This window comes from Niastella populi (assembly GCF_002078015.1).
GTDB lineage: Bacteria > Bacteroidota > Bacteroidia > Chitinophagales > Chitinophagaceae > Niastella > Niastella populi.
Window position 1 is genome coordinate 1 of record NZ_LWBP01000232.1, and the last position, 52295, is coordinate 52295.

Consider the following 52295-nt stretch of genomic DNA (forward strand, 5'->3'; position numbering starts at 1 on the left):
CCCGGCTTCACATTTATTGCCGATACTACGGGTAACGATACCTTGTTTGTAAATGCACGTACCATCACCGCAGCCGGAACTACACGCACCTCTTTTGTACTGTATCCCAACCCCGCATCGAAGTATGTGATCTGGCAGCAGCCTGTTACCACGCACAGAACTCGTTTGCAGTTGGTTGATATGACAGGCCGGGTATTGAAACAAATTGTTGTGGGACGCAATACGCCACAAACAACCATTTCCCTGAATGGATTGCAGGCTGGTGTTTATAAATTAATGTGGACAGACGGACAAAACAAATTAAGTCGTACGTTATTGATCAAATAACTGTACATCCATAAAAAATAAGGGGTGGCCACGGAAAAACCGTGTCACCCCTTTTTCTTTAGCCATGAAAAACTATTTATTGCTCATGATCGGTAGAGGTAGCCAGCGCTCTTACCGATTCCATGTCCTGTTGCACTGCTTTTATTTTGAGCTCAGCCATCTGATATGAATCCTTACCAAGGAATACATGTAATGGCGGATTTTGTTGCTCGGCAATTTCGATCATTACAGCGGCTGCTTTAACCGGGTCACCTGTCTGTTTGTTATTGATCTGGTTCTGGTGAGCATTTTGAGACTCGCGAACGTTTTTATAATCGGCGATCTCATTTTTAGGAACTCCCAGCGATGCATCGAGAAATTCGGTCCTGAAATAACCGGGCGAAACTATCGATACGGTTATACCAAAAGGTTTAACTTCAGTTGCCAGTGATTCTGAAAAGCCATGCATTGCAAATTTGGTAGCGACATAACTGCCAAAGCCGGGGAACGTACCGGTAAAACCACCGATAGAGGCAATGTTATAGATGTGTCCTGAATGTTGTTTGCGCATGTATGGCAATGCTTTCCTGATCACATTCAGCACGCCAAATACATTCACATCGAAATTCTGCCGTACTTCTTCATCTGTTAATTCTTCCAGGCTGCCAAATAAGCCATAGCCTGCATTGTTAACCACAACATCGATGCTGCCAAAATGTGAAACGGTTTCTCTAATGGCGTTTTCAACGCTGTTCTCATTAGTAAGATCAACCGATAAAGGCAGAAATACTTCTCGGCCGGCATTCACTGCACGTTGCAGATCGGTTACATTACGGGAGGTGGCGGCTACGCGATAGCCTGATGACAATAATTTTTTGACAAGGGCGAGTCCCAATCCTTTTGACGCGCCGGTTACAAACCATATTTTATTTTTCATAAAAAATATTTTATTTGATTGTTATAAGTTTTGCTTCGTTCATGAACTTGATAACACAAAGATATATTGGCTTTTTACCTGCATTATTATCGCTTTCAAACAGATAATTGTATAATTCAAACATGTGTGGGTGGCGGTCAGATTGTTTGAAGTTTGTAAGGGTAGTTGATACAGTTGATAAAGATGATGGCGTTGAAGGAGGGAAAACGGAACCAGGAATTAGGGATTAGGAATTGGAGATTAGTATGAGAGGTTAATAAATTTTTAGGGGCAAAAAAAATGACAAGCTGAAAAGGAGTTGTATTCCTTTCAACTTGTCAACTATATCAACTTTTCGACTTAATGCCAACTTATAATCCACTACTTCATGCGTAGCACATTATATCACTTTCAACAAACCTAATTCCTGTACGCCGACGGTGTCATATTGGTCTGCTTCTTGAAGAAATGATTGAAATGCGCCGGCTCTTCAAAACCCAAAGAATAACCGATTTCGGAAATATTCCAATTGGTATGCTTCAGTAATGTTTTGGCCTCACTGGCAAGCCGTTCAAAGATATGTTCGGTGGTGGTTTTGCCGGTAGTCAATCTTATTGCACGATTTAAATGATTTACATGTACTGCCAGGTGCGACGCAAAATCCCGCGCCGAACGTAATGTGAAACGCTGGTTAGGCGATTCGATGGGGAACTGCCTTTCAAGTAGTTCAGTGAATACCGCGGTTATCCGCGCATTGGCATCCGTATGCTGGTATAAGGTTTCGGTGGGTTGCATTTTTAACGCATAATGGATCATTTCCATAATATAATTACGGATAAGATCGTATTTGAAAGCATAATCGGATTTTATTTCATCGATCATTTTTTCAAATATCTGCTGCACAAATTTATCCTGCGTTTTGTTCAAACCATAACTGGGTTTGTTGCCCGCAATGAACATGGGCAGGTCTTTGATGCCACCGCGAATGCGTTCTGTAAAAAACGCTTCCTTGAAAATGCAGAAAAATCCTTTCGGATCTTCGGTCAACGGTTCAAAAGTGTAAGGCACATTCGGGTTGAAGAATATAAGTGTTGAACCGGTTACCTCTATACTTTTATCGGCATAATGATATATATACGGTCCCTGCATGAGGGAGATCTTATAATAATCGCGGCGGGTGTAAGCCACAGGGGTTTTACCCTGCCCTACGCAATCCTCTACCCTAAATACATTAAAATGCCCGATATCCTGTTTCAGGTTATCGGGTAACCAGTTCATTTTTTGCCGGTAAAAATCTTCCAGTGTCTCTGTTCTGGCCATATACTAAATTTAAGCAAAATGTATGTAACTCTTATTTCACTGTTTCCGCTTCACCTTATAAAATTACAACAATCACCAGGCCAGCACTTTATACGATTCAAACAAAAACTTGTAAAATTCAAACAAATACTGGTGCTTAATCCAGCATATCGCAATAATAGGCGTGGGTACTGTCCTTTGAAAAATAGAGAGAATACGCATGATTTGGATCGGGCGAATAATAAAGCGCAATTGCGCCGGCGCCCAGTTTTTGCGGTGTAAACCATGCCGGTGCAGAGCCATAGGAGGGTAGTCCCATGCTATCGCGCCGGTACGGTTGTTTGGCAATAATACGCTTAAGTTCTGTTGGGCAAACTGTGAATTCAAGCCAGATACAGCAATCGAGCTTCGGTACGTACTGGTCTTTGCTATTGGTTACTGTTACACAATTGGTTTCCGGTTTGCCCATCAAAGCGGTATATATTTCCATCCCGCTTCGTTGCAGGGGATTTTCTGCGGTTCTTACAACATGGTACGCTTTACGGGCAAATAAATAACCGGTATAGATGCCTGTACAAAGGGCGAAAAGAAAAAAGAGCAGGGAAAAGTAAACGGCCTTGCGGCTTTTTTTAACAATACCGAGTAACAACAGAACGCCAAAGATGATGATAAAACCAACGGTTATAAGAATAAAGGTTAGCATGTTATTTTATTAGTAGGTACAGGATTGCAGCCCGTTGCCGGGGTTAATTTTTTATTGCCTGTATCACTTCCCGAAGATATTTATTTTCATCAATGGTTAAAACGCCCAGCCGTACAACTATCAGTTTTTTGGAGGGAATGATAAAAATATTCTGACCGCCAAAACCGTCAGCAAAGTACATATCCGCCGGTGCATCGGGGTACCAGCGTTTCGAAGGGTCGGTTTCGCCGGCGCCATTTAACCAGAACTGGTACCCGTAGCGTTTTTGTTTATTGGCGGAAGCAGGTTGAATAGTTTGCTGAACCCAATTGTCTGGTAACAACTGTTCACCCTTCCACATGCCATTATTATAATACAGTAGGCCAAAGCGGGCAAAATCGCGGGCCGAAGCATAACTATATGATGAACCGATGTAGGTGCCTGAGGCGTCGGGTTCAAGCACCAGTGAATGCATGTTTATTTTATAGAATAATGACTCATAAGGAAATGCCGGGTAAATGGAATCACCCACTGTGTGGCGAATGATGCGGCTTAAAATATTGGCATTGCCGCTTGAATAATTGAAGATGGTGCCCGGTTGAAATTTTAAAGGCAGGGCGGCGGTAAAAGCGCCCATATCGCCACGTTTGAATAACATATTCGTTGCTTCGCTGGGCGAACCGTAATCTTCCGTGAAATCGAGCCCGCTTGTTTGCTGCAGCAATTCTTTCAGCGTGATCTTTTCCTTGTCGGTGTTTTTCCATTCAGGTACCGGCGCCGGCGCATCGGGATGTAGTTTTCCCGCCTTTACCAGTACGCCTATAACGGCGGCGGTCAGGCTTTTACTCATCGACCAGCCGATCATTGGCGAGTTCTTATCAAAACCGGGTGCATAGCGTTCACCGACTATTTTTCCATCATACACCACCAGGAAGGCGCGGGTATAAGCCGGTTTCCCTTTTTTACTGAGCGCCTGCATGGCATTGTCGATCGCTTTTTGTAATTGAACGGTATCGACACTGGCCGGAACCGGTTCGGCTACCTTATCGCCATATGGCCAGGCAATGGTATCCCTGTTTTCTGGTGACGGCACAGGGATGTTAAAACGCTGTTGCCTTATCTCTGCTTCGGGAAAATCATTCACCAGCGTACAACCGATGCGGTGGCGGTAAATAGCTTTGATCTTTGCCAGTCCGAAAACGGAGGCGGTAACCGAACTGTCTTTTGTATCGATATCGTATGATGCCAGTGAAACCGGGAAGAATGATAGCTCCTGTTTTATTACGCTATCGGCATTTCGATGTTGCAGGTAAATACCGGAAGCCAGGTTCTTGGCGCCGTAACCGCTGATAATGGGGAATGCCCGCCAGCAATACCAAATTCCGTAACCCAGGGCCACTGCCAGCAGCAACAGAACAACACGAAGGATCTTTTTATATAACCGCATTCAGATAAGAATTTAAGAGTTAATAAAATTCGCACTTTACAGGTTATAATTTGTAATAAATTGGAGTTATGTTTATGAAAATGTATTTATGCCATGCCCAAAAGAGAAAAAGATATTTTTTCATTGTATGACCCGTTTATTGAATGTGGCGAAAGTTTGCATGTTAATATTAATAAAAGACGTTCGTATGGCTTTTATATAGGTGCTTTAGTCTTCTTTCTGGTACTAACGGCAAGCTCGATCTATGAAGGTCATTTAAAAGCTATAATTTTTGCTTCCCTTTCAATACTTTGTATAGCAATAATATGTGTAGTCATTTATTTGAGAAAAAACCCTGTTATAGTAATAGATGAAAAAGGAATTATTAAAAAAGAGAAATTCTATAGCTGGGAGAAGATCGGGTCAATTAAGTTTGAGTCAGCTTCAGATCTCGAAGGTAGTGATAATATTAAATTAAATTTAAAAGAGGGAAAACCAGGTCGTCTGAACCTTGAACCTCTTTTATTTTTGGATCAAAAACCAAAGGTTATAGCAGCCTATATAATAAAGTATTTTAAAGTTGATTAAGCGCTTTTCTGCCAAACTTGTTATTTTTATCGCCAAATGTACTGCTGCTAATGAAAAAAATATGCCTGTTAATAACCGTATTCCTCTGCGGGCTATTTGTGTGCGCTCAAAATACCATCGGTATTCCCAATATTACCAATTACTATAAACAGGAGTATAATGCCGGCCGGCAGAACTGGGGCATTGCGCAGGACCGCCACGGTATCATGTACTTTGCCAATAACAATGGCCTGCTAAGTTTCGACGGCACCTTCTGGCGTACCTATCCCATTCCCAATGCAACCATCGTTCGCTCCCTGGCCATCGATAAGAACGACAGAATTTATGTTGGCGGCCAGCAGGAGTTTGGTTATTTCTCCCCCAATCAATATGGTGAACTGGAATATACTTCCCTGCGTAAAGATTTACCAACAGCAGAGAACGATTTTGCCGATGTATGGGCCATTCAGATAGTTAACGATCGCATCTTTTTTCATTCTAACAAAAGAATATTCGAATATGCGAATGCCGTTTTAAGATCGTATTCCAGTGTTTACTGGGGCTTCCTTGGTTATGCAAATAACCAGTTGCTGGCATTTGAATACCAGAAAGGTTTGTTGTATTATAATAATGGCAACTGGCTTCCGCGTATAAAAACGGGTTCATTACCCAAAGGCATACAAATAAAAGCCGTTACCCATCTTGGTAACGACAGCCTGTTGCTGACTTCCATTGCCCATGGCTTGTTTATCTTAAAAGGCGAAACAGTTATACCTTTCGAAACGCCCGACATAAATGATATTGCCGCCGAAAATATTTTCGGCGCCTGCTTGCTGTCGCCCGGTAAAATTGCATTGAACACCAACCTTGGCGGGTGTATAGTAATTGATAAGAAAGGGAATTTTATTCAACGCCTTACAAAAAGCGAAGGCATCCAGAACAACAACGTGCTAAGCATGTTTGTCGACAAAGACCGTAACCTCTGGCTGGGCCTCGATAATGGCATCGACCTTGTTTCGTACAACAACGCTATCAAAAATATCTTTCCCGAGCCCATTGACCGCAATACCGGTTATACCTCTATTGTTCATAAGAACCGGCTGTACCTGGGTGTGGCCACCGGTTTGTACAAAGCCGATCTTACCGGCAGCGGTGAAGATATCAGTTATATCAAAAGTTCATTTTCGCTGGTTGAAAATTCAAAAGGACAGGTATGGAATGTTTCGGAAGTGAACGGCCAGCTGTTGATGGGCCACAGCCAGTCGGGGTTCATAGTAAATGATAATAAAGCCACCCTACTCGATAAAAGAACCGGCTTCTGGATCTTTGTTCCCTTATACGACAGTGTTCCTTCTTCTGTGATCGTTGCCGGAACATATAACGGGATCAATTTCTACAATTATAATAATGGCCGCATCACCATTTCAAACGACCAGGTAACTTTTGAGTCGGCCCGCTATGTGGTAAAGAATAAGAACATCATTTGGGCAATACATCCTTATAAAGGACTGTACATGGTTTCTTTCAATGAAAACAAACAACCGGTAGTTACAAACTATGCCGATAAGAAAAAGATCCTCTCGCAGAATCATAATCACCTCTATCGTATTGCCGGCCGAATGGTATTGACCACCGATAATGGCATTTTTGAATTCGATAATGCTCTCGATGATTTTGTTCCTTCCACTTTTTTCAAAAAGCTTTTTGGCGATACGCCAATCGATTATCTAAAAGACGACAAAAACGGCAACATCTGGTTCTGCAGCCGCAAGAGAGTAGGAGTGGCGGAATATGACAACGGCAAATACCGGCTGGTGTACCTGCCCGAACTCGACGACCGCATCATGAGCAACGGGTTCGAAAACATCAATATCATCGACAGCAACAATGTGTTGATTGCAGCTGAAAAAGGGTTCTTCCATGTAAATTATGCGCGGTATAAAAAAAGCAGGTTGCCGCTCAGCACGCTCATCAGAAAGGTACAGGTTGATTCAAAAAAGGAAGCGCTTATTTATGGCGGCTACGGCCAGGCGCTAACAACCGTTAATCCTGATATTGCTTACGCTTCCAACTCATTGTATTTTGAATGCAGCGCCATAACATATGCACAACAACAAACCACTTCGTATAGCTACTTTTTAAAAGGGTTCGACAAAGAATGGAGCGCATGGAGCCGGAAAACTGAGAAAGATTATACCAACCTGCCGCCGGGGAACTATGTTTTCCAGGTAAAAAGCAGGAACAACGTCGATAATGAGTCGCCGGTTACCAGCTATTCCTTCACCATTTTGCCACCCTGGTACCGCACCTGGTGGGCATATATATTATATGGTGTACTGTTGTTCGCCATTTTGTATTGGTTCTATAAAAATCAACAATTCAAATACCGCAAACGGGAAGCGCAAAAATTACTGCAGCAGCAACTGCGGTACGCCGAAGAACAGAAACAACTGCAGATCCTTCATGAACTGCAAATGGGTAAACGGGAAAAAGAGATCATTCAGTTAAAAAATGAAAAGCTGCAAACCGATATCGAGCACAAGAACTCGCAGCTTGCTTCCACTGCCATGAACCTGGTGCGGAAAATGGAACTTTTTTCAAAGATCAAGGACGACCTCAACGCTTTCAAAAACAATGAAGAAACCAGGGCCGCCTCAAAAGAGTTCCAAAAGATCATCCGCATGATCGACAGCGAGCTCGATGTTACCCGGGAATGGGAGCAGTTTACCGAGCACTTCGACCAGGTACATTCCAATTTTTTGAAAAAGCTGAAAGAGCAATGGCCCGATCTTACCCCCACCGAGCTAAAAATGGCCGCTTACCTGCGGTTGAATTTAACCAGTAAGGAGATCGCCCACCTTATGAACATCTCCATCAGGGGCGTGGAAACCGGCAGGTACCGCCTCCGCAAAAAGCTGGGATTAACCAGCAATGATACCAGTTTGTACGATTTTCTGATGTCAATGTGAACGATGAACGGCAACGCAGAACGCAGAAAGCAGAATGCTGAACGCGCAACGCAATACGCAGAACGCAAAACGAGCAACGCTGAGCACAACGCTGAATGTTGAAGGCCCAACGCTGAACGACTGCCTCCGCAATTTGATCCTCCCGAATAGTCCCTCTCAGTCTGAAAAAGAAAGACGTTGCAGTCCGCGGTATGCGTTGGCTTTTTTACGTCTTTTCGTATCGCTTTTAGGCCTTTGCGTACCGAAATAAGGTTGCTGTAGCTTCATCTGATTGATTATCAATAATTAAGTTTTAGACTGACGAGGTTTTGACGTAGCCCAAAATTGACGTTTAGTGCTGTTTATTCGTTTTTTTACAATTCGAAAAACCAAACAGCTGCCATCTATGCGTCAAAAACGATTGTCTTTGGTTATCCTGTCTAGCCTGATTTTATCCCCCTTTGTAAAAGCCCAAACAGACAGCACACCACAACCTGTTACCATTGTACCCGGGAGCAATAATTATAATTTGTTGTACCAGGTACAACCCAAAAAAAATAGTACATCGGCCGTTTCGGAAGTGTTCACACCCGACCTCATTAAAACCAACACCCCCACTTTTGGCGGCTGGCTGGCAGGTCGTGTAGCCGGCTTACATGCTTTTCAAACATCCGGTGAACCGGGTAACGATGATTATTCATTCCTGCTCCGCGGTCAGGCCCCTATGGTGCTGATCGATGGAACGCCGCAAAGTTTTCCATCCATCAACCCCGAACAGATCGAATCGATCACCATTCTGAAAGATGCGGTGGCCACCGCCATGCTCGGTATGCGTGGCGGAAATGGCGCCATCCTCATTACCACCAAAAAAGGCTCGCGCAACGGACAGCATATTGAAGCAAGCGTGCAACATGGTGTTCAAATGCCCACGCAGTTGCCAAAGTTTGTAAATGCATATAAATATGCAACCCTGTACAATGAAGCCCTGGCCAATGATGGACTGGCGCCCCTGTACTCGCAAAGCGACCTGGCCGCCTATCAAAATGGCTCCGATCCCAAAGAACATCCTGATGTAAACTGGCAGAAGCAGGTGCTGAAGAACACCGCGCCGTTCAGCCGTTACGATGTTTCTATTTCGGGCGGTAACCTGAACACCCGTTATTTTGTGAACCTCGATTACCTGCACCAGGGTGGATTATTCAAAAAAGAAGGATTCAATACTTATAATACCAATGCCGATTACAAGCGGTATATTTTAAGATCGAACGTTCAGGTAAACCTGAATAAATTCATCAGCTCATCGCTGAACCTGTTTGGCAGAATTCAGAACACCAACCAGCCGGGCGCCAACACGGCGTCTATTTTCACCAACTTTTTCAACACACCCAATAATGCGTACCCTGTTTTAAATTCCGATGGCTCACTGGGCGGCAATGCCGATTACCTGACGAACATTTACGCACAATCAGTGCTTACGGGTTACCGGCCATCGTATGAGCGCGATTTCAAAGTTGATCTTAATGTGAGGGGCAACCTCGATGTAATTGCAAAGGGGTTGTGGGTAAAAGTGCTCGGTGCGGTAAATGCTTATCAGCGCGAATCGACAAACCGCAGCAAAACATTTGCCGTGTTTAAAGAAACTACCGACAATGCCGGTCACCCCATGTATACAAAATACGGCATTGCCGGCGACATGGTAAATACAATTACCATCAATAGCCAGAACCGGTTGTTCTATACCGAATTCTCGATGGGGTATAGTAAAGAATTCAATGGCGCCAGTCATTTGGATGCCATTGTTGTGGCCAGCAATGACAACCGCATGGTGAATAGTGAACTGCCCTTTAATTACAGCGGAATAAGCGCCAAAGTTTCATACAGCCATAATGATAAATACCTGTTTGAAGCAACGGCAGGGTATAACGGCACCGAACGTTTTCCCAAAAGCAAACGGTATGGTTTATTTCCCGCGGTTGGACTGGGCTGGAATATCGCCAGGGAAAATTTCGTAAAAAACAATGTGGAATGGCTGAACGATCTGAAACTGCGTGTATCGGGCGGCAGAACCGGTAACGCCAACGTAGGATATTATGATTACTACCAGTATTATGTAACCGGCGATGGATATGGATTTGGAAATACCATTCCGCCCGCGGCCCAAACTGTAACGCTGCAGCAGGGTAGCCTCGCCAACCCCCATATTACCTGGGAAAAAGCCGACAAGATCTCCGCCGGCCTGGAAGCCACCCTGTTCAACCGTGCGCTCACTTTCTCTGTAGATTATTTCAACGACAAATATTTCGATCTGGTTCAAACGCCTGCCAGCGGTTCTTCGATGTTGGGAACCGCCTATGCACAACAGAATATAGGAACCAACAGGTATAAGGGACTGGAATTGCAGGCAACCTGGCAGCGTGAAAAAGATGGGTTCCATTATTTCATTGCACCGAATGTAACCGTGCTGAAGAACAAAGTAGAATATATGGCAGAACCGGCCTGGCCTTATTCATATATGGCGCAAACCGGTAAACCTGTGGGGCAGGCCTATGGTTATGTAGCCGATGGTTTGTTTAATTCGAAAGATGAAATAACCGCTCATGCCTTCCAGGGCAACAATATTGTGCCCGGCGACATTCGCTATAAAGATCTTAACAATGATGGCATCATCGATGGTTTCGATCAGCAACCTATAGGCAATCAACAACCTTTTGTTTTCTATGGCGCCAATGCCGGCATCGGTTATAAAGGACTCAATCTTACCATGCTGTGGCAGGGTGCGCACAACCGCGATGTACAATTGACCGGCTACCGCGCTTTTCAGAACAATGGCAAAGGCCAGGCTATGGAAATGCATGAGAACCGCTGGACACCCGGTAATAACAATGCCGGTTACCCGAGGTTATGGGTGGGCAATAACCCAAACAATATGGTCACTTCCTCATACTGGATCCGTTCGGGCAACTTCCTGCGGTTGAAGAATATAGAGCTCGGTTATGCCATTCCGCAAAAATTGTTGCCCAGGCTGAAGGTCGATCAGGTGCGGTTCTTTATCAATGCCACGAACCTGGTTACTATTTCAAAGTTGAACGATAGTAATATCGATCCTGAAAATACAACCGGCGTTTACCCGATCATGAAAACCTGCACAGCCGGTGTTACCATTAAGTTATAGACCCAATTGAACTATTTAAAACGACTTGTATGCATCTGAAAAATATAATAATAGTAAGTGCGGTTGTGTTGTTGGTGGCCGGTTGTAAGAAAATGAACAACGGTCCCCAGGAGTTTTATACAGAAGAATACGTGTTTGACCCCCTCGACAAGAACGGGCTGGCCGCCCAGCAGGCGCTGGCCAATTTATATACCAGCATGCCAACGGGTTTTAACCGTATCGGCGGCGATGTGTTGGAAACAGCTACCGATGACGCTATTCCCTCACGCAATGGTACAACCATACAACTGCTCATCAATAGCAATATCACCAACAGCAACAATCCTGAAGCGGCGTGGACGAAGAACTATGAAGGTATTCGCAAAGCAAACCTGTTTCTACGCAACGTAGATGTAGTACCCAAGCCGGCCGAGGTGATCATCTGGAAAGCCGAAGCCCGCTTTTTACGTGCCTATTTTTATTTTGAATTGCTGAAGCGCTACGGTGGTGTGCCCATTGTCGGCGATACTGTTTTCAGTACCACCGACAGAATTCAACTAAAGCGCAACACCTTTGAACAATGCGTGAATTACATAGTGGCGGAATGCGATGCTGTAAAGGGAATGCTGCGCGCTGAACCTATAGCGTCAAATGATTTCGGCAAAGCATCGCGGGGCGCAGCCCTCGCATTGAAAGCAAGGACCCTGTTATACGCGGCCAGCCCGTTATACAATGGCGGGGTACCTGCCGGCGCCAGCGGTGAACAAAGGGAGTTGATGGGATATGCCGCTTATGACGTTGAACGCTGGAACAAAGCTGCCATAGCTGCCAATGATCTGCTGGCGTTGAATGTATATCCGCTTGAAACTGCATACAACAACGTATTTATACACAGAAGGAATAACGAAGTTATTCTCTCGTACCTCCGCGGAACGACCACCGATGTGGAAACCAATAACGGCCCGGTGGGGTACAGCGAAGGCGGTACGGGGTATGGACAAACCAGTCCCACCCAGGACCTGGTAAATGCGTTTGGCATGAACAACGGAAAATTCATCGACGAAGCCGGTTCAAACTATAACCCTGCCGCTCCCTATACCAACCGCGATCCGCGTTTGGCCCTTACAGTATTTACCAATGGCGCGCAATGGCTGAACCGCGCGGTTCAAACTTATGAAGGCGGGCTCGACAAACCAGGTTTTAACGCCCAACAAACCAGAACGGGTTATTACATGAGAAAATTCATGGGCAACTTCAGCACGGCTACAGCCTACACCGCGCAGAATCACAATTTCGTTTTGTTCCGTTCTGCGGAAGTGATGCTGAACTATGCCGAAGCATTGAATGAGTATTCAGGTCCCGTACAATTTGTATACAACCAGCTGATCAATTTGCGTAAACGTGCCGGCATAGCTGCCGGTGCAGATGCCAGATATGGCCTTAGCGCAACACTATCAAAAGACAGTATGCGTATTGTAATTCAAAACGAGCGCCGCGTTGAAATGGCGTTTGAAGAGCAACGCTACTGGGACCTTCGCCGTTGGAAAACAGCTGAACAGGAATTGAATAAGAACCTTGGAGGAATGAAGATCACAAACAATAACGGCGTGTTCACCTATCAGCCGGTAACCGCCGGAGCCATCGTGTTCACCGCACCAAAAATGTATTTCTATCCCATTCCACACGATGAAATCACTAAAAATCCCCTTCTTATCCAAAACTACGGTTGGTAATAACCGCTCAATAACTGTTATATGAAAAGATCAGCACTCCTCATAATATGTATATTCCTCGCGGGCCGCTTACTGGCGCAAACCCAAACAATAACGGGGAAGGTCACTACCAGTACCGGTGAAGCTATTGCCGGTGTAACCATTTACGAAAAAGACGTACCCAACTCGGGTGCCGTATCTGACCGCAACGGCATCTTCAAACTCGACCTGCGTGGCAAGGGTATTCTCATCGTTCAATCGATGGGCTTTTTGCAGAAAGAAGTTCAGGTGGGCGGCAAAACAGAAATAGATGTTCAGTTAGCAATAGATGCCAAAGGATTGGAAGATGTGGTGGTAATTGGTTACGGGCAAAAAAAGAAGATTACCAATACCGGAGCGGTAAGCGCCATCGGCGGTGCCGAAATTCGCGAAACGCCAACCGCCAGTTTGCAGAACGCACTGGCCGGCCGCGTAACCGGTTTTACTACTCAACAACGAAGCGGTAAACCGGGGTCAGATGGCGCCAATATGCTGATCCGTGGTTTAAGCACAATGTCGGGCAACGGTGCGCCGCTGGTAATCGTAGATGACCTCGAATTTGCCGGCAACATTTCAGAGATAGATGCCGACCAGGTTGAAAGTATATCTATCTTGAAGGACGCTTCTACCACTGCCATCTATGGTATCAAAGGCGCCAACGGGGTAATTGTGATCACTACCCGCAGAGGTAAGAACGGCCGCCCCCAGATCACCCTTCGTTCTGAGGCAGCCGGCCAACGGCCTACTTATTTGCCCGATTACCTTGGCTCATACGACGTAGCCCGCCTGCGAAACGAAGCGCTTAAGAACGATGGACTGGCCGCGCAATTCACTGAAGAAGATCTGCAAAAATTCAAAGACGGATCCGACCCATTCGGGCATCCCGATATAGATTGGGCGAAAACATTGTTGCGTCCCTTTTCCATGCAAACCTATAACAACCTGAATATTTCGGGCGGAACCGAAAAAGCGAAATACTTTATCTCTGCCGGTTATTTATGGCAAAACGGGATGGTAAAGGATTTTACGGTAGATGAAGACCTGAACAGCAATTATTATTATAAACGTTACAATTTCCGGTCGAACCTTGATTTCAATGCGACGAAATCGCTTACCTTAAACGTTGACCTGTCGGGCAATTTTGCCAATCGCAATGAACCGAATATCGGTGGCCGCAACGCCCGCAACAACGTGTTCTTCGAGATCAGCGATTACACGCAATTGCCGCCATTTGCCTATAACCCTTATAATCCCGATGGCTCGTATGGCGCTAACCCTACCGTTGGCAGTTATTCAAACAGTATCATCGGCCGTTTTGCCCTCGGTGGTTATAACAGGTCGTATGATAATACCATTACCACCAATTTACGCGCAACACAAAAACTCGATTTTCTTGTTCGCGGTTTATCGGTAAAAGGAATTATCGGCTATAATGCCATGACGCGCTTCTGGCGCAGTATGACAAGAACTTCTTTCCCTGCATATAAATACGATGCGGCAGCCGACACCTATTCACCTTTTGATCCCAACGTATTCAGGGTTGAAAAACTGAACCTCGGTTATGTTACCGATGCAAACAACAGCGCCAAAAAGCTGAACCTGCAGGCTGCCATCAACTATGACCGTACGATCAACGGTCATCACGTATATGCACTGGCATTGTTCAACCAAACCAGCGATAACAGGGGCGCCGATGAACCGGTTTATTTCCGTGGTTATGCATTCCGCGCTGGTTACGATTTTCACCAGAAATACCTGTTTGAACTGAATGCCGGTTACAATGGCAGCAGCCGCTTTTCATCAGGGAAAAGATATAGCTGGTTCCCCGCTGTTTCAGCAGGCTGGAACGTGGCTGAAGAAGATTTTATAAAAAATAATGTAAGGTTCCTCGACCTGCTGAAGCTGCGCGTTACCTATGGCATAATGGGAACAGACGCGATCTCTGATGGTTCTGCATACAGGTATCTGCAGCTCTACAACCGTACCGGTACCTATTCCATCGGTGATGTAAGCACAACCGTTAACGGTATTGTTGAAGGTACCCTTGGTAATGATATTACCTGGGAAAAGGAACGTCAGCCCGATTTCGGTATCGACATTCGCATGTTCCGTGGCAAGGTTACATTTACCGCCGATTATTTCAGCCGTTACCGTTATAATATCATGATCACCCGCGGCAGCGTTCCTACTATTCTTGGAGTTAACCTGCCGCCGGTGAACCTCGGCCGGGTACAGAACAGGGGTTTTGAAGTGGAAGCAGGTTATAACAACAGCTACCGCAACTTCCGCTATTCGGCAAAAGCGAATATGTCGTATGCAAAGAACAAGGTGCTGTACATGGATGAAGCCATGCCGGCATATCCCTGGCTGAACCGCACCGGTAATCCGCTGGGCACTATTCCCGGTTACCAGTTCATTGGTTATTATACAGATGATGCCGATGTGGCAGCGAGCCCAAAACCTGCAGGGTTAACGCCGAAACGCGGCGATCTTAAGTATGCCGACCTCAATAAGGATAATGTGATCGATGTAAATGATCAGCGTATCATGAAATATCCCAACCTGCCCAACACTATTTTGGGTTTTACAGGTTCGGTAGGTTATAAAAGTATCAGCTTCTCTTTCACGCTGCAAAGCGCACTCAACTTTGCGAATCGTAAAGTGGCGGAGTCTATCAATCCGTTCGCCAATAACCTGCGCCCGATCCACGCCAATGCATGGCGCCCCGATAACCCCGATCCTGATTTTCCCCGTCTTACCACTGTGGGCAGCATCAGTAATGCAACCACCTACCCGTCTGACTACTGGTTCCGCCGCAGCGATTACCTGCGTATAAAGACCATTCAGCTCGCTTACGACCTGCCAAAGAAAATGGCTGAAAGAATTTCATTGCAGGGCGTAAGAATATACACCAGTGGTTATAACCTGGCTACCTGGATGCTGGTTGACAAGAATATTTACGAGGTAGATCCTGAAACGCCATCAGGTACGGAAGGTGGTGATTACCCTGTGCAGAAAGTGATCAATTTTGGATTACAGGTTACTTTCTGATAAAAAATAATATCGTAGAACTTAAACTAACGAATATACCATGATGAAAAAGATAATGGCAATAATGGCGGGATGTGCGTTCGTTGCATTGTGCAGCTGTGAGAAGAAAGACCTGCTTGATGCCAAACCCAATACGAATCTGAATGAAGAAACCACTTTCAGTGATAGCGCCCGTACCATAGATTTTCTTTTCGGGATATATGCCGATATAGGTTTTTCGTTCGGCTACCGGCGTTATACTTATGCCAGTAACATCAGCGCAGGTACAGCCGAAGGCTGCGATGAGGCCGTACACCGCCTGAGCGGGGCCACCCAGCCTTTTGTGTATTTATTTAATGGAACGCTGAACGCCGTCAATACGGCGCCCTATGAATATATGTGGTGGCGCCCGTGGACCAATATCCGCCGTGCAAATGTGTTCTTGTCGAAAGTAGATGGCGCACCATTGTCAGATGCTACCAAAACAATGGCAAAAGCCGAGGCCCGTTTTTTACGCGCCTGGTATTATTCTATTTTACTGAAGAATTTTGGCGGTATTCCGGTTATAGAGGATAAAGTGTTTGGGCCGGCCGACGACATCAATATGCCCCGCAATTCATACGAGGATTGCGTAAATTATATCATTGGTGAAATTGAAAAGGCAGCCGATGATTTGCCGGTTGAACATATTTCGCAGAATTTCGGCCGCATAACAAAAGGCGCCTGTCTTGGTTTGAAATCGCGGGTGTTGTTATGCGCTGCGAGTCCGCTTTTCAATGGCGGTAGCGTTGCTACCGATGAGGCACAAAAAAAAGTGACCTCATACCCTTCATTCGATCAGCAACGCTGGCAAAAGGCCGCCGATGCCGCAAAAGCGGTCATCGATATGGGCTTTTATGCATTGCATGAAGACAATGCCACTGCGCCCGGTTATGGATTTTCGCGCGTGTTCCTGATCCGTAAGAACCGCGAGTATATTTTACCCGGCATGCAGGGCCCCAATAAAACAATGGAAGGTTTTGCTTTGCCAAAATCGAGAAATACCGGAACCACGCAAACGGCGCCTTCACAAAACCTGGCCGAAGCGTTTGGGATGATCAACGGAAAGCCGATCACCGATCCGGCATCAGGTTTTGATCCTAACGATCCGTTTGTAAACCGCGATCCCCGTTTCAATTATACGTTTATCTATAATGGTTCGCTGTGGTACTCATCAACCACAGGTAACCGCCAGCCGCTGTATACTTATAATGGCGCACCCAATGATGGTTATGGCACCGTGGCCTGGGCAACGGGTTACTGGTGGCGCAAGATGATGGATGAGAACACGGCACAAAATGCCGGCCCCAATACCGACCGCTGTCTGCCGTTGATCCGTTATGCAGAGATCCTGCTTAACTATGCAGAAGCGGCCAATGAAATGGGCAACACCGGCATTGCTTATGATCAGCTGAAACTGATCCGTAAACGTGCAGGTATACAACCCGGCGTAGATGGATTGTACGGTGTGGCTGCGGGCCTCGGCAAAGAAGATATGCGTAAGGTATTACAGAACGAACGCCAGGTTGAACTGGCCTATGAAGATCACCGTTACTGGGATGTACGCCGGTGGAAAATTGCCCAGGCAACCCAGAACGTGGAAATGAAGGCGATGAAAATAACAAAGACCGGAGCAACGAGCTATACCTATGAAGTAGTACCCATAAACGTCAACGCGAAACATCAGTTCAATGACGCTTACTACCTGTTTCCAATCATGCAATCAGAACTGGCCAAAAACCCGAATTTGATTCAAAATCCCGGGTACTAAGCCATTGAGTGAGCCATCCGTCTGCGGGTGGCTTACTCTTTTTTAGTACGGATAACATCAACAGCAAAATATGTTTAAGCACGGAATGGACAATTGTTTTCACAGGGTGATATGTATAGTGGTATTTGTTATAGTAACAGTACATACCAGCGGACAGGGATTTCTAAAAGCGAACAGGAAAAATATAGTCAATGAAAAAGGGCAACCTGTGCTATTACGTAGTATGGGTTTAGGCGGATGGTTGTTACAGGAAGGATATATGTTCCATTTGGGAAATATCGGAACGCAATACCGCATTCGCGAAAGCATTGCCGATGTGGTAGGAGAAGAAAGAACCAAACAGTTTTATGAAATGTGGTTAACGAATCATACCACAAAAGCAGATATCGATTCGCTGGCGGCATGGGGGTTCAACTCTATCAGGTTGCCCCTGCATTACAACCTGTTCACATTACCGGTTGAAAAAGAGCCGGTGACAGGGCAACAAACCTGGTTGGAAAAAGGATTTGCTATTACCGACAGTGTGCTTAACTGGTGCCGCAGCAATGAAATGTACCTGATACTCGATATGCATGCAACACCGGGCGGGCAGGGTAATGATCTTAACATCAGCGATCGCGATGCCGGTAAGCCATCATTGTGGGAAAGCGAAGCCAACCGGCAAAAGCTGATCGCTTTGTGGGCGCAACTGGCAAAGCGTTATGCAAACGAGCCCTGGATCGGCGGATACGATATAATTAATGAACCGAACTGGGGTTTCGAGGATAGCACGGATAAACGCGGCACAAAGGAAAAAAAGAATGTACCGTTAAGACAATTGCTGGTTGATGTTACCAACACGATCAGGGCGGTAGATACAAAACACCTTATTATTATCGAAGGCAATGGTTTTGGAAATAATTACAATGGCATATTTCCACTTTGGGATAATAACCTGGTGTTGAGTTTTCACAAGTATGGCAATTTTAATTACAAGGCCAATATCCAGAACTTTTTGAATTTCCGCGATGCCTATAATATTCCGGTATGGTTGGGTGAGTCGGGAGAAAATTCAAATACCTGGTTTACTGAATGTATCAGCCTGGTGGAAGAGAACGGTATTGGCTGGGCATGGTGGCCCGGTAAAAAAATGGGGATCAATAACCCGATGGAAATAAAAGTACCGGAAGGATATGATCAGTTGTTGAATTACTGGAAAGGAAAAGGCGCCAAACCCGACAGCGCCACGGCATGGAAAACATTGCAGCAGTTATTGAGCTATGTGAAGGTGCAGAATAACATAATCCATCGCGATGTGCTCGATGCGATGTTCCGTCAGGTACAGGTTAATACAACATTACCCTTTACAAAACATATAATAGGGAAGGGAACGACCCTGTTACCGGCGGTTGAGTTCGACCTGGGAAAACAAGGCCGGGCTTATTATGATAAAGATTCGGCAAGTTATCATTTTACCCCCAACGTGCATACACAGGGAAACAGGGGATATACATTTCGCAATGATGGGGTTGATATACAACGGAACGATGCAGGCATGTGTGTATTCAGTATAGAAGATGGCGAGTGGCTGCAGTATACTATTCAGGCAAAAGTGGCGGGAAAATACCAGATAGGATTTAAAACGGCTGCTGAAAATGAAGCAGGTGAGTTATCGTTACAGGTGAATGAAAAGTGGCTGGTGAATAACCTAACGTTACCGGTTACAGGAAACAGGCTAAATTATACGACAACCTGGGTAAAAAATATTGTATTGCCCGCAGGTGAAACGCGGTTGAAAATACTGGCATGCAAAGGCGGCTTCAATCTTCAAAGCATTGCGTTTGTAAAGGAATAAACAGGAAAACACTATGGAATATTATCTGCAATAGGAACGCTTTTTTCTCAAACCTTTAAAATGTAAAAAAATGCAAAGTAACCTTGTCGTACTCAAAGCAGGTCTTTTGACCTTAACGATTGGCTTGCTGGTAACTGCTTGTAAAAAATCAAACATCGGCAGCAATGATCAGCAACAGGAAACATCGAACGATGCAACTGTGCATACCGAAGCTATCAACAGCAATATTTCGGTGAACTGGAACAATTATGCCGATGGTACCTGGACGACGGCAGAGGCCGCTGCTGATTTTGGAAATATCAGCGGCTGGAACGAGTCGCGCACGTGGATCTCCGGCGGTACCAGCCGCATCAAATTACTGGCAAATGCATTGTCAGGCGCTGGCGGGGTAGTTGCCAACATCGACATTTCTGATGGCACAGCTTATGAACTGGATTATGATGTAAGGTTCCACAGCCAGTTTGATTTCAGCCGCGGCGGTAAAATTGGTTATGGATTCCTGGTAGGCGATGGCAATACCGGTGGCGATCCAGGTTGGGATGGCAATGGTGGCAGCTTACGTTTGATGTGGTACCAGACCGATGCAGGCCGCGTATTTTTTCAACCCTATGTATACTATAAAGACCAGCCCGGCCAGTATGGCAATTCCTTCGGCAAATCATATCCTTCGGGCGGAAGTTTGAACAAAGGGCAGTGGTATCATGTGCACATGTACATAAAGAGCAATACCGGCAGCAATACCGATGGCCGCGTTGAGATCGTGATCGATGGAACAACTGTATTGAACCAGGCCATTCGCTGGACAACCAATGATGCAAAACGATTGATCAGAAATCTCAGTTTTCATACTTTCAGAGGTGGTAGTCAATCATACTGGCAGTCATCAACCGACGGTTACATTTATTATGATAACCTGGTGGTGCATAAGATCAGTTAGGTTAAACGTCGTTTTTCATAAGCCATTGCACCTTTGAAAACACCACAAAAGAAAAAGGGGACCGGTTGCCGCCGGGTCCCCCTTTTGTTTTTTTATAGCCCTGGTATTACAGGACCATTTTTGTAATAACTTCGATCACTCCCTCAGAAGCGCCGGCGCCCCATTTCTTTACAGCAGTTTCACCTTTCCAAACATTGATCGATTTAATTTGATTGGGTGAAAGCTTATTTAAATCATCGGCGCTGGCCAGGTTGCCATCTATGTAATAAATTACATTCGGGGGCAGCGTCTTTTTAGTACTGTCTGTTCTCGCGCGAATGATCACTTTGTTACCCCCGATAGAAAATTCAGGTTTCGACGTATCCTTTTGTTTGATACTTAAAGCCGTTACTGTACCGGTAACCGCTGTTGGCGTGGTATCATTTTTAATAACCCGTTTTACAGGTTGTTTTACCCGGGCGACCGGGCCTGGTTGCCGGGGAGGTAGAACCGGTGAGGGGGCGGTTTTAATTTCCGGTACATCAGGCGGCGTATTGGCCGTAATTGTAGTTGATGTTTTGGCCGGCGTTGCTTTTGTTTCGCTTGTTGTAACAGACAGCGCTGCCAATACCATAAATGAAACCGGTAATACCAATACCCTGCGCAGGTAGCTGAACTTTGTTCGGTGTGTTGTGGATAACATAAGTAATCGACGTTTAATAGATGAATAATAGAATGAGTGTGTAGGGTTCAGGAAGTGATTCCCGTAATGGGCCTGTAAAAGCAGCCGCGCAAAATCTTCCACATCACTGTTGCCAACGGCTTCTTTATCGGCAATAAATTCATGAATGGCCTTCAGTTCTTTTTGAACAATCCAGTTGAAAGGATTCATCCAGAAGATGGCATTTACGACCTGGCAAAAAAGAATGTCCAGTGTATGCTTTTGATGAATGTGTGTAAGCTCGTGTTTAAAGATCTTCTTTCCGTATGTAGAGTCCATTGAAATAGACTCCTTCCAGAAAAGATTTTTCAAAAATGAGAAAGGTGCATTCTCCAGATCGGTATAAATGAAATCGATGCCATCCATTTTTAAAACGGCCGATTTCCGTTTCAGTTGATACACCCTGAAAATGTTAAGCGCGAACATTCCCGTAAGGGCGATGCTTATGCCAATGACAACGTAGTTGAGGATGCTAAGCCAGGGAAACGCAGTAGCATTGTTATCGATGACCTGTAATGACAGTGAACCGATCCGTTCCGGACTAACCGGTATCTCCTCCTTTTCAATAGTGAACCAGGTAAAACTGAACAGCGGAATGATAAGGCTGCAGGTGATACTCAACAACAGGTAGAACCTGTTGTAGGAATGAAAGCTTTTATTTCTCAGGGCAAGCCAGTAGTAACCGGTAAACACACCTGAAATGAAAATCGATTTCAGAATGTATGTAAGAATGGCATAGCTATTCATTACCTTTCTTTTTAAGTTGTTTCAATAAAAATTCCAGGTCTTCGATTGACATTTCTTTTTTATCAACCAGGAACGATACCACCCTGGTGTACGATCCCTGAAAATAACTTTCGGTCAGCGCCTTTATGCCGCTGGCTGAATATTCTTCCCTGGTGACTAACGGATAATAGAAGTTGTTGCGGTTCGGGTTTTTGATGCCCACGAATTTTTTCTCAACAAGTATTTTCAGCAGCGTGCCCACTGTATTGTAGTGTGGTTTGGTATCGGCCAGGTGTTCGAGAATATCTTTCATAAAACCACCTTCGCCCAAACTCCAGAGTGTTTGCATGATCTGCTCTTCGGCAGCTGTAAGTTTTTTCATGATTTGTGTTTTGACTAATTTCTTAGGCAATATTATGCCTAAATCTTTAGGCAGACAAATCTTTTATGGAAAAATTCGCAGCGTATTGAAAAGCAATAAATTAATTAAGGGTTTGCGGTGGGGTGGTCAGCAAAACCGGCAGTAGCAGCCCATTTTCAGGAAAAATTCAGGCGTAAAAAGTGGTCAGATCAAACCCTGCTCCATCCCTTTTTTTATCAGGCCTGCCGTGTTCTTTACGCCCAGTTTTTGCAGCATGCGGTTACGATGGTTCTCTACCGTAGCGGGACTGATAAACAGCTTTTCGGCAATTTCATTATTGGTATTTTCCTGGGCAATCAGTTGCAGTATTTCTATTTCGCGGCGGGTCATTTGCTGCGTTTGGTTGTTCGGTTTTATATGGTGCGACAGATCGGTTTTTATTTTGTCATGGATCACCATTTCTCCGTTGTAAACGCGCTGGATAGCCGAAGTAAGGGTGTCGGCGTCAACATCTTTCAGCAGGTAACCCATACAACCCTGTTTCATCATTTTTTTTACCTGGTACAGGATCTCGATATTGGTGAGGGCAATGATCTTTATATCGGGGTATTTTTTATGTACAATACCTGCCATTTCGATGCCGTCTTTGCCCGGCATCTGGATATCCATCAGCAATACATCGGGTTGTTGTTGTTCCAAACCCGCCAGCAGCAGTTCGCCATTGAGATATGTTCCAATGACTTCCATTTCGGAAGAAGCGCTGAAAATTTTCAGCAGTCCGTTCAGCACCAGCGTATGGTCATCTGCAATTGCAATTCGGATCATGTTGTAACAGTTTCTTTTTGTATGGGGATTTCGAGGTAAATACCGGTTCCATGCTGCTGCAGCTTTTGAATGGTCATTTTGCCATTGATAGTGCGCAGGCGGTCTTCGATACTTTTAAGCCCCATGCCCCTTGTTCTGGTTATGGCATCTTCAGGAATGCCAATACCGTTGTCTTCTATGGTAAGATCGAACAGTACTTCGTTAAAACTCATTTGCACAAGCGCTTCCGTTGCCTGTGCATGTTTTAAAATGTTATGAATAAGTTCCTGTACAATGCGATAGGTTGTCAGTTCAAACGCAGGACTGAATTTTTGAATGGTTCCCACTGTCTGAAAATAGATGCGCGTCGATTTATTGCTCGCAACGGTATGGCAGAAATAAGCAACGGCTTCTACCAGGCCTTCCTGCAACAGGATCTCAGGCATCATGTTATGCGCCGTTTTACGTAATTCGGCCGAGGCTTCTCCCAGCAGTAACAAGCCGTGCATATAATCAGGTTTATTATGCAGGTGGTAGGTGATCTTTACCGTTTCAAAATCACGTTTGGCGGCAGCCAGCAAACCGCCAATACCGTCATGCAACTCCCGCGCAATGCGAATGCGTTCTTTTTCGGCCCCTTCAATAGTTGCATTGAGGTTGGCAATTTCCATTTTCTGCTGAAAGCTATTGATCTCTTTCTGTTGCAAATGCTGTTTATGTTGAATGTTCCGCCGCCAGAGGGCGAAAACGATCACTAAAAATACGGCTATCGTTGAAATACCGGCAATCCAGAAATTCTTTTTGCGCACCCGGCTTTCGGTTTCGGTAATGATCAGTTTCTGTTCTGTGAGTTCTTTGTCTTTTTCAGCCATCCGGTATTTTATCTGCAGCCAGTTCATCATATCCAGCTTGTCTTTTTTCATCAGGCTGTCGTGTAACCGGATATATATATTCTTATATTGAACCGCCTTGTTCATGTTGCCGAGCGCTTCATAAGAAGCGCCAGCTATCTTGTACGCTTCTATCACTTCTTTGGTGAGAAAATTGTTGCTGTTGACATCATTGGTGACAGTAAGAAAGGCCTGGATACTGTTCACATAGTTTTTTTGCAGGAAATAGGCTTTTGATAAATACAACTGCGCCAGCAACCGGTAACGGGGAAAACCTGTCAGTTTCTCTTTCAGGGCAAAGGTCTTGTTTATGTACTCAATCGCTTCTTCAGTGCGGTTTTCTGCCAGGTATGTTTCGCTTACGTTTAAATACATGGCCGATTCCCAGGTTACATTTGATGTGCCTACACGATTTCGTTGCTTTAAAAATTCGAGATAATAGTACCGGGCCGAATCGTATTGCTTTGTACAGAAATAATAAGCGCCCTGCAGCATATAACTTGTATACTTCTGCACGGAACTGTCTTTTAACTGCGCTTCCGCCTTTTTTGATTTTTCAATAAAAAACCGCGTAGGTTCAATATAACCATTGTTGATGTCCCAGTTACAGTTAAGCCAGAAAAGGGCCAGCTGGCTGTAGACCGCCACGGCATATTCTCCATCGGTAATGATGCCTCTTTCAATAACATCGTTCAACAGGTAATAATAATAGGCCGAAGAATCTATGACGCCTTTTGACTCAAAGGCTTTTGCAAGGATATTATACGCCTTGTATATGATGTTCAGTTGCTGCGGAATGGCTTTATTCCTGTTTGCATATTCCCGCAAAGCCTGATGAGCGTATTGGATCGACTGATCTATATCGTGGCTGTAGTGCCAGGCAGCCAGTTCGGTAAGGGAGCGTACTATACGGTCGTTGAAATTACAATGATAGCTTTGCTGAACCGCCCTGTTCAAATAGTAGAACGCACTGTCGTTTTGGGGTTCTAATAATTGTTTCGATCTTTTGATGAAAAGATCTACTTCAGCGGTATCACAGTTTTCGGAGAGAATAACAGGCAACAACCCTTGTGCAAATGTTGCACAGGTAAAAGATAATAATATTAGTATACATAGCCCAAACTTCACCATAGGGTTGCGCATTTTCGTCATGTGATAATAAATGTATATATGACGTGTGTGAAGCTGAATATTTCGTCCCGCATATTAAAAATAATGGTAAACATTCATATTTGAAATTGAATGTTTTCATTCATATCTGCCTGCTTATCATAAGTTAATTTCACAACACGTATTTCTTTTACTGCTTGCCCTTTTCGGCAATTGTTTCCATAGAACATTGATTTTTCCAAAACTAACTGAGCGTATGCAAAAATTCTGTAGTAAAGGATTTTTAATATTGTTATTATTCGTTATATCATTTATTCCCAATAGGTCAATTGCTCAAATTGATGTGGCAATTGGTTCCGGAACAACTACAAATACCGACTGGACCTGGCCCTGCCCCCTTCCTGATATGGTAGATGCGAGCCGGATGCAGTTCCTGTTTCTCGCCTCGGAATTATCTGCAGCAGGTATGTCGGCCGGTACCATCAATGCTATCCGGTTTACCGTAACCGACCTCGGCATGTACGTCGATCCTTCCAACCCCAACAATTCGGCTGCCGACAAATTAACCCTAAAGATCGGAACTACCGCTACCGCAAGCCTTAGTACCAATGGCTGGGAACCCAATACCAATACCGTATTTACTGCCAATAGCCACCTGCCAACGCTGGGTGCTAATTCTTTTGCATTCAATTCACCTTTTTACTGGAATGGCGTTGACAATATTGTTATTGAGATCTGTACCGATGCAAGCAATGGAAGCACCCGCAGCGCCAATCCCTATATAACTTATACAACCGGTTTACCCTTTAACGCTTCCCGCAGCATTGGCGAAAATTTCCTCGGTGGCCTTTGCGATAAAAACAATAATGCTGTCAGGGGCGATCAAACTACCCGGCCCAATATCATCTTCAACTGGACGGTGGCCCAACCCTGTACCAATGGATCACTGACCGCCGGCACCGCAGTTTCGAACAAAGTTTCGGTTTGTATGAATGAAACCTTCAGGCTTGGTTTGAACGGCTCATCCATGGCAACCGGTTTAACCTATCAATGGCAGTCTTCTGCTAATGGTTTAGCGTGGACTGACATCGCCAATGCAACAGAGGCTTCTTTATCATTAACTCAAACAGCTACAAGCTGGTATCGTTGTATTGTAACCTGTTCTTCCGGTGGAACCGCAACTTCAGCCAGTATACAGGTGCTTACTCCTTTACCATTATCAGGGACATTTACTATTGACAAATCGTTGCCTGCAGGTAGTGGTAATTTTAAAACCTTCAACGACGCCTATAATCATATTAAATGCGGTATCAACGGCCCTGTAGTTTTCAATGTGGCCCCCAATAGTGGTATCTACAATGAACAGTTGATCATCGAGCCCATACCAGGGGCATCGGCAGTCAATACCATAACTTTCAACGGCGCGCCAGGCGCGGCTATAGAATATAATGCAGATAACCAGGACCAGCGCGCGATCATTAAACTGAATGGCGCCGATTATTTCAGGTTCAATAACCTTACGGTGAATGCTACCGCTACCGGGTATAGTGGCTATGGGTATTGTTTTCAATTATTGAACGATGCCGATTTCAATATTATCAATAACTGTACGATCAACACCGACGTAAGTTCCAACTCGGCCAATTATGCCGGCATAGTAGTGAATGGATCTGACCGTTCGGCAACACAGGAAATGATTTCGCAGTGCGATAACAACATTTTCCAAAACAACACGATCACCGGCGGTTATTATGGCATTACCCTGGTAAGCGCCAGCAGTGCACCCAATGGCAGCAACATTATCAGCAAAAACAAATTGTATGATTTTGCACTGGGTGGAATTTATGTTGCCTGTTCATTTAATACGCAAATTGACAGCAACCTGATCTCAAGGCCGGTTCGTTCTGAAGATTATGCAACCGTTTATGGTATCTATGCTATTAATATCAATACCAGGCTGGCCATTTCGAAAAATACGATCACGCATATTTTCAACGGCGCCAGCGACTGGGCATCGTTTTATGGGATCTATTTTACTTCGGCGGCTTCAGTAGGCGGTTTGGAAAACGTGGTAAGCAATAACCTTATCTATAACATCAACGGCGGCGCCACTGTATATGGCATATACAATTCACTTTCGCACAATGCGCTTTACCATCATAATACCGTTTCGCTCGACGGTATAATGAACAATGCCATCAACGATAATTTTGTTACTGGTTTTTACCTTGAAGGGGCAACCGGCGTACAACTCTACAACAACAATATCTCTGTTACGCGTGACGGACCGGCCACCAACACTGCCATTTGGTTCGCAACCTTCAGCAGTGATATTCAATCGAACAATAACAACCTGTATGTATCGCCGGGTGTAGGCGTCAGAAGAACAGGGTATGTGCATGGCAATAACCGTTTATTGTTGAATAACTGGGTAGCGGCTACGGGGCTCGACAATAATTCTATTGCAGCCGATCCGGTGTTTGTAAACCTGGCAACAGGCGATCTGCACCCCGGTAATCCTGCGTTGAACAATATGGGTGCTACAACAACGGGAATAACAACCGATATTACCGGAGTAACACGAAACAGTCCACCCGATGCCGGTGCATTCGAGATCAATCCGCCGGCATGTACAACACCGCCGACGGCCGGCACAGCGGCCTTCAACAAAAGCGCGGTATGTGTAGGCGAATCGGTTACATTCGATCTTACCGGTAATACCATTGGGGCGGTACAAACCTATCAACTGCAATCGGCTGCTGCGGCGGCTGGTCCGTTTACCGCAGAAGGAAGCCTTTCTACCAACCCGGTATTCTTTATTACAGCCACTACCACAAAATTTTATCGCATCAGCGTAACCTGTAGTGGCAATACAGCAATTACACCGCCTGTTGAGTTGACCGTATTCCAGGCTTTCCCGTCCGGAACATACACTATCAATAAAAATGCGCCGGCCAGCGCTACCAATTTTGTGAGCTTCAATGCCGCATATGGCGCACTGGGTTGCGGCATCAGCGGACCTGTAGTTTTTGATGTAGTAGCCGGCAGCGGTCCGTACAACGAGCAATTGATCATCGACACCATAAAAGGAACATCCATTACCAATACGGTTACTTTCAATGGTAATGGCAATACGTTGCAATTCAGCTCCAATTCCAACGATGAGCGGGCTGTGATCAAATTGCGGTCTGCCGATCATTTTATATTCGATAACCTGGTGATCGATGCTACCGGCGCAGGAGCCTATGGTTATGGCGTGCAGCTGTTGAAAAATGCCGATAGCAATATTATTAAGAACTGTACCATCAATGCGAATACCGGTATTGGCGATTATGCCGGTATAGTGGTAAGTGCAATGGATACCGACCCAACTGCTACAGGTAATACCTGGTGCGATGGCAACCTCTTTACAAATAATACCATCAGCGGAGGTAATTACGGTATTACACTGGCAGGCGATCCGGTTTATTTTTCATGGATGTCGAACTTCATTTATGATAATAAGATCGTCAACAATACCATTACCGATTTTTATGAAATGGGCATTTATGTGAATGGTACAAGCGGTACTGTTATTGAAGGCAATATTTTATCAAGGCCGCAACGTGCCAGCGTAGGCGATTTTCAGGGTGTTTTCGTACAGGAAACAAACGCCGAAATTCTCATAAACCGCAATAAGTTCAGTAATCCTTTTGGCGGCGCGCCCAATTCTACGCAGGCTTTTTATGCTATTTATTCCAATATGGCCGGACATGAAACAAAGGGTATTATTTCAAACAATATTATTTATAATGTAAACGGCCTCGGCGCCATGTATGGGTTCTATTGCACCAGTACCCGTAATATGGCATTCTACCATAACACCGTTTCGTTCGACAACCAAACCGTGCCCGGTAACAATACCGCCGGTGCCAGTGGATTTTATACAACCAACACCGTTGAAAACCTCGAGTTCAAAAATAATATCGTCACTATCACCAAAACGGGGTCGGGACAAAAGTTCGGGTTCAACATCGCATCCGGCGATGTTATTCCGTTGAGCATGGATAAAAATGATTACTACATCAAAGGGCCCAATGGCAATAATTATATAGGTTACCGTAACAGCCCGAGAGCCACTCTGAGCGAATGGCAATCGGTAACCGCAAGGGATCTGCATTCGTACAGCATCGATCCGGTATATGCAAACCTGGCATCGGGTAACCTGGCGCCCACCATTGCACCGTTGAACGATAATGGCGATGCATTGGGCATATTAACTGACATCAATAATGCCACAAGAAGTACAGCCACACCTGATATCGGTGCATATGAATTTATTCCTGCACCTTGTATAAGCGGCGTTATCGCCGGAAATACGGTGGTTACGCCCAACAGCGGTATTTGTATGGGCACGCAGTTAACCCTTACTTTAACAGGTAATACCACCAGTGGCTATCAAACCTATCGCTGGCAAAAAGCAGCCAGCGCTGCCGGCCCCTGGGTGTACATCAGCGATTCCTTGTATGTTTCGGAATTCAAAACCGAGGCAACGGGAAATGCTTACTACCGTTGTGTTGTAAGCTGTACCGGAATCAACGATACATCTGCGATTGCGCAGGTACAATTAAATGCACCTTTACCGGGCGGCATCTATACGATCAACAATGGCGGCGCCGGTGATTATGCCAGCTTTACAGCAGCAGTGAACGCCATGCAATGCGGTATTGCAGGTGAAGTGATCTTTGACGTGGCGCCTGGTACTTATAATGAGCAGGTATACCTGCGCCGCATACCCGGCGCTTCAGCGGGCAGCCGGGTTACTTTCCGCTCGGCAACCGGCAATGCGGCCGATGTAATTTTAACGGCAGCCGGCACTTCAGCCAATAACTATGTATTAAAAATAGACAGCGCCGGTTACCTCACCTTTAAAGGATTGACAATAAGCGCTACTTCCAATACGTATGGCCGCGTGGTAGAGTTTGCCGGCACGGCTTCATTCGATAGTTTGATCAATAACATTATAACTACCCCAGCCACAACTTCTACTTCCAATACCCGCACCGCTATATACGCTTCCCCCGTGAAAGCGGAAAGCATTGTAATAAGCGGCAATGCTATCAGGAACGGCGCCAGCGGTATTTATATAGCAGGCACTTCTATCAATCGCAGTAAAAACCTGGTGATAGAAAATAATGCGATCAATGGATTTTACCAGTACGGGATCTATACAACCTTATGTAACAATACCCGTATTACAGGCAATGAATTAACAGTTGCCGCGCCACTGGCCACTACTTCGTATGCTATCAACAGCGGAAATAACGATAGCTCTTACAACGTATCGGCCAACCGCATTACGATCAACAATACTTCTGCCACAGTGTATGGCATAAGCGTTTCTGCCAGCATCAGCCAGCTTGCTAATGCCGGCAGGGTAGATGGCAACCGTGTAGTTGGCATTACCGGAAATACCGGTACGCTGTATGGGATGAATGTGGTTACTTCTCAAACCGCCCGTATTGTCAACAATGCCATAAGCATAAGAACAAACGGCAATGCATCATATGGATTATTTACCAATAACAATATCGACGCGCAGGTATATAATAATACAGTGGTTGACGCTTCGGCCAACGGTAACAATAACTATGCTGCCTACATTTCCGATAACAATTACAATGATGCGAATTACATAGATGTGCGCAACAACATCTTCTCGCATGAAGGCGGCGGCAAGGCCATGTATGTAAACAACATCGAGCACATGTACAGCGATTACAATATGCTGTATACTACCGGCGCTACACTGGTACTGTATGATTCCTGGGTGGGCGCTTCCTATGCCACGCTGGCCGACTGGCAGGCGGGCGGCGATCTTGACAAATATTCCATTGTTTATAAGCCGGCCCTTATCAGTACGGCTGATCCGCGCCCCGATGTAAATGCGCCTGAAGTGTGGGCCATGCATGGACGTGGTATTCAGTTGAACGGAAACGATCATGATTTCAATAATGCCCCAAGACCGGTGTCATTGAAAGCCGGTGTGCCTGATCTTGGTGCATACGAATTTATGCCCGTGGCTGCACCGCCGGTTTGTGTGGCCAGTCCCGCAGCGCCGGTGGCCAACGCGCAACAGGTATTTACGCTTGGCACCGATGTGGTAGCTACTATCAATTGGGGCGCTGCCGTTCCTGCCGGTGTAACAATGAAAAGGTTCAGCGGGGTTATGCCAACAGGTTTAACAGCCGGCACCGATCATATGTATTTCTATACCGATGTGGCGATAACAGGCGGCGGCACTTATAGTTACGATATCGAACAAAACTACCTCGATCCATGGCGCGGGTTTATCAACAATGAAAACCGCATCCGTCTTGGAAGAACTGATGTTGCCGGAACCTGGGTTGTAGATGCTGCCAGCACTGTAAATACTGTCTCAAATAACATTTCGCAAACCGGTCTCACTTACCTGAACCGCTTAACCGGTTTAACCAACGGAACCATTCCTTATCCGCCATCAGACAGTGCCCGTACCGACAGCTCGAACATGGGTACGCGCTTTTGGGTAGGCTATGGCCATAACAATAATGTAACTACGTTCATTGCCAAAATAGGCGGCTCGGCCAGGGATGCCAATGTTACGGTGAAAGTGCATGGTACTGCCTGGGTGCGCAATTATCATATTCCTGCCAATACATTTATCAATACCGATCCTATTCCGCGTACCGGTGCATCGGGTGCCGTATTGCTTACAGAAGGAATTTCCGACAGGGGCATCAGTATTGAAAGCGATGAGCCGGTATCGGCCTTTGTTGAGGCAAGTGGAGCACTGGCGGTAACCGGTTCTACCCTGCTGGTACCCGTGGGTTCGTATGGCTACGAATATTACGCGCTTGCCTGGGAGCAGAAGAATTATGATCTGAATGTTTATTCCTGGTTCTATGTGATCGCCGATCACGATAGCACTATGGTTGAAATAACACCATCGAACCCTACATTGGGCGGCCGTGTGCCAAACGTTCCGTTCGTTGTTACCCTCAATAAAGGCGAAGTGTACCAGGTGCTGGGCGCCAAAAAATCTGAGAACGACGGTTTTGACCTGTCGGGCAGTAAAGTGCGCAGCCTTAGCAACCTGGCCGGAAAATGTTACCCGGTTGCCGTGTTCTCGGGCAACAGCCGCGCATTTATCGATTGCGCTGAAAGTTTCGTTCCCTTTGGAAATTACCTGATACAACAGGGTTCGCCAGCCGAAACATGGGGAACGCAATACCTAACGGCGCCCACTGCAAAATATAACGATCCAACAGCTGCACAAACCAATTTCTATCGCATACTGGTAAAAGACCCGGCTACTGTTGTAAGGGTGAACGGCCAGGTCTTATCGAACCCGGTTAATAATTATTACCAGTACCAGAGCAATACTGCCGATTTTATTGAAGCTACCCGGCCGGTACTGGTTGCCGAGTTCATCCCGGGCTCAAGCAATATCTGTGACTTTGGCAATACGGCCCCAGAAATGTTCTATATCCCGGCCATCGATCAGGGCGTGCGGAAAGCAGATTTTTACCGCAGCAATATTTCGGCATTTGGCGATAACTATCTTACTGTCGTTATTCCAACCAATGGCGTGGCTTCGCTTAGCATCGACGGATCAAATAAATTCGATTCAACTTATACACATCCCGGCAAAGCCGGTTATACCGTAGTGCTGAAACGCTGGCAACCTGCCGATGCGGCCAGCACAGTGCAGAGTGATTCAGCGTTTATTGCGCTTAACTATGGTTTGGGCGGTATAGACAGCTACGGGGTGCTGGCAGGAAAAGCCATTCCCGCATCACCTACATTGCCCGGTATCACCAATATCTATGACAGCAGCGGTAACTATAGTGCATTCACCTGTGTTGGTACACCTTTCCGTTACAGTGTATTGCTGCCGGTTATGCCAACCAGCATTACCTGGAAGTTCAGCCAGGCGGCAAACATGGTACCCAATGCCGACAGCGTACAAATGAATCCCGTTCCGGTGCAAACCCAACTGGTGAACGGCCGTACCTATTATCGTTTTGCATTGGATCAGGATTATGTATTCCCCGCTACAGGCATTTACAGTGTTCCGGTTGAATATGTGCATCCTGTTATCGCTTCCTGTACCAATACCGCGCAGGCAGTGCTTACCATTACGGTAGCAGGAACGCCCGTGGTTGATATCGATGCCATAACAACCGGCTGTGTAGGTGACAGTGTACAATTCAGCGCTATCGTCACCGGTAGCTTTGGCGACGTGGTACATCAGCTCACCTGGGATTTTGGTGATAACACCACCGCGGTTGGCTTAACACCTTCAAAATTATACGCAGGGGCAGCCACCTATACGGTAAAAGCAGATGCCATTACCAAAGTAGGCTGTATAGCCTCCACTTCGGAACCTGTTACATTAAAAGGCCCATCGGTTATTGAATTTGTAAGCGATACCGTAAAAGGTTGTGCCGGAAGCAATGTGGTGCTCTCAATTAGAAACCCGCAAAGCGGCGTAGCATACAACTGGTATAATACGGAAACCGGTGGTACGGCGGCACACACAGGTACATCGGTTACGATCTCAGCGATCAGCGCAACGAAAACATATTATGTCGATGCCACAGCCGACGGATGTACAACCCGTCCGCGCAAAGCGGTAACCGCCTTGTACGTCACAGGAGTAAACGCTCCGGTGGTAAGAGTAGACTCTACAGGCGCGCAAATGATCAAATTCTCATGGAGTGCAGTGCCTGGCGTAACTGCCTACCAGGTGTCGGTTAATGGAGGCATTACCTGGGCCACTCCATCATCGGGCCCCGGCGGTTTACAACACACCGTAACCGGTTTACAACCCGGACAAAATATAACCTTACGGGTTAAAGCGGTTGATCCGGATGGTTGTACCGATGGCATTGGTGAAGCCAGCGCCACGGCCGTAATGGATGACGTGTTTATGCCAAATGCCTTTACTCCCAATGGCGATAACCTGAACGATGTGTTCAAATTGGAAGGGCTGGTGGTGAAAAGCATGCAGCTCAGGGTATTCAACCAGTGGGGTGAAATGATCTTTGAAACAGCCGATCAGTCGAAAGGATGGGATGGCACTTACAAAGGAAAATTACAGCCGTCGGGTGTATACATGTATGTGTGCAGCATGGTGCTTGCCGATGGAAGCAAACTGGTGAAGAAGGGATCGGTGAACCTTGTACGATAGAACGAAGTACGGGACCGCTGCCTGATGGTAAATAAAACTGATTATGAAGTTGAGGTTTATAATATTGATGGTATTGGTGTTACCGGCGCTTGCTGGTAATGCGCAGAAGTTCTCGAACCGTGGAAGAGATTTCTGGGTTGGATATGGATTGCATTATCTGATGGAGCTCGGACAGGATAACAGCCAGGAAATGGTTCTGTATTTCAGTGCCGAGGATGCCGCCAATGTAAAGGTCACCATCAAAGGGAATCTCAATACTACGGTACAAAACTATTCAGTACCGGCTAACAGCGTCATTATTTCGCAACCGATGCCTAAGTCGGGCGCTAATGACAGCCGTTTATACGATCTGCCGCCTGCGTATGGCGGCGGCGGAACATCGCGTGTATTTCCCCGTTCTATTCATATAGAAAGCGATGTGCCCGTTGTTGCCTATGCGCATATCAGCGGGGCCGGTTCATCAGGCGCTACCATGCTGATGCCGGTTGAATCGTGGGGGTATTCATATATCTCAGTAAACAGCCAGCAGGCCATACGCGCGGCAGGTACCGGCGATGGCGCTTTCTCGTGGTTGTATATAGTGGCCGACCATGATAATACCATGGTTGAAATAACCCCATCGGTGCCGTTGCGCAATGGCGCTATGCCCGGTGTGCCATTCACGGCCACATTGAACAAAGGTGAAATATACCAGGTAGTGGGTGCGGCCATCAGCGCTACCAATGGGCAGGACCTTACCGGAACAAAAGTGCGATCTATAGCTAATGCCACAGGGGGCTGTTACCCGGTGGGCGTATTTGCAGGCAGCAGCCTCACCCTTATAAGTTGCAATAACACCAACACCGGCTTTGGCGATAATCTTATTCAGCAGATCTTTCCCACGCAGGCCTGGGGTAAAACATATCTTACGGCGCCCTTTTCTGCAAGCGGCGATGCAACCGTGGCAAACCCGTCAATTTTCAGGGTCACCGTTAAAGACCCCGGTACGGTGGTAAGAAAAAACGGCGCTACGTTGGGCGGACTGATCAACGGAACCTATTACGAGTACATCAGTACAACCGCCGATTATATAGAAGCAAACAAACCCATTCTCGTAACGCAATACATACCATCGATGACCGATGGTACAAACAATACCTGTAATTACCAGGGACTGGGCGATCCTGAAATGGTTTACCTGAGTCCCATCGAGCAATCGATCAATAACGTAGGGTTTTACCGCAATACGGCTACCAATATCCTGGTGAATTATCTTACGCTTATTATTCCCACACCCGGACTGAATTCGCTGACTATCGACGGGGGTACCGCGTTTTCAAATGTGTATCCTCACCCCAATAAACCGGGGTATTCGGTTGTTGTAAAACGGTGGAATGCTTCCCAGGCGCAATGCCTGGTGCGAAGCGATTCGGCATTTACGGCTGTTACTTACGGCCTGGGCCAGTGGGATAGTTATGCCTACAATGCCGGTACCTATATCAATAACCTCAACGGAACGCTTAATTTACATAACCATGAAGGCGCGGCGGGCGCTGTGCATGAACATACCTGTATCAACTCCCCGGTTGAGCTATCGGTACTTATTTCGTATCAACCCACCAAACTGGTTTGGCATTTAAGCGAACTGGTTTACATGACACCCAATGCCGATGTAACCCAGAACAACCCCGTATCATCCGGTACCGTACAGCACAATGGAATAACTTATTATAAGTATACGCTTCCGGCAAGTTACAGGTTCAGCGAGGCCGGAACGTTTCGCTTTACGATAAACAGTACCCATCCATCGCTGGAGAATTGTAATAATACAGAAGCGCTGTTGCTCGATGTGGTGGTAAAGGATATGGGCAAAGCGCCTGCATTTACCGATACGCATAGCGGTTGTATACCCGATGAAGTTACTTTTAAATGGGATCCCGCTTATGCCGGCGATTTTAAGATCAATCGCTGGCAATGGACCTTCCCCGACGGTTCAACCGGTAATAAGGATACCGCCATAAGAGTATTTACAACAGCAGGACTGCACGATGTGCAGTTGCGGGTGATCAGCGAAGAAGGATGCGTGGCCGATACGTTAATCAAGATAAATGTTGAATCCCCGGCCGTGATGGCAATCACGGCAACACCGCTCACCGTATGCGAAAACGGAACTATTGATTTTTCTGCTGCGGCTACCGGTACAGGCGCGGGTGGTATCAACGGCTGGTATTGGGATTTTGGCAATGGCCAAACTTCAACCGTAAAAGATCCGCAGGATATTGCCTTTACCAGGTACGGTACTTATACAGTTAAAATGGTTGGTAAAGCAGGCACCGGATGTATCACCGATACCGCTAAACAGGTGGTAACGGTATTACAGGCGCCGCAGGCGGCCTTTACTGTTACGCAGGGCGTATGTTTAGGTAACGATGTTTCCCTCGCCGACCGATCGCAGGCATTTGGTGCAACGCTTACACGCTGGGACTGGAATTTTGGAGATAATACATCCGCCACACATAATAACAATAACCCATTTACAAAGAATTATTCAGTAACAAGTGTATATACAATTGGTTTGATAGTGACCGACAGCCGCGGATGCGCCAGCGATAAAGTGACGATGAATACGACCGTGCATCCGTTGCCGCAGGTAGCGTTTACACCGCCCGGTGTTGTATGTATGCCAAATGGCAGCGCCGCATTCAATAACCTTTCAACAATAAGCGATAATACCGCTTTACAATATGAATGGGATTTTGGTGATAACAGTGCAATTGTAACTACACAGCATCCAACGCACGTGTATGCAGCAGTAAGCACCTACACTGTATCGTTAAAAGCAACCTCTGCTTTTGGGTGCAGCAACAGCACCACCGCTGTGGTTTCGAATTTTGCCCTGCAGCCGGTAGCAGCGTTCAGCTTTGCGCCTGCGATCATATGCCAGGGCAGTGATGCGGTATTTACCGATGAAAGCACCTCGCCCCAGGGAACGGTGAACGGCTGGGAGTGGAATTTTGGGGATGGCACCACTTCAACAAGACGGAATGACGATAAAAGATATGCGAACGCAAACACCTATTCTGTTGAGCTCTCGGTTACCAATACTGCCGGGTGCCGGTCTGATACAATTTCAAAACCGGTAATGGTGCATGTGCAGCCGGTTGTTGATGCGGGTCCTTCATTCGTTGTTGCAGAAGGCTCCGTGGTAACATTCAATCCGAAAGTGAACGACAATAACCTGGTATTTAAATGGGCGCCCGGCGGTGAATTGAGCAATCCAAATATCCTGAACCCATCATACCGGGCTACCCACGACCAGTCGTTTAAACTTACCGCCACCGATGGAACCAGCAATTGCACCGCATCGGATACGCTTTCGGTAAAGATCTTAAGACCGGTAAGAGTGCCGAATGCATTTTCACCCAATGGCGACGGTATCAACGATAGCTGGGTGATCACCAACTTAACCGATTACCAGGGCAATGTAGTGGAAGTATTCAACCGGTACGGTCAAAAGGTTTTCTATTCAAATGGCTATGCAACGCCGTGGGATGGAAGGACACATGGAAATCCATTACCGGTAGGCGTATACTATTATATCATAGATCTGAAAAACGGCTTTGGAAAGATCACAGGATCTGTAACGATCCTGAAGTAACAATTATCAAACACAACCAAAACTAACAGGGGGAGCAAATGAAACGAATTGTACTATATGCACTCGGTGTGGCGATAGCCATAACAGGGAGTTATAAGGTTAGCGCCCAGGTTGATCCGCATTTTACGCAGTATTATATCCATACTTCCTGGTTGAATCCTGCGTTGACGGGTCTTTTTGATGGGGATTACCGGGTGGCAGGCATATACCGCAATCAATGGGGCAATGTAGGCAGCCCGTTTTCAACGGTGGGCGCTTCTGTAGAAAAAGGAACTGGTAAAAATATAAACCTGGGGTTAAATGTAATTAACCAGAAGGCAGGCGACGGTGGTTATTCATACACCACGGCGTATGGCAGTTTGAATTATACCGGTGTTCGTTTTGGCGCACAGGAAAATCATCGTATTGCCATGGCCATGCAAATGGGATTTATACAACGCAGGTTCAACCCGTCGAAACTCGTGTTCAGTGACCAGTGGAACCCGGTAACCGGCACGTTGAGGCCTACCGCTGAAACTTTTAATAAAACGTCCTCGTTGAAATTCGATGCCGGCGCAGGCATTTTATATTATGATGCCACGCCCGGTAAAAAAGCCAACCTGTTTGCAGGCTTTTCTGCATCGCATATTACCCGGCCCGAAAATGAGTTCAGTGCAACGGGACATGAAAAAATACCGGTGCGCTATACAGCGCATGCGGGTGTGCGTTTGCTGATCAACGATGCACTCACTCTTACTCCAAATGCATTGTTCCTGAAGCAGGGTACGGCCCAGGAAAAAATGCTGGGCATGTATGCACAGTTACGGGCAGCAGCTACCACCGATGTAATGCTGGGAGTGAATTACCGGCTTAAAGATGCTATTGCGGCACATGCGGGGTTTACCTGGAATAATTTGGTGTTCAGCATGAGTTATGATATCAATACATCTGAATTAGGTAAAATGGCCGGTGGAACAAACAGCTTTGAAGTGTCGGTTTCGTATACAGGACGGAAAAAAGCAAAAACACCTGAAGTGGAGTTTATTTGTCCGAGATTGTAAAGTTTGTACCACTGCTTGCAATATTTGCCAATTCAACAATCACGCGTAACAATTACAAATGAGAAAGATCTTTTTGCCAGCAATATTATTAACCGTTGCCGTTCAGGTGAAGGCCCAGTTTGGCGACGACTATCTGAAGGCCGCCGACAAATACTATAAAACCGCCGACTATGCTTCTGCAGTTGTTTATTACGAAAAATACCTGCAGGCAGGAACAAAAAGCAATGCCAATGAATATGAGCCGTATGAAATAACCATCTCAAAAAAGATGGCGCAGCACAGTAATTCGCACCAGGCTGTTTACCATCTCGCTGAGAGCTACCGTTTGCTGACAAACTTTGAAAAGGCGCAACCGGTATATAAACAATTGCTGCAGGCTGCGCCGGATATAACACCGCTGGCTTATTTTCACTATGCAGGTGTGTTAAGGGCGCAGGCAATGTATGCGGAAGCTGAACAAACATTCAATATTTTTCTCGACAAATCCAAAACCGGAGATGCCTATACCAGCGCGGCCCGCCGTGAATTGCAAAACCTCCGCTTCATACAGGAACAACTTGCATCAAAAGATGTAAAAAAGTATACCGTTCAAAAAATTACCGGGGGCCGTGAAGGCGCCAGTTATGCACCCGCTTTCACCCCCGAAAACAATTTGTTGTTTACTGCTACCTGGGCCGATAGTACGGTTGCCGCAAAACCGCGAAACAGGAATCATCTTTTCCAGGGAAGTTATACCGGAGGGGCTGTAGATAACATTACAGCTGTTGGCTGGCCCGCCTCTTCATGGCATGAGGGCACACCGGCAATCAGTAATGATGGCAACACCCTGTATTTTACCCGTTGGAAAATGACGGGTGGAAAGAAGGCAGCTTCTATTTATAAAAGTACCCGGGCCGGCGGCGTATGGAGTGAACCGGTAGCGTTAAATGCTATCGTGAACGAAGCGGGGTGTAATGCACAACAGCCGGTTATATTGGGCAATGGTAAGTACCTGTTGTATGCCTCCGATAGAACAGGCGGCTTTGGCGGTTATGATCTGTGGTGTGCCGAACTGAACGGTAATGGCGAACCGGTTGCTGCAACCAACCTCGGCGATGTTATCAATACGCCTTTTAATGAAGAAGCACCCTTTTATCATACAGGTTCGGGTTCCCTGGTATTTACCACCAACGGAAGGGTAGGCATGGGCGGTTATGATCTGTTTTACAGTGCAGGTGAGCCGGGCAAATGGCAGCAGCCAACGAACTTTGGTTACCCGGTCAATTCGGTTAAAGATGATATTTATTTCACCGCCAGCAATGCATCGAAAAAATTGCTGGAGAATGTTTTTATCAGTTCAGACCGTACCGCTGCCTGTTGTCTCGAATTGTTTCATCTCAGCAGGTCGTACACGCGGTATTATACCGGCCAGGTGGTGGATTGCGCTACCCGTCAGCCGTTGACAGAAGCCACCGTTACGGTAACCGGCACCGATGGAAAGGCGGTAACGGAGATCCGTTCAAATGAAGAAGGACAATACGTAATAGCAGCTGAAGAAGGAATGGCATTGAATATAAAAGGTTCGAAAGCGCAGTATCAACCTGCGCAACTGACCACCAGCGTAAACAGCAGCAGCGACACTATAAAGAACGAGCTGTTGTGTTTGACCGCCATTCCGAAACAAAAACAATTGTTCACTGAAAGCAAACTAGAAGTGCGGAACATATTGTTCGCATTTAACGATACGGCGGTAGCTGCCAGCGATTATGAGTTTCTCGATCAGGTGGCCGCTTACCTGAAAGCGAACCCGCAGGCTAAAATAGAGATCGGGGCGCATACAGATGGTAAAGGTTCGGTTGCTTACAACCTGAAATTATCTGCGAACCGGGCTAAAGCCTGTTTCAAATATCTGGTAACCGCCGGTATCGGGCGGGAACGGATGATAGCAAAGGGATATGGCGAATGCTGTCCGCTTGAAAAAGAATTCACTGCAGATAAAAAAGACAACCCTGCTGCGCGGGAAAAGAACAGGCGTATTGAAATAAAATTATTGTAAAATGGGAAAGTTCATAAGCCCCCGAATGTATGCACCTGTGAAAGACCATGCTCAACGATTAATGTGGGTGCTGTTGCTGCTTGTGGCAAGCCGTTCTGTTATTGCACAACAGCAACCCCATTATACCCAGTATGTGATCAATAATTATATTCTCAATCCTGCGTTAAGCGGGATTGAGAATTATACCGATGTGAAGATCGGGCATCGTCATCAATGGACGGGTATCAACGATGCGCCGGTAACCACTTACCTCACCGTACATATGCCCATTGGCAAGCAGGACGATCGCATCACCGCCACCTCATTTGATATGCCTGGTGAAAACCCAAGGGGAAGAAATTACTGGCAGGATTATACTGCAGCCGCACCGCACCATGGTATTGGGTTGAAGGTGCTCAACGACCGCACAGGCCCATTGAACCGTTTTGGCGGTTATCTTTCCTATGCATTTCACTTAGGCATTAGTTCACAAACCAGTATTTCGGCGGGTTTTGAGGCCGGGTTGAGAAATATCAGTCTTAACAGCAGCAAGCTCGATTTCGGCCAGGCAAATCCCGTTGACCCTGCCGTTATTAATTCCGGCGTCATAAGTTCATTAAAACCCGATTTTGGCGCAGGCATCTGGATCTATTCCGCTTCTTATTTTATTGGCGTATCGGCCCAGCAGATCATTCCGCAAAAAGTGTATTTTTCCGAAAACCGCGTACAGCCTTATGGCGCTGATCTTTTACCAAACATCTTTGCCACTGCCGGTTACCGTTTTATGCTCGACGACGATATTTCGGCTTTGCCATCGGCTATGTGCAAATTCATTGCCCCTTCACCTATACAGGTAGATCTGAATATGAAATTACAGTACCGTGATGCTTTATGGGTAGGGGCCGGTTACCGTTTCTCCGACGGATTTTCGGGAATGCTGGGGGTAAACGTTTCCAATACCTTCAATCTCAGTTATGCCTACGATTACACCACTTCGCCGTTGCAAACCTATAGTAAGGGAACACACGAGATCGTGCTTGGGTTTTTGATTGGCAACAGGTATGGCGATTCGTGCCCGCGGAATGTGTGGTAGGACAGGCGTACAACTTAAGCCGGCCCTGCCGTGGCGTCGATGCGCGATACAATATGATCAGGCAAAGGATAGAAATTTTCGGCGGGCACAAGCGTTTGCGCCTCCGCCGTTTTTCCTGCGGCAATAAGTTTGTGAATTATTTTGCAATGAGGTGTAATGTCTTCCATACCGGTGATCCATTCAGAAACATATTTTTCAACGGCTATGCCAGACAGGCCAATTTGAATTGAACGATAGGGTAAAGGTTGTAAATAAATGTCTTTCTCCGGGTCCCACTGAATACGCACCGGTGATCTTTTTAATTCCTGTTGCCAGCTTTTAGCGGATGCATGCAGCTTGTGATCATAGTGGGCCAGACAGGAGTTTTCCAATGCCCAGGCAAGCCCTTCGCGTTTTATTTTTATGGCCAGTATACATTCCTGATTTTCTTTAGTAGCCCATCCCGACCTGTACATCATCCAAAGAAACGATGGTTTTATCCAGGTCATCCTATCCATTTTAAAAGGCGGAGAAATAAATGTTGTATGTTGTATGGCAGACTGTCCGATTTCGTTGTTATAGGCCTGGTAAACGGTTATGGTTGTATCGTCGTATTGTGCCCGTATGATCCTCTTGCTCATGTAATGATATTGCTATTGATCTATTACAAAGTTATAATTTGATTTTAAGTAAATAAAAACTGCACGTTTATGGCCGTAAACAACGCGCTTATTGACATTTCTGCACACTTGCCGGCAAACTGGCTGATAAACCGGTAACAGCTCTGATACCGGCTTACCGGCAGTATTTGGCCGGTTTGCTGCCTTTTTTAAACATTTTTATACTTTTTTGACCAAATTGTTTTCCTTTTTAGCAGGCGCTACTATGCGTATAATGACTTATTTTGCTAAAGCCAAAAGGCGTCTTGCATATGAAAATCACACGCTCCTTTCATTTTTACGCGGTAATGGTCTGCCTGCTGCTGAGCCAGCGATCCATTGCGCAGAACTGGAAATTTCCTTATCAGAACCACACACTTTCTTTCGAAGAACGGGTAAATGACCTGGTTGGCCGAATGACCCTCGAAGAAAAGGTTTCGCAAATGCTCAATTCTTCACCGGCGATCCCAAGGCTTGAAGTGCCTGCTTACGACTGGTGGAACGAAACCCTTCACGGCGTGGCAAGAACGCCTTACCCGGTAACCGTTTTTCCACAGGCCATTGGTATGGCGGCTACCTTCGACACGGCCGCGCTTTTCAAAATGGCCGATTACTCCGCACTGGAAGGCCGCGTTATATTCAATAAGGCGGTGGCAGAGGGGAAAACAAATTCACGATATCTGGGGCTTACCTACTGGACGCCCAATATCAATATTTTCCGCGATCCCCGGTGGGGCCGGGGACAGGAAACGTATGGTGAAGACCCGTACCTCACCGCCATGCTGGGCGATGCATTTGTACGCGGCCTCCAGGGCAGCGATCCAAAATACCTGAAAGCAGCTGCCTGTGCCAAACACTATGCCGTGCATAGCGGTCCCGAACCGCTTCGACATGTTTTCAATGCCGATGTGAGCGCGTACGATCTGTGGGATACCTACCTGCCGGCATTTAAAAAACTGGTGGTTGACTCAAAAGTTATTGGCGTCATGTGCGCATATAACGCCTTCAGAAAACAGCCCTGTTGTGCAAGCGATCTGTTGATGACCGATATCCTGCGCAACCAGTGGAGCTTTAGCGGTTATGTAACCTCCGACTGCTGGGCAATCGATGATTTCTTTAAAAATCACAAAACCCATCCCGATGCGGCTTCTGCTTCAGCCGATGCGGTGTTTCATGGCACCGATCTCGATTGCGGAACAGATGCCTACAAGGCATTGGTACAGGCGGTAAAAGAGGAAAAGATCACTGAACAGCAAATAGATGTTTCTGTAAAACGGCTTTTCCTCGTTAGGTTCAAACTCGGTATGTTCGATCCGCCATCGATGGTAAAGTATGCGCAAACACCCGATTCGAAGCTCGATGCGGCCGAACACGGAAAACATGCATTACAAATGGCGCGCGAGTCGATGGTGTTGTTAAAGAATAAGAACAATACGTTACCGCTTTCAAAAAAGTTGAAGAAGATAGTGGTGCTGGGGCCCAATGCCGATAACCCGCTGGCGCAACTGGGTAATTATAACGGCATCCCTTCAAAGCTGATCACCATATTACAGGGAATAAAAGATAAGGCAGGCGCTTCAACAAAGGTCGTGTATGAACAGGCGGTGAACTTTACCAACAATAATGTGCTTTCCTTTACCGATATAAGCGGCGATTGTTCTGCAGATGGAAAGCCCGGTATCAAAGCAACTTATTATAGTAACAAAGAGCTTAATGGAGAACCGGTGGCAACCGTTTATGAGAAACAGATCGATCATGAATGGCAGGAAGGAGAAAAGGTGGTAGAGAACCTGCGTGCCAATCATTTTTCTGCCCGTTATGTTACCGATTATAAACCCACCGGCAATGGCAGCATCACTTTTGAATTGATAGCCGACGATGGCGTACGGTTCAGTATAAATGGCAAAACGGTTTTCGATTCGTGGACAAGAAGACAACGTAGTATTGCTTCCTATACGCTTACCACGCAGAAGGATTCCGTGTATCACCTGGTGATCGAGTTCTGGCAGGGCGAAGGCAAAGCAACACTTAAACTGAACACCGGTAATTTCGCAGTAACCGATTTCAACGCCCTGGCTAAAAAACACAGCGATGCGGATGCATTCATTTTTGCCGGCGGTATTTCGCCGCAACTCGAAGGCGAAGAAATGAAAGTAAGCGATCCCGGTTTCAATGGCGGCGACAGAACTACCATCATGATACCTGCCATTCAAACAGAATTGATGAAAACATTACAGGGCACCGGCAAACCGGTGATCTTTGTAATGATGACCGGCAGCGCCATTGCAACGCCATGGGAAGCTGAAAATGTTTCGGCCATCGTAAATGCCTGGTATGGCGGACAATCGGCAGGCACTGCCATTGCGGATATTCTATTCGGTGATTACAATCCATCGGGCCGTTTACCAGTTACTTTCTATAAAAGCGATGCCGACCTTACAGCGTTTGAAGATTATTCAATGAAGAACCGTACTTACCGGTATTTCACCGGAAAACCTTTATATGGTTTTGGGTATGGGCTCAGTTATACAACTTTCCGATATGATCAGTTGCAGGCGCCGGCGGTTGCAGATGAAGGAAAAGGCATAACCGTTTCTGTACGGGTTACGAATGCAGGTAAGAAAGCGGGCGATGAAGTGGTTCAGTTATACCTGGTAAATAAAAATACCGCCATCGCTACATCATTGAAAACATTGAAAGGATTTCAACGAATAACCTTGAAGCCTGGTGAAAGCAAAGTGGTTAAGTTTACATTGTTGCCGGAAGACCTTACTTATGTAAATGCCGGCGGACAGTACCAGGCGCTGAATGGAAAAATGCAGCTATGTGCAGGCGGCCATCAACCAGACGAACCCAACCCATCGAGCGGAAATGTGGTGAAGAAAGAAATAATTATAAAAAAGAAAGCGCAGTAAATGCGCTTTCTTTTTTAGGAGAAATCAATTAATTGCCAATGAATTTATTTGAAAACTAAAAATGCCACAGTTGCAGAACACGTGGTCTTTATATTTCTTTTTGGCAGTGCCTGAGATAAAACCTCAAAACACTAAAAGTTCTAATGTGTTAATTGTCATTTGCTTGAAGTTTTTCCCGTTGCGGGATCGTAATTTTTTCTTTTTTCATTGGGAAAACGTGGGTTAAATGCCTTTTTACTGATGTGACAAATTAAAATCTGCCCGGTATTTTGCCATTTGAAAGAAGAATGTATTTTAGCGACCTGTTTCATAAAAAAGGGCAAAACCTTTAGCATCTTCAAAAAACCTCACAAAAAAACATAGCAAATTTTATGGCCAAAGAAACCATTGTAAAAGAAAATCCAGTGACAGACGCATTAAAGAAACTTAAAGAAGAAGAAATCGAGTTGATGGCTAAGTTAAAACCACTTCAGGAAGCTATTGGCGCCCTGGAGAAGATCCTCGACAAATCATCAAAGAAAGCAAAACCGGCTAAAGACAGTGGAAACGATGCCCCTGTTACTGAAGAAGCTCCACAGGAAGCTACTACCGAGCTATTCGAAAAAGCGGAATAACCGTTCTTTTAAACGCTTTGAAGTTGCAGGGTCACAATGCCCTGCAATTTTTTTTTAAGCAAAGGCAAAGGCCGCACAGTAACATAGATCTGTGCGGCCTTTAATAATTAAGTTATTTTATGAGGTTTATTTTGCGATGGCCGTATTGGGCTGATAACTGGCGTACCATTTACCCAGATCGGTGAGGTTTCCATTAACATCTATCAACGCCGACGACCACATTTGTGCACTCTTTGGATCGCCTGAGAACCACGAGTAACGTTTTACATAATCGAGTTGTTCCAGTTTGGGAAGCAGCCGCTGCATAAACGCCAGCACCTGATCGGGCTTGTATGGATTGGCAGCCGGTGTTTGAGCGTTCCAGTCGGCAGGAGCGAATTCGGTGATCCAGATGGGCAATTTATATTTGTTATAGATATCCTTCAATGTATTGAGGTAAACGTTCTCATCGACGTTTGCATACATGTGAACGCAGATGAAATCAACCCGTTTATTCTGCGCCTTACAGCTATCCATAAAATCATAGAACCATTGACGCGTAGGCCAGTCGGCGGCCGGGCTGCCCAGCGGTACTCCAATACTTTCGAGCTGTGGCCAAAGTTTCAGCGCCTGCGATACGGTCATGTTCGACTGGTCGGCACGGTTGGGTTCGTTGAAGCCAAGCACGTATTTTATTTTACCCTGGTCTTTAAGTGCTTTTACCGCATTGATATTAGATGTGTTAACATCTGCCTGTCCCCAGAACATGGGAACAAATTCACAGTTCTTCGGTGATGCATCATGCAATTTATTCCCCCAGGTATAATACCAGTGTGCTTTCAGCGCAACGATGTCATCGTTCCAGGCGCCATATTGCATGTTGGTGGAAAAATCGGCGCCTTTCTTACCAGGAGCGGCCGGTGGATTGTTGGTGGAATCTTTTGTCTCACCGTCAGTTGGTGAGTTAGCGTCTTTCGAACAGGCGCCCAGCGATACAATCAACGCCAGAGCGGGAATCACATAATAACGGATCATAATTGGATTTTTACAGGCTAGCGGATCGATGAGTTATTGATCTCCGTTAGCTGCAACATTGGTGCCACCTTTGGGAAGGAGTATATAGATGATAATATTATAAGCCGGCTGAACCTCATAAAACAACCCCGACGGTACCGCCGGGGTTCACTATTAAGATATGTCCTGATCGATTATTGTATCGATCTTGAAATAACCGGCGAGTAGGCCTGTTTTCCTTTACGGGCGACAGCTATTACCCGAAACCAGTAGCGCTTATCGGAAGATAATCCTGTGAACGTATGGTTACCTATAGTGCTTCCGACGCTATGCCATACGGTATTCGGTCCAGGCGCTTCAGTGGAATACTGGTGTACATATGAAATGGCGCCTTTTTGATTTTTAATCCGCAGAATGGCTTCGCCAGGGGCGCCCAATGCAACCTCAAGCGTTTTAATAGAAGGGTTAATTGGACCGGATTGTTCATCAATTACTTCAAAACCGCTGCTGAAGATCAATGCCCGGTCGCCTTTACTGACGGAGATTACATATGCCGCCACTTCTTCCAGCAGTGTCAGTGCAATGGTCTTCTTATTGTTTTTAATAGCTATCCATTGCTTGTCACGGCTTTTGGCATTTACAAGTGCTACATCCAATTCCGGAAGCACTTTTTTAAATTCTGCCATGGCTGCCGGCGGATTGGGAAATGACGGATTACTTTTCATTTTTTCTATAACCCGTTTGATAAACGTTAACGCCGAATCTTTATCATTGAGGGAGCTTCCAATAGTAAAAACTGTCAAAACTTTGTCATTGAAAGGCTTTCCAATGTAATTCTAACCTCACAAGCGGACGATGACTGTATCATTTTCGAACAATACTGCAAATACAAGCCGGTGAAATTGATTAATAATCAATTTGCCATAATACTGGCATTATATTGAATGCGGTCAGTGGGCTGTAGAAGGATTGTACATTTGAAATCATCTAATATGATCAGAAATTATTTCAGGATCGCATGGCGTAATTTAATAAGGAGCAAAGTATTTTCTTTCATCAATATTTTTGGCCTAACCATCGGCATTACCGTTTGCATGATGATCTATCTGTTTATCATGAGCGAGTTCAATGTTGATGTATTTCATAAGAACAAAGACCGTATTTATCGTGTAATGCGGGGGGCGGCCATAGATGACAAAATGATGAGTGTAGCCTATTTGTCAGGCAAACATGCGCCGGCATTGTTAAATGATTTTGATGGTCAGATCGTACGCGCTGTTCGTGTAAGCCAGAATGATAATATCTTTTCGGCAGGCTCAAAACTTTTTCATGAAAAGAAAGAGCTGGATGTCGATCCGGGGTTCTTCAGTTTGTTTTCATTTCCGTTGATAAAAGGTGTACCGGAAACGGTATTGAAAGAACTGAACAGTGCGGTGCTGACTGAATCTACGGCTAAGAAATATTTTGGGAGCGTTGACAACGCAATAGGAAATATAATAACGCTGAATAAAGAAACGCCGCTAAAAGTTACCGGCATTGCCAAAGATGTACCGGCCGGTTCACATCTTACTTTTGATATTGTTACTTCTCTTGAACGGTACAAAGATGCAACCTGGATGACCACATGGATAAGCAATGGCGTATACACGTATGTACAGCTCGCTCCAAATATATCACGATCAAATATTGAAAAACAATTACCGGCCTTCGTGGAAAAATACCTCGGTGGCGAGCTGCGTAAATATGGCTTTAAATGGTCTTTATCGCTAACACCGTTAAAAGACGTTTATTTTGACAGTGATGCGCGGGATAGTGTAAGGCATGGCGATAAAACTACCGTGTATATTTTTCTTTCCATCGCCATCCTGATCTTACTTATTGCCTGCATCAATTTCATGAACTTATCAACAATTCGTTCGGTAGAACGTTCAAAAGAAGTTGGCCTGCGCAAAACATTGGGTGCAATGAAGAAAAATCTTATCAGGCAATTCATAGGCGAGTCGGTTTTACTGACAATCATCTCGTGTGTTTTAGCAGTTTGTTTGTTATTGCTCGCCATGCCATGGTATAACCAGTTGTTGGGTTATTCATTGAATGTAACATGGAATGAACCGCACATTTATTTATTCTCTATCGGCATCATCATCGTTGTTGGATTTTTTGCAGGAAGTTATCCCGCATTTGTAATGTCTGCGTTTTCACCGATCGAAGCTTTAAAAGGCAAAATGCGATGGGGTAAAAGCGGCGCATCGTTCAGAAAGGCGCTGGTGGTTGTTCAGTTCAGTATATCCGTTTTTTTGATTGTAGGCACTGTTGTCATTACAAAACAAATGAGTTATGTAAAGAACAGGCAATTGGGTTATGATAAAGAACAAACAGTAATTGTTCCCATAGATAACCGGTATATCTATGAGAATCTGAATACTTTTAAAACCGGGCTGCAAAACCAAAGCGCAGTGCATGCGGTTTCGGCCATGTCGGGTGAACCCGGTGGTTTTTTCGACGGACAGATGTTTGAAGTGGAAGGTCATCCGGAGCGAATGAATGCGAGAACTGAATTCGCAGATTTTGAATTTGTAAAAACGCTGGGACTGAAAATTATTGCCGGAAGAGATTTCATCGCCGGGTTCAGGACCGATACAACGGAAGCCGTGTTGATCAATAAAACTGCTGCAACTAAATTTGGCTGGACACCGCAGCAAGCCATTGGAAAATGGATCTTCAATACTGTTCGTGACAGCAGTAAGCGAAGAGTGATTGGGGTAGTGAATGATTTCAATTTTCAATCGTTAAAGAGCAATATCGACGCCCTGGTAATTTCACCGGCAGACGACAGACGGCAGGTATTGGTGAAGTTAAAACCCGGCAACTTAAAGGCAGGTATTGCGCTTGTACAGCATGCGTACGGCAAAGCCGCGCCATCGTATCCGTTCGAGTATAAATTCCTGGATCAGCAGTTCGGTGAAATGTATGAGAAAGACATCCGGCAGCAAACCATATTGTCTGTATTTGCCGGACTTGCCATTTTTGTAGCAAGCCTAGGTTTATTTGGACTGGCATCCTTCACGGCCAATAAACGCTTTAAAGAAATAGGTGTTAGAAAAGTGTTGGGTTCGTCGGTGCAGGGTATTGTAATATTGTTGTCAAAAGACTTATTAAAACCTGTATTGATCGCTACCTGCATTGCATTGCCGGCAGGTTATTGGGTGTTGAATAAGTGGTTGCAGAACTTTGCCTTTAGAACTGAATTAAGCTGGTGGGTATTTGTATTGGCGGCAGCGATCACCTTTGGTCTTGCGTTAATGACAGTATGCATAAAAGCCGTTAAAGCGGCTGTGGAAAACCCGGTAAAAAGTTTGAAGGCGGAATGAGGGCGGAAGTGGTATGGGTGGGAGAAATTTAGTAAAATGTAGTTCGAGAATTTATTCAGCCGGTATTCCAGATGGCGTTTAAATCCCTGGAGCGTGGTCTTGATACTCTTATGCCCTAAAAGTTGGCTCACCGTTTCAATAGGAACGTCATGTTCCAAAGTGATAGTAGTCGCAAACGTATGCCGGGCCATGTGAGAAGTGAGGCGCTTTTTAACACCGCATATGCGCGCTATTTCTTTCAGATAGCCATTGTAGCATTGATTGCTGTTTACCGGTAGTAATCTGTTCTTGTCGATGCACCAGCGATGGCTTTTGTATTTCTCCAATATGTCAAGCGCTATAGGTAGAAGGGGAACCCGCTCCGGTGTGTTGGTATTGGCGTGGTTCTTCACGATCCATTTTTCACCATCGATGCCGGTGATAATGTCATCTGATTTAAAACTGAATACATCCTTGTAAGCAAAGCCGGTGTAACAGGAAAAGATAAATACATCTCTTACTTCAGTTAACCTTTCTACATCGAATTCCTTTGTGTAAATAGTGACCACTTCTTCCATCGTAAGCCTTCCGCGTGCCGGTTCTTTGTAGGTGCATTTGAATGTGGCCAGCGGATGGGTAGGAAGCCATTCCTGGTCAACGGCGAATTTCAATATCCGTTTCAAAATGCGGATGTACTTCATAGCGGTATTGCTGCATTCTTTTTCATGCGTCATCAGGAAATGTTCAAAGTCTTCGGTAAAGGAGGACTTAATTTCCTTCAGCTGCATATCTGTTCGCTTAAATTGATGCTTTAAAAACAACTTCACTTCTTCACGGGTGGTGTACACGCATTTTAGGGAGTGCTTCGATTTTTGGCCGCTGGTAACCTTTTCGCCAAAGCGGTCATAATAGAAGTTCATTACTTCCAATAGCGATTTCTGGTTTTCGTCTACCCCCAGGTAAAGGTTCTTTAGGATTTCTGCGGTAATGGGCTTGCCCAGTGCTTCAAGTTGAAGGTGCTTTTTGTTGAGGTCGGCTTTAATTAGATTGAGCCGTCTGTTAATAGTCTGCACCTCTTCTGTTTTACCTTTCGCAAACTGACCTGTAATATCCCAGATTTTTGGGTCAACATACAGGTTGGTCGATAATTCTACTCTTTTCTGATTAATGGTGAATCTAACGTAAATGGCGGATTTACCATTTTTCCCCCCGGCTATTGAATAGCCGGAACCTAATGAACAGGTTTTGATTTCCCTTCTTCATACAAACACTTTTTTGTTAACCGAATATTGTTTCAATCGCTCAAGTCCTCTTCTTCACTACTTTTCTCGGTCAAACCCAATCGCAACAAGGGTTTCAGAACTTGGAGGGAGCAAAATAGAAAATTTTGCGCTGCTCCCTTCATGCTCCCTCGAAGCGGTTGTATAAGCGGGTAAATCCATGTCAAACCATGCCTGCCAAAAACAAAAAACCCATACAAAACCAAAGTTTTATACGGGCTTTATGCTTTTCGTTACTTTCAAATAAACGTGAGAGTGG

Annotated in this window: 28 protein-coding genes and 1 pseudogene; 17 read left to right on the forward strand and 12 right to left on the reverse strand. The window is 45.7% G+C overall.

Annotation, left to right across the window (positions count from 1 at the left end; translation table 11 throughout):
• Positions 1-327, forward strand: a 327-nt coding sequence (locus A4R26_RS30285; protein ID WP_133054828.1) for a T9SS type A sorting domain-containing protein, incomplete at its 5' end; no start/stop codon positions are given.
• A gap of 76 nt (positions 328-403) precedes the next feature.
• On the opposite strand, the gene A4R26_RS30290 is transcribed toward A4R26_RS30285, so the two are convergent.
• The 4 genes from A4R26_RS30290 to A4R26_RS30305 all read right to left on the reverse strand — a co-directional run bounded on the left by A4R26_RS30290 (position 404) and on the right by A4R26_RS30305 (position 4650).
• On the reverse strand, positions 404-1243 hold the full coding sequence (locus A4R26_RS30290; RefSeq protein WP_081170273.1) for an SDR family oxidoreductase: 840 nt from the start codon (positions 1241-1243) through the stop codon (positions 404-406).
• Between the two features lie 399 nt (positions 1244-1642).
• Complete coding sequence (locus tag A4R26_RS30295; protein WP_081170274.1) at positions 1643-2542, reverse strand: helix-turn-helix domain-containing protein; 900 nt, start codon at positions 2540-2542, stop codon at positions 1643-1645.
• A gap of 136 nt (positions 2543-2678) precedes the next feature.
• Positions 2679-3224, reverse strand: a complete 546-nt coding sequence (locus A4R26_RS30300; RefSeq protein WP_081170275.1) for a hypothetical protein — start codon at positions 3222-3224, stop codon at positions 2679-2681.
• A gap of 43 nt (positions 3225-3267) precedes the next feature.
• Positions 3268-4650, reverse strand: a complete 1383-nt coding sequence (locus A4R26_RS30305) for a serine hydrolase domain-containing protein (protein WP_081170276.1) — start codon at positions 4648-4650, stop codon at positions 3268-3270.
• A gap of 93 nt (positions 4651-4743) precedes the next feature.
• Here A4R26_RS30305 and A4R26_RS30310 point away from each other — a divergent pair, with 93 nt between their 5' ends.
• The 8 genes from A4R26_RS30310 to A4R26_RS30345 all read left to right on the forward strand — a co-directional run bounded on the left by A4R26_RS30310 (position 4744) and on the right by A4R26_RS30345 (position 20657).
• A complete protein-coding gene (locus A4R26_RS30310) occupies positions 4744-5217 on the forward strand; it encodes a DUF986 family protein (RefSeq protein ID WP_081170277.1) in 474 nt (157 codons plus the stop codon).
• A gap of 50 nt (positions 5218-5267) precedes the next feature.
• Positions 5268-8165: a triple tyrosine motif-containing protein gene (locus tag A4R26_RS30315; protein WP_081170278.1), complete on the forward strand. Its 2898-nt coding sequence runs from the start codon at positions 5268-5270 to the stop codon at positions 8163-8165.
• Positions 8166-8550: 385 nt separating this feature from the next.
• Positions 8551-11316, forward strand: a complete 2766-nt coding sequence (locus A4R26_RS30320; RefSeq protein ID WP_133054829.1) for a SusC/RagA family TonB-linked outer membrane protein — start codon at positions 8551-8553, stop codon at positions 11314-11316.
• Between the two features lie 29 nt (positions 11317-11345).
• Complete coding sequence (locus tag A4R26_RS30325; protein WP_081170280.1) at positions 11346-13028, forward strand: RagB/SusD family nutrient uptake outer membrane protein; 1683 nt, start codon at positions 11346-11348, stop codon at positions 13026-13028.
• 21 nt (positions 13029-13049) lie between these two features.
• Positions 13050-16097: a SusC/RagA family TonB-linked outer membrane protein gene (locus A4R26_RS30330; RefSeq protein ID WP_081170281.1), complete on the forward strand. Its 3048-nt coding sequence runs from the start codon at positions 13050-13052 to the stop codon at positions 16095-16097.
• Between the two features lie 40 nt (positions 16098-16137).
• Positions 16138-17886 (forward strand): RagB/SusD family nutrient uptake outer membrane protein, encoded by a 1749-nt coding sequence (locus tag A4R26_RS30335; protein ID WP_081170282.1) that lies wholly within the window; start codon positions 16138-16140, stop codon positions 17884-17886.
• Between the two features lie 70 nt (positions 17887-17956).
• Positions 17957-19720 (forward strand): cellulase family glycosylhydrolase, encoded by a 1764-nt coding sequence (locus A4R26_RS30340; protein ID WP_242675060.1) that lies wholly within the window; start codon positions 17957-17959, stop codon positions 19718-19720.
• Between the two features lie 70 nt (positions 19721-19790).
• Positions 19791-20657 (forward strand): polysaccharide lyase, encoded by an 867-nt coding sequence (locus A4R26_RS30345; protein ID WP_081170284.1) that lies wholly within the window; start codon positions 19791-19793, stop codon positions 20655-20657.
• A 106-nt stretch (positions 20658-20763) separates the two neighbouring features.
• On the opposite strand, the gene A4R26_RS30350 is transcribed toward A4R26_RS30345, so the two are convergent.
• From A4R26_RS30350 to A4R26_RS30365, 4 genes are all read right to left on the reverse strand, one after another.
• Complete coding sequence (locus A4R26_RS30350; RefSeq protein ID WP_081170285.1) at positions 20764-22104, reverse strand: M56 family metallopeptidase; 1341 nt, start codon at positions 22102-22104, stop codon at positions 20764-20766.
• Complete coding sequence (locus tag A4R26_RS30355) at positions 22097-22465, reverse strand: BlaI/MecI/CopY family transcriptional regulator (RefSeq protein ID WP_081170286.1); 369 nt, start codon at positions 22463-22465, stop codon at positions 22097-22099. The genes A4R26_RS30350 and A4R26_RS30355 overlap by 8 nt, the downstream gene beginning before the upstream one ends.
• 183 nt (positions 22466-22648) lie before the next feature.
• Positions 22649-23269 carry a response regulator transcription factor gene (locus A4R26_RS30360; protein WP_081170287.1) on the reverse strand — a complete coding sequence of 207 codons (621 nt, stop codon included), beginning with the start codon at positions 23267-23269 and terminating at the stop codon, positions 22649-22651.
• Complete coding sequence (locus tag A4R26_RS30365; RefSeq protein WP_081170288.1) at positions 23266-25290, reverse strand: ATP-binding protein; 2025 nt, start codon at positions 25288-25290, stop codon at positions 23266-23268. Before A4R26_RS30365 ends, A4R26_RS30360 begins: the two co-directional genes overlap by 4 nt.
• A gap of 214 nt (positions 25291-25504) precedes the next feature.
• Here A4R26_RS30365 and A4R26_RS30370 point away from each other — a divergent pair, with 214 nt between their 5' ends.
• Genes A4R26_RS30370 through A4R26_RS30390 form a run of 5 tightly spaced genes read left to right on the forward strand, consistent with a single transcriptional unit; the run spans position 25505 to position 42246 of the window.
• On the forward strand, positions 25505-34462 hold the full coding sequence (locus tag A4R26_RS30370; protein WP_081170289.1) for an Ig-like domain-containing protein: 8958 nt from the start codon (positions 25505-25507) through the stop codon (positions 34460-34462).
• Positions 34463-34505: 43 nt separating this feature from the next.
• Positions 34506-38099 (forward strand): PKD domain-containing protein, encoded by a 3594-nt coding sequence (locus A4R26_RS30375; RefSeq protein ID WP_242675061.1) that lies wholly within the window; start codon positions 34506-34508, stop codon positions 38097-38099.
• A gap of 38 nt (positions 38100-38137) precedes the next feature.
• Positions 38138-39139 carry a PorP/SprF family type IX secretion system membrane protein gene (locus A4R26_RS30380; protein ID WP_081170291.1) on the forward strand — a complete coding sequence of 334 codons (1002 nt, stop codon included), beginning with the start codon at positions 38138-38140 and terminating at the stop codon, positions 39137-39139.
• A 58-nt stretch (positions 39140-39197) separates the two neighbouring features.
• Positions 39198-41174 carry an OmpA family protein gene (locus A4R26_RS30385; RefSeq protein WP_081170292.1) on the forward strand — a complete coding sequence of 659 codons (1977 nt, stop codon included), beginning with the start codon at positions 39198-39200 and terminating at the stop codon, positions 41172-41174.
• A 1-nt stretch (position 41175) separates the two neighbouring features.
• Positions 41176-42246: a PorP/SprF family type IX secretion system membrane protein gene (locus tag A4R26_RS30390; RefSeq protein ID WP_242675062.1), complete on the forward strand. Its 1071-nt coding sequence runs from the start codon at positions 41176-41178 to the stop codon at positions 42244-42246.
• 14 nt (positions 42247-42260) lie between these two features.
• Here A4R26_RS30390 and A4R26_RS30395 read toward each other — a convergent pair whose 3' ends face one another.
• Entirely contained in the window at positions 42261-42866 is a 606-nt protein-coding gene (locus A4R26_RS30395; RefSeq protein ID WP_081170293.1) for a DUF4291 domain-containing protein, read from the reverse strand.
• A 290-nt stretch (positions 42867-43156) separates the two neighbouring features.
• Between A4R26_RS30395 and A4R26_RS30400 the strand changes: the two genes are divergently transcribed.
• Entirely contained in the window at positions 43157-45799 is a 2643-nt protein-coding gene (locus A4R26_RS30400; RefSeq protein WP_081170294.1) for a beta-glucosidase, read from the forward strand.
• A gap of 371 nt (positions 45800-46170) precedes the next feature.
• On the forward strand, positions 46171-46413 hold the full coding sequence (locus A4R26_RS30410; RefSeq protein ID WP_081170296.1) for a hypothetical protein: 243 nt from the start codon (positions 46171-46173) through the stop codon (positions 46411-46413).
• 126 nt (positions 46414-46539) lie between these two features.
• Here A4R26_RS30410 and A4R26_RS30415 read toward each other — a convergent pair whose 3' ends face one another.
• Positions 46540-47427 (reverse strand): glycosyl hydrolase, encoded by an 888-nt coding sequence (locus A4R26_RS30415; RefSeq protein WP_081170297.1) that lies wholly within the window; start codon positions 47425-47427, stop codon positions 46540-46542.
• A 173-nt stretch (positions 47428-47600) separates the two neighbouring features.
• Complete coding sequence (locus tag A4R26_RS30420) at positions 47601-48131, reverse strand: fibronectin type III domain-containing protein (protein WP_081170298.1); 531 nt, start codon at positions 48129-48131, stop codon at positions 47601-47603.
• Between the two features lie 267 nt (positions 48132-48398).
• Here A4R26_RS30420 and A4R26_RS35735 point away from each other — a divergent pair, with 267 nt between their 5' ends.
• Entirely contained in the window at positions 48399-50777 is a 2379-nt protein-coding gene (locus A4R26_RS35735) for an ABC transporter permease (protein WP_081170299.1), read from the forward strand.
• A gap of 98 nt (positions 50778-50875) precedes the next feature.
• Here the strand turns inward: A4R26_RS35735 and A4R26_RS30430 are convergent.
• Positions 50876-52006: pseudogene (locus A4R26_RS30430) on the reverse strand (site-specific integrase); the annotation flags it as partial.
• Positions 52007-52295: the final 289 nt, after the last annotated feature.

Coding starts and splice junctions, on each gene's coding strand:
- A4R26_RS30290 (WP_081170273.1), bottom strand. CDS start 1,243: ATGAAAAATAAAATATGGTTTGTAACCGGCGCGTCAAAAGGATTGGGA.
- A4R26_RS30295 (WP_081170274.1), bottom strand. CDS start 2,542: ATGGCCAGAACAGAGACACTGGAAGATTTTTACCGGCAAAAAATGAAC.
- A4R26_RS30300 (WP_081170275.1), bottom strand. CDS start 3,224: ATGCTAACCTTTATTCTTATAACCGTTGGTTTTATCATCATCTTTGGC.
- A4R26_RS30305 (WP_081170276.1), bottom strand. CDS start 4,650: ATGCGGTTATATAAAAAGATCCTTCGTGTTGTTCTGTTGCTGCTGGCA.
- A4R26_RS30310 (WP_081170277.1), top strand. CDS start 4,744: ATGCCCAAAAGAGAAAAAGATATTTTTTCATTGTATGACCCGTTTATT.
- A4R26_RS30315 (WP_081170278.1), top strand. CDS start 5,268: ATGAAAAAAATATGCCTGTTAATAACCGTATTCCTCTGCGGGCTATTT.
- A4R26_RS30320 (WP_133054829.1), top strand. CDS start 8,551: ATGCGTCAAAAACGATTGTCTTTGGTTATCCTGTCTAGCCTGATTTTA.
- A4R26_RS30325 (WP_081170280.1), top strand. CDS start 11,346: ATGCATCTGAAAAATATAATAATAGTAAGTGCGGTTGTGTTGTTGGTG.
- A4R26_RS30330 (WP_081170281.1), top strand. CDS start 13,050: ATGAAAAGATCAGCACTCCTCATAATATGTATATTCCTCGCGGGCCGC.
- A4R26_RS30335 (WP_081170282.1), top strand. CDS start 16,138: ATGATGAAAAAGATAATGGCAATAATGGCGGGATGTGCGTTCGTTGCA.
- A4R26_RS30340 (WP_242675060.1), top strand. CDS start 17,957: ATGTTTAAGCACGGAATGGACAATTGTTTTCACAGGGTGATATGTATA.
- A4R26_RS30345 (WP_081170284.1), top strand. CDS start 19,791: ATGCAAAGTAACCTTGTCGTACTCAAAGCAGGTCTTTTGACCTTAACG.
- A4R26_RS30350 (WP_081170285.1), bottom strand. CDS start 22,104: ATGAATAGCTATGCCATTCTTACATACATTCTGAAATCGATTTTCATT.
- A4R26_RS30355 (WP_081170286.1), bottom strand. CDS start 22,465: ATGAAAAAACTTACAGCTGCCGAAGAGCAGATCATGCAAACACTCTGG.
- A4R26_RS30360 (WP_081170287.1), bottom strand. CDS start 23,269: ATGATCCGAATTGCAATTGCAGATGACCATACGCTGGTGCTGAACGGA.
- A4R26_RS30365 (WP_081170288.1), bottom strand. CDS start 25,290: ATGACGAAAATGCGCAACCCTATGGTGAAGTTTGGGCTATGTATACTA.
- A4R26_RS30370 (WP_081170289.1), top strand. CDS start 25,505: ATGCAAAAATTCTGTAGTAAAGGATTTTTAATATTGTTATTATTCGTT.
- A4R26_RS30375 (WP_242675061.1), top strand. CDS start 34,506: ATGAAGTTGAGGTTTATAATATTGATGGTATTGGTGTTACCGGCGCTT.
- A4R26_RS30380 (WP_081170291.1), top strand. CDS start 38,138: ATGAAACGAATTGTACTATATGCACTCGGTGTGGCGATAGCCATAACA.
- A4R26_RS30385 (WP_081170292.1), top strand. CDS start 39,198: ATGAGAAAGATCTTTTTGCCAGCAATATTATTAACCGTTGCCGTTCAG.
- A4R26_RS30390 (WP_242675062.1), top strand. CDS start 41,176: ATGGGAAAGTTCATAAGCCCCCGAATGTATGCACCTGTGAAAGACCAT.
- A4R26_RS30395 (WP_081170293.1), bottom strand. CDS start 42,866: ATGAGCAAGAGGATCATACGGGCACAATACGACGATACAACCATAACC.
- A4R26_RS30400 (WP_081170294.1), top strand. CDS start 43,157: ATGAAAATCACACGCTCCTTTCATTTTTACGCGGTAATGGTCTGCCTG.
- A4R26_RS30410 (WP_081170296.1), top strand. CDS start 46,171: ATGGCCAAAGAAACCATTGTAAAAGAAAATCCAGTGACAGACGCATTA.
- A4R26_RS30415 (WP_081170297.1), bottom strand. CDS start 47,427: ATGATCCGTTATTATGTGATTCCCGCTCTGGCGTTGATTGTATCGCTG.
- A4R26_RS30420 (WP_081170298.1), bottom strand. CDS start 48,131: ATGAAAAGTAATCCGTCATTTCCCAATCCGCCGGCAGCCATGGCAGAA.
- A4R26_RS35735 (WP_081170299.1), top strand. CDS start 48,399: ATGATCAGAAATTATTTCAGGATCGCATGGCGTAATTTAATAAGGAGC.